The organism is Dactylosporangium sp. NPDC049742, assembly GCF_040674675.1.
Taxonomy (GTDB): Bacteria; Actinomycetota; Actinomycetes; order Mycobacteriales; family Micromonosporaceae; genus Dactylosporangium; species Dactylosporangium maewongense.
This window is the reverse complement of record NZ_JBFANF010000054.1, coordinates 1-55,432: the sequence shown is the minus strand read 5'-3', so window position 1 is coordinate 55,432 and position 55,432 is coordinate 1. Positions and strand designations below refer to the sequence as shown.

General features: G+C 73.7%; 55 protein-coding genes and 1 pseudogene (1 of these 56 cut by a window edge). 21 read left to right on the top strand and 35 right to left on the bottom strand.

Features of this window, described 5'->3' with window-relative positions; translation table 11 throughout:
* From AB0J72_RS43910 to AB0J72_RS43850, 13 genes are all read right to left on the bottom strand, one after another.
* Window positions 1–46, bottom strand: partial view of a Fic family protein gene (locus AB0J72_RS43910; protein ID WP_363411026.1) — the 5' portion only. It extends 845 nt beyond the left edge of the window; only the first 46 of its 891 coding nucleotides appear in the window; its start codon is at window positions 44–46; its stop codon lies beyond the left edge, outside the window.
* Window positions 39–734, bottom strand: a complete 696-nt coding sequence (locus AB0J72_RS43905; RefSeq protein WP_363411023.1) for a hypothetical protein — start codon at window positions 732–734, stop codon at window positions 39–41. The genes AB0J72_RS43910 and AB0J72_RS43905 overlap by 8 nt, the downstream gene beginning before the upstream one ends.
* Window positions 735–777: 43 nt before the next feature.
* Window positions 778–1,542, bottom strand: coding sequence for a TetR/AcrR family transcriptional regulator C-terminal domain-containing protein (locus AB0J72_RS43900; RefSeq protein WP_363411020.1), 765 nt, complete (start codon window positions 1,540–1,542; stop codon window positions 778–780).
* A gap of 69 nt (window positions 1,543–1,611) precedes the next feature.
* Window positions 1,612–2,544 (bottom strand): TetR/AcrR family transcriptional regulator C-terminal domain-containing protein, encoded by a 933-nt coding sequence (locus tag AB0J72_RS43895; RefSeq protein ID WP_363411017.1) that lies wholly within the window; start codon window positions 2,542–2,544, stop codon window positions 1,612–1,614.
* 158 nt (window positions 2,545–2,702) lie between these two features.
* Entirely contained in the window at window positions 2,703–3,113 is a 411-nt protein-coding gene (locus AB0J72_RS43890) for an arsenate reductase ArsC (protein WP_363411014.1), read from the bottom strand.
* Entirely contained in the window at window positions 3,110–3,844 is a 735-nt protein-coding gene (locus AB0J72_RS43885) for an MIP/aquaporin family protein (RefSeq protein ID WP_363411011.1), read from the bottom strand. Before AB0J72_RS43885 ends, AB0J72_RS43890 begins: the two co-directional genes overlap by 4 nt.
* Window positions 3,841–4,518: a helix-turn-helix domain-containing protein gene (locus tag AB0J72_RS43880; RefSeq protein WP_363411008.1), complete on the bottom strand. Its 678-nt coding sequence runs from the start codon at window positions 4,516–4,518 to the stop codon at window positions 3,841–3,843. The genes AB0J72_RS43885 and AB0J72_RS43880 overlap by 4 nt, the downstream gene beginning before the upstream one ends.
* A gap of 32 nt (window positions 4,519–4,550) precedes the next feature.
* On the bottom strand, window positions 4,551–5,801 hold the full coding sequence (locus AB0J72_RS43875) for an MFS transporter (RefSeq protein ID WP_363411005.1): 1,251 nt from the start codon (window positions 5,799–5,801) through the stop codon (window positions 4,551–4,553).
* Window positions 5,798–7,207: an FAD-dependent oxidoreductase gene (locus AB0J72_RS43870; RefSeq protein ID WP_363411002.1), complete on the bottom strand. Its 1,410-nt coding sequence runs from the start codon at window positions 7,205–7,207 to the stop codon at window positions 5,798–5,800. Before AB0J72_RS43870 ends, AB0J72_RS43875 begins: the two co-directional genes overlap by 4 nt.
* A gap of 53 nt (window positions 7,208–7,260) precedes the next feature.
* The gene (locus tag AB0J72_RS43865) at window positions 7,261–7,767 is read right to left on the bottom strand and encodes an N-acetyltransferase family protein (protein WP_363410999.1); all 507 of its coding nucleotides are present in this window, start codon (window positions 7,765–7,767) and stop codon (window positions 7,261–7,263) included.
* Complete coding sequence (locus AB0J72_RS43860) at window positions 7,764–8,096, bottom strand: metalloregulator ArsR/SmtB family transcription factor (protein WP_363411095.1); 333 nt, start codon at window positions 8,094–8,096, stop codon at window positions 7,764–7,766. Before AB0J72_RS43860 ends, AB0J72_RS43865 begins: the two co-directional genes overlap by 4 nt.
* Window positions 8,097–8,105: 9 nt before the next feature.
* Window positions 8,106–9,359, bottom strand: coding sequence for a M28 family peptidase (locus tag AB0J72_RS43855; protein ID WP_363410996.1), 1,254 nt, complete (start codon window positions 9,357–9,359; stop codon window positions 8,106–8,108).
* Window positions 9,356–9,580, bottom strand: a complete 225-nt coding sequence (locus tag AB0J72_RS43850) for a hypothetical protein (RefSeq protein WP_363410993.1) — start codon at window positions 9,578–9,580, stop codon at window positions 9,356–9,358. Before AB0J72_RS43850 ends, AB0J72_RS43855 begins: the two co-directional genes overlap by 4 nt.
* 76 nt (window positions 9,581–9,656) lie before the next feature.
* Between AB0J72_RS43850 and AB0J72_RS43845 the strand changes: the two genes are divergently transcribed.
* Entirely contained in the window at window positions 9,657–10,031 is a 375-nt protein-coding gene (locus tag AB0J72_RS43845; RefSeq protein ID WP_363410990.1) for a metalloregulator ArsR/SmtB family transcription factor, read from the top strand.
* 212 nt (window positions 10,032–10,243) lie between these two features.
* On the opposite strand, the gene AB0J72_RS43840 is transcribed toward AB0J72_RS43845, so the two are convergent.
* Window positions 10,244–10,750 carry a DUF1269 domain-containing protein gene (locus AB0J72_RS43840; protein WP_363410987.1) on the bottom strand — a complete coding sequence of 169 codons (507 nt, stop codon included), beginning with the start codon at window positions 10,748–10,750 and terminating at the stop codon, window positions 10,244–10,246.
* Window positions 10,751–10,945: 195 nt separating this feature from the next.
* Here AB0J72_RS43840 and AB0J72_RS43835 point away from each other — a divergent pair, with 195 nt between their 5' ends.
* The gene (locus tag AB0J72_RS43835) at window positions 10,946–12,301 is read left to right on the top strand and encodes a diacylglycerol kinase family protein (protein ID WP_363410984.1); all 1,356 of its coding nucleotides are present in this window, start codon (window positions 10,946–10,948) and stop codon (window positions 12,299–12,301) included.
* The gene (locus AB0J72_RS43830; protein WP_363410981.1) at window positions 12,298–13,077 is read left to right on the top strand and encodes a metallophosphoesterase; all 780 of its coding nucleotides are present in this window, start codon (window positions 12,298–12,300) and stop codon (window positions 13,075–13,077) included. Before AB0J72_RS43835 ends, AB0J72_RS43830 begins: the two co-directional genes overlap by 4 nt.
* Here AB0J72_RS43830 and AB0J72_RS43825 read toward each other — a convergent pair whose 3' ends face one another.
* The 8 genes from AB0J72_RS43825 to AB0J72_RS43790 form a co-directional block, all read right to left on the bottom strand.
* Window positions 13,078–15,837 carry a cation-transporting P-type ATPase gene (locus AB0J72_RS43825; RefSeq protein WP_363410978.1) on the bottom strand — a complete coding sequence of 920 codons (2,760 nt, stop codon included), beginning with the start codon at window positions 15,835–15,837 and terminating at the stop codon, window positions 13,078–13,080.
* A gap of 116 nt (window positions 15,838–15,953) precedes the next feature.
* The gene (locus tag AB0J72_RS43820) at window positions 15,954–18,605 is read right to left on the bottom strand and encodes a DUF4118 domain-containing protein (protein ID WP_363410975.1); all 2,652 of its coding nucleotides are present in this window, start codon (window positions 18,603–18,605) and stop codon (window positions 15,954–15,956) included.
* Between the two features lie 65 nt (window positions 18,606–18,670).
* Complete coding sequence (locus AB0J72_RS43815) at window positions 18,671–19,540, bottom strand: potassium-transporting ATPase subunit C (protein WP_363410972.1); 870 nt, start codon at window positions 19,538–19,540, stop codon at window positions 18,671–18,673.
* Window positions 19,540–21,618 carry a potassium-transporting ATPase subunit KdpB gene (gene kdpB / locus AB0J72_RS43810; protein ID WP_363410969.1) on the bottom strand — a complete coding sequence of 693 codons (2,079 nt, stop codon included), beginning with the start codon at window positions 21,616–21,618 and terminating at the stop codon, window positions 19,540–19,542. The genes AB0J72_RS43815 and kdpB overlap by 1 nt, the downstream gene beginning before the upstream one ends.
* Window positions 21,615–23,276: a potassium-transporting ATPase subunit KdpA gene (gene kdpA, locus AB0J72_RS43805; protein ID WP_363410966.1), complete on the bottom strand. Its 1,662-nt coding sequence runs from the start codon at window positions 23,274–23,276 to the stop codon at window positions 21,615–21,617. The genes kdpB and kdpA overlap by 4 nt, the downstream gene beginning before the upstream one ends.
* Window positions 23,276–23,365 carry a K(+)-transporting ATPase subunit F gene (gene kdpF / locus AB0J72_RS43800; protein ID WP_344502038.1) on the bottom strand — a complete coding sequence of 30 codons (90 nt, stop codon included), beginning with the start codon at window positions 23,363–23,365 and terminating at the stop codon, window positions 23,276–23,278. Before kdpF ends, kdpA begins: the two co-directional genes overlap by 1 nt.
* Window positions 23,362–23,496, bottom strand: a complete 135-nt coding sequence (locus AB0J72_RS43795; RefSeq protein ID WP_363410962.1) for a hypothetical protein — start codon at window positions 23,494–23,496, stop codon at window positions 23,362–23,364. The genes kdpF and AB0J72_RS43795 overlap by 4 nt, the downstream gene beginning before the upstream one ends.
* 131 nt (window positions 23,497–23,627) lie before the next feature.
* Window positions 23,628–24,080 (bottom strand): hypothetical protein, encoded by a 453-nt coding sequence (locus AB0J72_RS43790; RefSeq protein ID WP_363410959.1) that lies wholly within the window; start codon window positions 24,078–24,080, stop codon window positions 23,628–23,630.
* A 158-nt stretch (window positions 24,081–24,238) separates the two neighbouring features.
* Here AB0J72_RS43790 and AB0J72_RS43785 point away from each other — a divergent pair, with 158 nt between their 5' ends.
* The gene (locus tag AB0J72_RS43785) at window positions 24,239–26,593 is read left to right on the top strand and encodes a helix-turn-helix domain-containing protein (RefSeq protein ID WP_363410956.1); all 2,355 of its coding nucleotides are present in this window, start codon (window positions 24,239–24,241) and stop codon (window positions 26,591–26,593) included.
* Here the strand turns inward: AB0J72_RS43785 and AB0J72_RS43780 are convergent.
* A complete protein-coding gene (locus tag AB0J72_RS43780; RefSeq protein WP_363410953.1) occupies window positions 26,559–27,224 on the bottom strand; it encodes a hemerythrin domain-containing protein in 666 nt (221 codons plus the stop codon). The two genes, AB0J72_RS43785 and AB0J72_RS43780, sit on opposite strands and share 35 nt — an antisense overlap.
* A 210-nt stretch (window positions 27,225–27,434) precedes the next feature.
* On the opposite strand from AB0J72_RS43780, the gene AB0J72_RS43775 reads away from it, so the two are divergent.
* Together AB0J72_RS43775 and AB0J72_RS43770 are read left to right on the top strand one after the other, a co-directional pair.
* Window positions 27,435–29,858: a phosphoketolase family protein gene (locus AB0J72_RS43775; RefSeq protein ID WP_363410950.1), complete on the top strand. Its 2,424-nt coding sequence runs from the start codon at window positions 27,435–27,437 to the stop codon at window positions 29,856–29,858.
* A 72-nt stretch (window positions 29,859–29,930) separates the two neighbouring features.
* The gene (locus AB0J72_RS43770) at window positions 29,931–30,098 is read left to right on the top strand and encodes an HAD hydrolase family protein (RefSeq protein WP_363410947.1); all 168 of its coding nucleotides are present in this window, start codon (window positions 29,931–29,933) and stop codon (window positions 30,096–30,098) included.
* A 22-nt stretch (window positions 30,099–30,120) separates the two neighbouring features.
* Here AB0J72_RS43770 and AB0J72_RS43765 read toward each other — a convergent pair.
* A pseudogene (locus tag AB0J72_RS43765) lies at window positions 30,121–31,333 on the bottom strand (glycoside hydrolase family 15 protein).
* A gap of 138 nt (window positions 31,334–31,471) precedes the next feature.
* Window positions 31,472–31,903, bottom strand: a complete 432-nt coding sequence (locus AB0J72_RS43760) for a hypothetical protein (protein ID WP_363410944.1) — start codon at window positions 31,901–31,903, stop codon at window positions 31,472–31,474.
* Between the two features lie 243 nt (window positions 31,904–32,146).
* Between AB0J72_RS43760 and AB0J72_RS43755 the strand changes: the two genes are divergently transcribed.
* A complete protein-coding gene (locus AB0J72_RS43755) occupies window positions 32,147–33,112 on the top strand; it encodes a YihY/virulence factor BrkB family protein (RefSeq protein ID WP_363410941.1) in 966 nt (321 codons plus the stop codon).
* A gap of 101 nt (window positions 33,113–33,213) precedes the next feature.
* Window positions 33,214–33,849, top strand: coding sequence for a methyltransferase domain-containing protein (locus AB0J72_RS43750; RefSeq protein WP_363410938.1), 636 nt, complete (start codon window positions 33,214–33,216; stop codon window positions 33,847–33,849).
* 3 nt (window positions 33,850–33,852) lie between these two features.
* Here AB0J72_RS43750 and AB0J72_RS43745 read toward each other — a convergent pair whose 3' ends face one another.
* Entirely contained in the window at window positions 33,853–34,341 is a 489-nt protein-coding gene (locus tag AB0J72_RS43745; protein WP_363410935.1) for an alkylhydroperoxidase AhpD family core domain-containing protein, read from the bottom strand.
* A 302-nt stretch (window positions 34,342–34,643) separates the two neighbouring features.
* Here AB0J72_RS43745 and gdhA point away from each other — a divergent pair, with 302 nt between their 5' ends.
* Complete coding sequence (gene gdhA, locus AB0J72_RS43740; RefSeq protein ID WP_363410932.1) at window positions 34,644–35,990, top strand: NADP-specific glutamate dehydrogenase; 1,347 nt, start codon at window positions 34,644–34,646, stop codon at window positions 35,988–35,990.
* 108 nt (window positions 35,991–36,098) lie between these two features.
* On the opposite strand, the gene AB0J72_RS43735 is transcribed toward gdhA, so the two are convergent.
* From AB0J72_RS43735 to AB0J72_RS43725, 3 genes are read right to left on the bottom strand one after another with little or no spacing between them, the layout of a single operon-like run.
* Window positions 36,099–37,142, bottom strand: a complete 1,044-nt coding sequence (locus AB0J72_RS43735) for a phosphotransferase family protein (RefSeq protein ID WP_363410929.1) — start codon at window positions 37,140–37,142, stop codon at window positions 36,099–36,101.
* Window positions 37,135–38,322: an acyl-CoA dehydrogenase family protein gene (locus AB0J72_RS43730; protein ID WP_363410926.1), complete on the bottom strand. Its 1,188-nt coding sequence runs from the start codon at window positions 38,320–38,322 to the stop codon at window positions 37,135–37,137. The genes AB0J72_RS43735 and AB0J72_RS43730 overlap by 8 nt, the downstream gene beginning before the upstream one ends.
* Complete coding sequence (locus AB0J72_RS43725; RefSeq protein ID WP_363410923.1) at window positions 38,319–38,831, bottom strand: SDR family NAD(P)-dependent oxidoreductase; 513 nt, start codon at window positions 38,829–38,831, stop codon at window positions 38,319–38,321. The genes AB0J72_RS43730 and AB0J72_RS43725 overlap by 4 nt, the downstream gene beginning before the upstream one ends.
* Before the next feature lie 61 nt (window positions 38,832–38,892).
* Between AB0J72_RS43725 and AB0J72_RS43720 the strand changes: the two genes are divergently transcribed.
* Window positions 38,893–39,486 (top strand): TetR/AcrR family transcriptional regulator, encoded by a 594-nt coding sequence (locus AB0J72_RS43720; RefSeq protein ID WP_363410920.1) that lies wholly within the window; start codon window positions 38,893–38,895, stop codon window positions 39,484–39,486.
* Window positions 39,487–39,657: 171 nt separating this feature from the next.
* A complete protein-coding gene (locus AB0J72_RS43715; RefSeq protein ID WP_363410918.1) occupies window positions 39,658–40,332 on the top strand; it encodes a hypothetical protein in 675 nt (224 codons plus the stop codon).
* A gap of 4 nt (window positions 40,333–40,336) precedes the next feature.
* Here AB0J72_RS43715 and AB0J72_RS43710 read toward each other — a convergent pair whose 3' ends face one another.
* Both AB0J72_RS43710 and AB0J72_RS43705 read right to left on the bottom strand, forming a co-directional pair.
* The gene (locus tag AB0J72_RS43710) at window positions 40,337–41,386 is read right to left on the bottom strand and encodes a hypothetical protein (protein WP_363410915.1); all 1,050 of its coding nucleotides are present in this window, start codon (window positions 41,384–41,386) and stop codon (window positions 40,337–40,339) included.
* On the bottom strand, window positions 41,281–41,622 hold the full coding sequence (locus AB0J72_RS43705; RefSeq protein ID WP_363410912.1) for a glycosyltransferase family 39 protein: 342 nt from the start codon (window positions 41,620–41,622) through the stop codon (window positions 41,281–41,283). The genes AB0J72_RS43710 and AB0J72_RS43705 overlap by 106 nt, the downstream gene beginning before the upstream one ends.
* Window positions 41,623–41,950: 328 nt before the next feature.
* Here AB0J72_RS43705 and AB0J72_RS43700 point away from each other — a divergent pair, with 328 nt between their 5' ends.
* From AB0J72_RS43700 to AB0J72_RS43690, 3 genes are all read left to right on the top strand, one after another.
* Window positions 41,951–42,229 carry a hypothetical protein gene (locus tag AB0J72_RS43700; RefSeq protein WP_363410909.1) on the top strand — a complete coding sequence of 93 codons (279 nt, stop codon included), beginning with the start codon at window positions 41,951–41,953 and terminating at the stop codon, window positions 42,227–42,229.
* On the top strand, window positions 42,121–43,359 hold the full coding sequence (locus AB0J72_RS43695; RefSeq protein ID WP_363410906.1) for an LLM class flavin-dependent oxidoreductase: 1,239 nt from the start codon (window positions 42,121–42,123) through the stop codon (window positions 43,357–43,359). The genes AB0J72_RS43700 and AB0J72_RS43695 overlap by 109 nt, the downstream gene beginning before the upstream one ends.
* 179 nt (window positions 43,360–43,538) lie before the next feature.
* Window positions 43,539–44,273, top strand: a complete 735-nt coding sequence (locus AB0J72_RS43690) for an FCD domain-containing protein (protein ID WP_363410903.1) — start codon at window positions 43,539–43,541, stop codon at window positions 44,271–44,273.
* Here AB0J72_RS43690 and AB0J72_RS43685 read toward each other — a convergent pair.
* Together AB0J72_RS43685 and AB0J72_RS43680 are read right to left on the bottom strand one after the other, a co-directional pair.
* On the bottom strand, window positions 44,259–45,062 hold the full coding sequence (locus AB0J72_RS43685) for an amidohydrolase family protein (protein ID WP_363410900.1): 804 nt from the start codon (window positions 45,060–45,062) through the stop codon (window positions 44,259–44,261). The two genes, AB0J72_RS43690 and AB0J72_RS43685, sit on opposite strands and share 15 nt — an antisense overlap.
* The gene (locus AB0J72_RS43680; protein WP_363410897.1) at window positions 45,062–46,201 is read right to left on the bottom strand and encodes an acyl-CoA dehydrogenase family protein; all 1,140 of its coding nucleotides are present in this window, start codon (window positions 46,199–46,201) and stop codon (window positions 45,062–45,064) included. The genes AB0J72_RS43685 and AB0J72_RS43680 overlap by 1 nt, the downstream gene beginning before the upstream one ends.
* Before the next feature lie 87 nt (window positions 46,202–46,288).
* Here AB0J72_RS43680 and AB0J72_RS43675 point away from each other — a divergent pair, with 87 nt between their 5' ends.
* The 7 genes from AB0J72_RS43675 (at window position 46,289) to AB0J72_RS43645 (ending at window position 52,755) form a co-directional block, all read left to right on the top strand.
* On the top strand, window positions 46,289–47,491 hold the full coding sequence (locus AB0J72_RS43675; RefSeq protein ID WP_363410894.1) for a thiolase family protein: 1,203 nt from the start codon (window positions 46,289–46,291) through the stop codon (window positions 47,489–47,491).
* Window positions 47,488–48,252, top strand: coding sequence for an SDR family NAD(P)-dependent oxidoreductase (locus tag AB0J72_RS43670; RefSeq protein ID WP_363410891.1), 765 nt, complete (start codon window positions 47,488–47,490; stop codon window positions 48,250–48,252). Before AB0J72_RS43675 ends, AB0J72_RS43670 begins: the two co-directional genes overlap by 4 nt.
* A gap of 1 nt (window position 48,253) precedes the next feature.
* Window positions 48,254–49,075, top strand: coding sequence for a crotonase/enoyl-CoA hydratase family protein (locus tag AB0J72_RS43665; RefSeq protein ID WP_363410888.1), 822 nt, complete (start codon window positions 48,254–48,256; stop codon window positions 49,073–49,075).
* 21 nt (window positions 49,076–49,096) lie between these two features.
* Window positions 49,097–49,858, top strand: coding sequence for an enoyl-CoA hydratase/isomerase family protein (locus tag AB0J72_RS43660; RefSeq protein WP_363410885.1), 762 nt, complete (start codon window positions 49,097–49,099; stop codon window positions 49,856–49,858).
* A gap of 193 nt (window positions 49,859–50,051) precedes the next feature.
* Window positions 50,052–51,122, top strand: a complete 1,071-nt coding sequence (locus tag AB0J72_RS43655) for an ABC transporter substrate-binding protein (RefSeq protein ID WP_363410882.1) — start codon at window positions 50,052–50,054, stop codon at window positions 51,120–51,122.
* Complete coding sequence (locus AB0J72_RS43650) at window positions 51,122–51,925, top strand: ABC transporter ATP-binding protein (RefSeq protein WP_363410879.1); 804 nt, start codon at window positions 51,122–51,124, stop codon at window positions 51,923–51,925. The genes AB0J72_RS43655 and AB0J72_RS43650 overlap by 1 nt, the downstream gene beginning before the upstream one ends.
* Window positions 51,922–52,755, top strand: a complete 834-nt coding sequence (locus tag AB0J72_RS43645; protein WP_363410876.1) for an ABC transporter permease subunit — start codon at window positions 51,922–51,924, stop codon at window positions 52,753–52,755. The genes AB0J72_RS43650 and AB0J72_RS43645 overlap by 4 nt, the downstream gene beginning before the upstream one ends.
* A 58-nt stretch (window positions 52,756–52,813) precedes the next feature.
* Here the strand turns inward: AB0J72_RS43645 and AB0J72_RS43640 are convergent, their stop codons facing one another.
* On the bottom strand, window positions 52,814–54,763 hold the full coding sequence (locus AB0J72_RS43640; protein ID WP_363410873.1) for an FAD-dependent oxidoreductase: 1,950 nt from the start codon (window positions 54,761–54,763) through the stop codon (window positions 52,814–52,816).
* On the bottom strand, window positions 54,763–55,432 hold a 670-nt coding region (locus AB0J72_RS43635), incomplete at its 5' end, for an acetate--CoA ligase family protein (RefSeq protein WP_363410870.1). The genes AB0J72_RS43640 and AB0J72_RS43635, both read right to left, overlap by 1 nt.

Sequence of the window (55,432 nt, the reverse complement as noted above, 5' to 3'; positions counted from 1 at the left end):
GCACCTCCTCGCGGACGCGGATCCAGTCCAGCAGGTGGTCACGCATCGTCGCGGCCGACGACCCCGGCGGCGAGCCGCCCGGCGACGTCCGTGACCAGGTCGTCCGCCGGTTCGCACCAGCTCTCGAAGCGGCCGTCGATCGCCTCGCCGACGAGCGTCCCGCGCAGCGCCTCCGGTACGCCGGCGGCCGCCAGGAACCAGTGCAGCACCTGGCCGCAGAGCTCATACCACGCGTCCTCGGCGCCGGTGCTGTCCACCACGACCGTCACCAGCTGCGCCACCGCCCGCTCCCACGCCGCGAGGGCCGCCTCCCGGCCGGCGGGCAGCGGCAGGAACCCGTCGAAGCGTGCGGCGAGGTCCTCCAGCCAGGCCCGCCACTCCACCAGCGCCGCCGCGACCACGGCCAGGGTCGCGTCCGGGGTGCTCATCGAGTCGCGCGGGCAGCACCACGCGTGCACCGGCCCGCCGCCGTAGTCACCCTCGCCGGAGGACCACCGCCAGCCGGACGCCCACGGCCCGTAGCGCTCGACGAGGGCGGCGCTCATCGCGTCGCACCACCGCCGCCCCTCCCCGTGCCCCCAGCCGATGACGGCGGGGTCGGCGGCGTGCCCCGCCCGGCGGGACGGCACCGCGGCGGCCGGTGACAGCCCCCGGATCACCGCGGGCGCCGCCTCCCGGTCGAACGGGTGCCGGGCGGGGTCGACCTCCGGCCACGACAACGTCCACGGATACACGCGTCCAGTATGGTGCCGCCTTCCGCGGCGGCGCGGCCGGCCGTTACGGGAACAGCGGCGCGAGTCCGTCCAGGAGGCGCTGGAGGCCGAACTCGAACAGCTCGGTGTCGCCGGGGTCCTGATCGGCGTCCATCGCGATCCCGCGCACGACGTCGGCGGCGGTCGCGGCGACCCGCGACGCGGTCTCCGCCGGCAGGCCCTGGCCCGTCATCGCGCGCGCCGTCCAGTCGGTGTGCGCGACCACGTGCTCGCTGAGCGGCGACGGCTCGAACGACACGATCCTCGCGAGCCAGGGGTGGCGGCGGTACATCTCCCACTGCGTGCGGCACGCCAGCTCGAGCTGCGCCCGCCAGTCGCCGGTGGGCGGCTGCGGCAGCGGGTGCCCGGCGAAGATCGCGTCGGCCATCATGGTCTCGAGGCGGGCCCGGCTGCCGACGTGCTTGTGCGGCGTCATGGTGGTCACGCCGAGCCGCTCCCCGATGCGCCGCATGGAGGCGGCGGCGAGCCCGTCGGCGTCGGCCAGCTCGATCGCGGTGCGGACCACCCGCGCCCGGGCCTCCGTCCCCGGCGGCGGTGGGGGCTGCCACGCCGCCGCGATGCCCGCGGCGGGCTCGGTCACCAGCAGCCCGTGGATGCCTGGCACCTTCTCGACGAGACGCTCGTCCCGCATCTGCCGCAGCGCCTTGAAGGCGATGTGCATCGAGACGTCCCACTCGCGCATGAGGTCCTTGAACGACACCACCGTGTGCGGCGGCAGCTCGCCCGTGGCGATCCGCTGGCGCAACAGCGCGACGATGTCCGTCGCCATCAGCGCCACTGCCGCCTCCTGCCGTGTGTGTGGCCCAACTCTAGCCGCGCCGCCGTTTCCCGTCGTCGCCTACGGCACCAGCCGCGCGCAGCCGTCGAGCAGCCGCTCCAGGCCGAACTCGAACAGCGCGGTGTCCCGCTCCACGCCCGCTGCGGGCTCCCGGTGCCGCGGCGCTCCTGGCTGCGGCACTTCGTGCTGCGGCTTTCCGCGCTGCGGCTTTCCGCGCTGCGGCTCGTCCTGTGGTTCTTCGTGCTGCGGTTCTTCGTGCTGCTGCTCGTCGTGGCGCTGCTCCTGCGCCAGGCGCATCGCGTGGCCGCGCACGAAGCTCGCGGTGGTCACGGCGACGCGCCGCGCGGTGTCCGGCGCCGCCCCCGCACCGGCCAGCGCGCGCACCGCCCAGTCGGTGTGCTCGGCCACATGCGGGCTGAGCAGCGGCTTCCTGAAGGACACGGCCTCGGCGAGCCACGGGTGCCGGCGGTACATCAGCAGCTGCGCGCGGCACAGCGCCTCCAGCTGCGCCCGCCAGTCCCCGCTGGGCGCCGGCGGCTCGTGCCCGGCGAAGATCGCGTCGGCCATCAGGACCTCCAGCTGGGCCCGGTCGCCCACGTGCTTGCGCACCGTCGCGAAGTCCGTGTCGAGCTCGACGGCGATGCGCCGGACGGACGTGACGGCGAGCCCGTCCGCGTCGGCCGACGCGATCGCCGTGCGCACCGCCAGCTCCAGGAACTCCGGACCCGCGGTCGACGGGCGCCGCCGCCGGGCGGGTGGCCGCCAGCCGGACGCGATCCCGGGAGCCTGTTCGGTGATCACCGGGCCAGTCCCGGCGTCCTCGACGAGACCGTCCTGCCGCATCATCGCCAGCGCGCGGGCGGCGGCACTCACCGGGAGGCCCAGCTCGCGTGCGACGTCCCGGCAGGACGGCGCGGTCTCACCCGGCTGCAGCTCGCCCGCGGCGATGCGCCGGCACAGCTCAGCGACGATGCCTGCCGCCGCCTGCGCCACGCCCACCTCCCCGCCGTTTCCCCGATGCGCCGAGTCTATCCCGGCGCCCGGCACGCCGTCGGCGCCCGCGCCCCGTCGGCGCCCGCGCCCCGTCGGCGCCCGGGCCCCGTCGGTGCCCGCGCCCCGGCCGCCCCGAGACGCCGGGGGCGGCGGTGCGGTCAGCGCGTGCCGGTGGGCAGCTCGGCGAGCAGCTGCTCGACGCGGGCCCTGATGGCGTCGCGGATCGGGCGGACGGCGTCGAGGTCCTGCCCGGCGGGGTCGTCGAGCTGCCAGTCGAGGTAGCGCTTGCCGGGGAACACCGGGCAGACGTCGCCGCAGCCCATGGTGACGAGCACGTCGGAGGACTCGGCGGTGTCCCAGTCGAGCTTGCGTGGCGGGTCGGCGGTGATGTCGATGCCGACCTCGCGCATGGCCTCGACGGCGACGGGGTTGACCCGGTCGGCGGGGTCGCTGCCGGCGGAGCGGACCTCGACGGTGTCGCCGGCGAGGTGGCGCAGCCAGCCGGCGGCCATCTGGGAGCGGCCGGCGTTGTGCACGCACACGAACAGGACGCTGGGCCTGGCGGTCATCTGGTGCTGCCTTCCTGCTGGACGACGTGGGTGACAGCGGCGCCGCCGGTGGTGCCGCCGGCGTACGGGTAGAGCGCGAGGAGCAGCCCAGTGCCGACGACGAGTCCGGCGACCTGGGCCGCGATGAACCCGGGCACGGACGCGGGCGCGATCCCGGCGAAGGTGTCGGTGAACGCCCGGCCGATCGTCACGGCCGGGTTGGCGAACGCCGTGGACGACGTGAACCAGTAGGCGGCGCCGATGTACGCGCCGACCGCGGCCGGGGCGGCGGACGACCGGCCGGAGCGGGCCAGGGCGAAGATCAGCAGCAGCAGGCCGGCGGTCGCGACGACCTCGCCGAGCCACAGGTCGCCGCCGCCGCGTTCCTTGTCCGCGAAGTCGACCGCGGGCAGCCGGAACATGAGGTCCGCCAGCACGGCCCCGGCGATCGCCCCGGCGACCTGGGCGGCGACATAGCCGGCGAGCTCGCGGGCGGAGAGGCCGGTGCCGGTGCGCCGGCCGAGGAACCAGTCGGCGGCGGACACCACGGGGTTGAAGTGGGCGCCGGAGACCGGGCCGAACATGAGGATGAGCGCGCCGAGCGCGAACGCGGTGGCGACGGAGTTCTCGAGCAGCTGCAGGCCGACGTCGTCGCTGAGCCGGGTGGCCATGATGCCGGAGCCGACGACGGCGGTGACGAGCAGCGCGGTGCCGAGGAACTCGGCGAGGAGCCGCCGCGCGGGGGCGCTCACTGTACCGCCGGGGCGAGGCGGTCGACGCGCGTGGCGAGCTCGGCGAAGGCGGCCTCGAACGCGGCGTCCGTGTCGGCGGGCGCCGGGACGGACCAGTGCAGCCGGGCCCGCGCGCCGGGCCGGGTCTCCTGGGTGAGGTCCTCGTGCGCGTTGTCGCACACGGCGACGACGAGGTCGGTGTCGTGGACGACGTCGGCGACGTGCGCGGTGCCGGTCGCGTCGATCACGAGGCCGTGGCGGCGGGCGCAGGCGACCGCGCGGGGGTGCACCCTGTCGGCCGGATCCGTGCCGGCCGACGCGGCGGGGATCGTGGCCCGGCGGGTCCAGAGGGCGGCGGCGAGCTGGGAGCGGGCCGAGTTGTGCGTGCAGACGAACACCACCCGCGGCACGTCGCGCAGCGGCGGCGGCGTGAGCGAGGCGAGGGCGCCGGGCTCGAGGCGCAGGTAGGTGCGGCGCCGGTCGCCCTCGGAGCGGGTCCGCACCACCAGCCCGGCGTCCTGCAGCACCTTGACGTGGTGGGCGACGAGGTTCGTCGGCAGGTCCAGGTCGCGGGCGATCTCGCCGGGCGACGCGTCGCCGACGGTGAGCGTGTCGACGATGGCCAGCCGCGCCGGATCGCCGAGCGCGGCGTGGATCCGGGCCCGCCGCCGTACCGAAGAAAGCTCAGCATTCATTGACTCAATTATTGCTGAAGTACTGGCGCGGGTCAACCGGGTGGCGGGCTGCCGGCGCGGGTGAGGATGCCGGCGGCCGCGACGAGGGCCGCGCCGCCGATGGTGGCCAGGACCGGGGTGTAGCCGCCGGCGGTGGTGTACAGGCCGGCGGCGGCCAGGGGAGCGGCGGCCTTGGCGAGGGTGACCGGGGTGGCGAGGGTGCCGGCGATGCTGGCGTACGCGGTGGTGCCGTACCGGTCGGCCAGGAGGGTCGGGACGGCGAGGCTGGCCAGGCCGAAGCCGAGACCGAAGCCGGTGACGGCGGCGACGGCGCCCGCCCGGGTGTGGCCGGCGAACGGCAGGCTGATCGCGGCGACCGCCTGGACGGTGAAGACGGCGGCGACGACGGCGTGCGGGCGGAACCGGTGGCGGGCGGCGGTGAGCAGCAGCCGGCCGGTGACCGACAGCACGCCGAGCAGCCCGGCGACGGTGGCGGCGAACGTGGCAGGGTGCCCGGCGGCGACGAGGAACCCGACGAGGTGGACGGTCATCGCGCTCATCGCGGCGCCGTGGGCGACGAACGCGACCGCCAGGCACCAGAACCGGGCGTCGCGGACCGCTGCCCGGACCTCGGCCCGCCGTGTCGCAGGCGTCGACCGATCCACGGCCGAACCTTGTGAAGGGCGGCGGACGACGAGCGCGTGCAGCGGCACCGCGACGCCGCCGTAGAGGGCGGCGAGGACGAGGAGGGTGCCGCGCCAGCCGTACCGGTGCTCCAGGAGGCCGGTGAGCGGCATGAAGACGGTGCTGGCGAACCCGGCGACGACGATCATGCCGAGCAGCGCCCTCGCCCGGCGGGCCGGGTCGAACCAGGCGACGATGATCGCGGTCGCCGGTTCGTACAGCGCCGTCGCCATCGCGGCGCCGAGCGCGACGAACACGGCGTACAGCTGCCACAGCGACTGCACCTGGGACCAGGCGGCGAGCAGCAGGGCCCCGGCGGCCGAGCCCGCGGTCATGAGCGCGCGGCCGCCGTGCCGGTCCAGCCACCGCCCGACCGGCACCGCCAGTGCGGCGGAGGCGAGCAGGGCGGTGGTCAGCGCGCCGGTCACCGCGGCCGGCGAGGCGTGCAGGTCGGCGGCGACCGGGTGCAGCAGGACGGCGAAGGCGTAGTAGAGGCAGCCGTAGCCGGCGGTCTGCGTGACGGCGAAGACCGCGACGATCCGCCAGCCCTGGAAGCCACGGAACCCCCGGCGACCGCCGCTCGTGCCGGAGGCGGTCGCCGGGGCGCGGGTGGCGGTCATCCGCCGCAGCAGCCGCTTTGCTGGTCGGACTGCCCGGTGGCCGTGATCATGGTCAGCGGCGTGGACAGCAGTCCGCCCGAGATGCCCGTGGCCAGGCCGCGCCCGGCCGGCACAAGGGCCGGGTTTTCGGCGGGGGCACCGCAGCAGCCCCCGCTGCCCTCGATCGTGGTGGCATCGAGCGGGGCGTTGCTGTTGCAGACGCCGGTCTCCGGGAGGTCCAGTTGTACGTCGCAGGCGGCGGTCCAGTCGCCGGCGAGGGCGGCGACGACGGAGCGGACCTGCTCGTAGCCGGTGGCGAGCAGGAACGTGGGCGCCCGGCCGTACGACTTGACGCCGACGGCGTGGTAGCCGGGCTCGGGGTGGGTGAGCTCGTCGACGCCGTGCGGCGGGACGGTGCCGCAGGAGTGCTCGTTCGGGTCGATGAGCGGTGCGAGGGCGCGGGTGGCGCCGAGCACCGGGTCGAGGTCCAGCCGCAGCTCGGAGACGATGCCGTGGTCGGGCCGGAACCCGGTCGCGGCGACGACCCGGTCGGCGGTGATGTCGCCGGTACCGCCGGACAGCCGCACCCGGTCGCCGTCGACGGTGACCGCCTGGACGGAGAACCCGGTCATCAACTCGACGGTGCCGGTGTCGACGTGCTCGCGCAGCCGGGAGCCGATCGCGCCGCGGGCCGGCAGGGCGTCGGCCGCGCCGCCGCCGTACGTGCGGTCCGGGCTGTCCGTGCGGATCGCCCACACGACGCTGGTCCCCGGTTCCTGCCGCGCGAGCTCGGCGAGGGACAGCAGCGTGTTGGCCGCGGAGTGCCCGGCGCCGACGACGACGGTGCGCCTGCCGGCGAACCGGTCCCGGTCGGCGCCGAGGACGTCGGGCAGGGCGTGCTCGACGAACCCGGCCGCGGCCCGCTCACCGCGGGCGGGGATGCCGGAAGCGCCGAGGACGTTGGGGGTGGCCCAGGTGCCGGAGGCGTCGATGACCGCGCGGGCCAGGACGTCGTCGCCGTCGGTGAGCCGGACCAGGAACGGTGCCTGCTCCCGGCCGGCGGTGCGGACCCGGTCCAGGCCGAGGCGGGTGACGGCCTCGACCCGGGCGCCGTACCGTACGTGCGGCTTGAGCGCGGGCAGGTCCGCGAGGGGCTGGAGGTAGTCGGCGGCGAGCCGGCCGCCGGTGGGCAGGAGCTCAGGGTCGGGTTCGACCCAGCCGGCGTCGAGCAGGAGGCGGCGGGCGGCGGCGTCGATGTTGTACCGCCAGGGCGAGAACAGCCGCACGTGCCCCCACTGCCGCACGGACGCGGCGGGGCCGTCACCGGCCTCCAGGACGAGGAACGGCAGGTCCCGTCCGGCGAGGTGGGCGGCGGCGGCGAGACCGACCGGTCCGGCTCCGATGACGACGACTGGCAACGGGTTCACGGTATGGCTCCTGTCCTGAGCATTGTCGGAAGTAAGTGGCGTGGGCGCGCCGGTCAGTTGACGTGCGGGCTGCGGCGCTCGAGGAAGACCACGTCGCGCCACCGGTTGCCCTGGCCGGCGTGCCGGGCGACGCGCTCCCGGACGCCGACGGTGCGGAACCCGGCGGCGTGGTGCAGCGCGAGGCTGGCGGTGTTCTCCGGGAAGACCCCGGACTGGATGGTCCAGATCCCGGCCGCCTCGGTGGACGCGACCAGCGCGTCCAGCAGCGCCCGGCCGACCCCGCGGCCCCGCGCGGCCGGGTCGACGTACACGGAGTGCTCGACGACGCCGGCGTACACCGCCCGGGCCGAGACCCGCGAGACCGCGACCCAGCCGAGCACGAGCCCGGCGTCGTCGACGGCGACGAGGCGGTGCCCGGGGAGCCGGCCCGCGTCGAACGTGGCCCAGTCGGGGGCGGCGGGCTCGAAGCTGGCGTTGCCGCCGTCGATGCCGGCCTGGTAGATGGCGAGGACCGCGCCGGCGTCCGCCGGCGTCATCGGCCGGATCGTCGGGCCGGTCACGCGCAGCCTCCGACCCGGGAGGGGGCGGGCCGGCCCATGACGACGTCGGCGGCCGACGGGAAGCACCCGACACACGCCTGGTTGATCCGGTAGTGCCGGGCGTTGCCGACCGCCTCCACGAGCACGAACCGGACCTCGGTGAGGATCTTCAGGTGCTGCGACACCGTCGACTGGGCCAGGCCGACCGCCTTGACCAGGTCGCCGACGCTCATCGGCCGCGCCTGCCGGGCCAGGTACTCCACGATCTGCACCCGCGACGGGTCCGCGAGGGCCCTGAACCAGGAGGCGTACTCCTCCGCGGTCGCCCGGTCGAGCAATCCGGTCACGATCCACCACCTTCATCGTTTATCGCCGATGTGCGATGAAACTGTAGTGTCCGTGGCGCCGGCGAGCCAGCCCGTGGCCACGACGAGCCGCGCCACCGCGGTGAGCGTGGCCGTCTCGACGCGGTCGGCGGTGTCGGCCGGGCTGTGGTAGCCGGCCATCCCGGCGCCGACACCGACGGCGGCGAGCCCGGCGGCGGCGTAGCGGCGGTTGTCCGAGGCGACCGGTCCGGCCGCGAGGGGCAGCCCGGTGTGCCGACCGGCCTGGTCGAGCGCCGCCAGGAGCCCGTGCGCGGGCCCGCCGGCCTCGACCGCCGCCGCCCGGTCGAGCCGCCCGGCGCCGTCCACGTTGACGACGAGGGGCGCCGCCCCGGCCCGGCGCAGCCGTGCGGCATGGTGGGCGGAGCCGAGCGCGCCGGCCTCCTCGCCGTCCAGCAGCGCCACCGACAGTCCGGCCCCGTCCGGCAGCGCTCCGGCCCCGGCGAGGACCCGGGCGGCCTCCAGGACGACGGCGACGCCGCTGCCGTTGTCGGCCGCGCCCGGCTGCCGCAGCCCCGGATGGTCGCCGACCCCGTCGTAGTGCGCGGTCAGCAGCAGGCCCGGCCGCCCGGCCGCGGCGGTGCGCCAGCGGGCGTGGACGTTGGCCGCCGCGGCGTCCACGCGGCGGATCGGCGTGTTCGCCGCGAACCAGCCGCCGGGCCGGACCGCCGCGTGCATGGCGGTGTCCAGGGTGAGGACCGGCAGCGGACCCGGGTCCGGCCCGGCGAGCATCGTGTACTGCCAGCCCTCGGCGTCCACGCGCCGGCCGGTCAGCAGCCCGAGCGCGCCGTGGGCGTGACCGTAGGCGTCGGACAGGGGCATCCCCGCCGGGACCAGCAGCCACCGGCCGGTCGGGTCGCCCGCTCCGGCGACGGCCAGCTCGCCGCGCCGGACCAGGGGCTGGTCGGCCGACGCGAGGTGCACCGCGACCTCGCGGCCGAAGCCGAGCCGGTGGTGCGCGGTGCCGTCGTGCCACTCGACGGCCGGCGCGACGTACACCTCGGGGACGCGCGGGGCGGTGAACGGCTCGACCGTCACCGCGGCGCCGAGGTCGCGCAGGTGTCGGGTGAGCCAGGCGCGGGCGGCGGCGCCACCGGCCGTGCCGACCCGCCGGCCGGTGAACGGCTCGCCGGCCAGCGTGGCGACGGTGGTGGCCATCCGCGCGCCGGACACCGCGTCGAGGAGCGCGCCGAGCCCGCGGGCGGGGGCCGGCAGGCCGGTGGTGCTCATCCGCAGCAGCCGGCGCCGGAGGCGACCGACTCGGTCTTCGCCCCGGTGCCGCAGCAGGCGCCGTCGGCCTCCGCCTCGGCGGCCGTGCCGCAGCACGGGCCGCTCGCGGCGCCCGGCTCGGGCAGGTCGGGGGTGGCCTGCGGTGGGTTGCCGCAGCAGCCGCCGGTCCCCACCACCGTGAGTGCCGCGGCCGGGTCGCCGGCGAAACCGCCCTGGGTCATGATTGGACTCCCTCTGACTAGACGTTTGTCGAATCAGAGAGTTGCACGCTGTTTCGAGATCTGTCAACCTAGAGGAATGTCGAAGCAGGCCGGGCCGCTCACCCTGACGGATCTCAACGCCGCCGACGCGCCGTGCTGCCCGCCGATCGCCCAGGACCGGATCCCGGCGGAGACCGCGGCCGTCCTCGCGCCCGCGTTCAAGGCCCTCGGCGACCCGGTCCGGCTGCAGCTGATGTCGATGATCGCCTCCGCCGACGGCGGGGAGATCTGCGTCTGCGACCTCACCCCGGCGTTCGACCTGTCCGGTCCGACGATCTCCCACCACCTGCGCGCCCTGCGCGAGGCCGGCCTCGTCTCCGCCGACCGCCGCGGCACCTGGGTCTACTACCGCGCCCGGCCCGGCATCATGCGCCAGCTCGCCGCGCTGCTGACCGTCACCGACCCGGCCTGACACAGACCCGGCCGGCGGCCCGGCCTGAGACCGGGGCGGGGCGGACCGCGGCCGGCGGTCCCGCCTGAGACCAGAGCGGCCGGCGGCCCGGGACGGGAGCGGACGTGCGGCGGCCCGGGACGGGAGCGGACGTGCGGCGGCCCGGGACGGGAGCGGACGTGCGGCGGCCCGGGACGGCGGCGGATCGCCGCGCGCCCCGGGCCGGTCGCGCCTCAGACGTGCGCGAGGCGGGCGGCGTCGACCGCGTCGTTCAGCCGCTGCTCCGCGTCGCGGCTCAGCGAGCTGCGCAGCATGCGGCCGCCGAGCTGGAGCGGCGCCATCTCCTGGACGACCTTGTCGAGGGTGATCTGGTCGACCAGGAGGAACAGCACCGCCGAGCCGGGCTGCAGCGTGCCGGCGAGGTCCTTCATGAACTTGTCGTCCACGCCGACGTCGGTGCTCTTCCCGGCGAGCGCCCCGGCTCCCGCACCGACCGCCATGCCGAGGAACGGGGCGAAGAACAGCAGCCCGATCAGGCCGCCCCACATCGCGCCGCCGGCCGCGCCGATACCGGTCGCGGACGCCGCCTGGTGCACCTTGACCTTGCCGCCGGCGTTGACCTCCACCACAGCGGCGTCGCGCAGGGTGATGAGCCCTTGCCGCTGCATGCCGACGAGCTTCTCCCGGGCGGTCTTCGCGGTGGGGATGTCGCTGTACTCGATCGCGATGATCTCGCTCATGGTGGCTCCTCTCACCAGATGTCGTGGTGTCACCTGCAACGCTCGCCAGGCCGGTGCCGATCCGCCTCGCCTGCATCGAGTGACCGGACGCGGCGCGGCCCGCCCCCGCACGTCACCCCCGCCTGATGACGGCGCCCGCCCGCGCCGGGGGGAGCGTCAGACGCGAGGCGGGACGGGCTCGGGGGAGGTTGGTCGATGCCGGCGGACGTCAAGGGGAACAGGCCGGGGAGCGACGCCGCCGCGCGGTGGCTGGCCCGCCTGGCGCTGGTGTCGGCCGTCGCCGCGTTCGGGGTGCTCGTCGCCGCCGGTGGGCTCCGCGGCGTCGTGCTGGTGGCGGTCGCGGTCGCCGGTGCCGGGGCCGGGCTCGCCGGCGTGTGGGCGGCCCTCGCGTACCGCGGCGCCCGCCGGGTGCTCGCCGGCCTGGTCGCGGTCGCCGCCCCGGTGACGGTCGTGGTCCTGTACGCCCAGGCCGGGCTGCTGCTGGTGGCGCTGGTCTGCGTCGGCCTCTGGGCGCTGGCGGTCACGGCGGCCGGGGCGGCGCTGCCGCGCCCGGGCACGGCCGAGCACGCCGTCGCCGCGCCGCCCCGCCACCCGTTCCTGATCATGAACCCGCGCTCGGGCGGCGGGAAGGTGGAGCGGCACGACCTCGCCGGCAAGGCCCGCGCGCTCGGGGCCGAGGTGGTGCTGCTGGAGGGGCCGCGGGAGGTCGACGTCGCGGCGCTGGCCCGGCAGGCCGTGCGGTCCGGCGCCGACCTGCTCGGTGTCGCGGGCGGCGACGGCACGCAGGCGGCGGTGGCCCGGGTGGCGGTGGAGCACGACCTGCCGTTCGTCGTGGTCGCCGCCGGCACGCGCAACCACTTCGCGATGGACCTCGGCCTCGACCGCAGGGACCCGGCCCGGTGCCTGGACGCCCTGACCGACGGGGTGGAGCTCCGGGTCGACGTGGGCTGGGCGGGGGACCGGATGTTCGTCAACAACGCGTCCTTCGGCGCCTACGCGGAGGTGGTGCAGAGCCCCGGCTACCGGCAGGACAAGGCGGCGACGGCGCTGGAGATGCTGCCGGACCTGCTCGCCGGCCGCGACGGCGTCGCGCTGCGGCTGCACACCGGCGGGACGAGGGTCGCCGGCGCCCAGGCCGTCCTGGTGAGCAACAACCCGTACGCGAGCAACGACATCGTGGGCCTGGGCCGCCGGGAGCGGCTCGACGGCGGGGCGCTCGGCGTGCTGGCGGTCACCGTCAACAACGCCGCCGACGCGGCCATGCTCGTGCGCGGCACCCGGTCGGAGCGGCTCACCCAGCTCACCGCCGGCGCGGCGGTCATCGAGGCGGACGCGCCGTCGGTCCCGGTCGGCATCGACGGCGAGTCGGTCCTGCTGCCCACGCCGGTGCGGTGCCGCATCCAGCCCGGTGCGCTGCGGGTCCGGGTGCCGCGGTCCAGGCCGGTCCGCCGCCCCCGCCAGCGGGTCGACTGGCGCCGGCTGTGGCGGCTGGCGTTCACCGTCGGCGGGGGCAGGACGGCGTCCACCGCCGGCGAGGACCGGCGGTCGTGAACGGTGGGCCGTGGCGCCCGCCGCTGGTCGTCGCGCACCTGTCGGACCTGCACTTCGGGCGGCACGCGCCGGCGGTCGTGGACCCGCTCGTCGCCGACGTGGCCGCGGTCGCGCCGGACCTGGTGGTCGTCACCGGCGACTGCACGATGCGGGCCCGGGACGCCGAGTTCGTCCAGGCCCGGACCTTCCTCGACCGGCTCCCGGCGCCGCTGCTCGTGGTGGCCGGCAACCACGACGTGCCGCTGCTGCCCCCCAGCCGGCTCGTCGCGCCGTACGACCGGTACCGCGCCCGGCTCGAACCCGAGCTCGACCCGCGGCTGGACCTGCCGGGCATCCGGGCCCTCGGCCTGCAGTCGATGCCCCGCTGGCGGTGGAAGAGCGGCCGGGTGTCGCGCCGGCAGTCGGCGACGGTCGCCACGTTCCTCGGCGCCGCCCCCGCCGGCGCGGTCCGGCTGCTGGCGCTGCATCACCCGCCGTTCACGCGCGGCCCGGCCCGCATCGCCGGGCGGGCGGCGCTGCTGCGCGCCGCCACCGCCGCACGCGTCGATCTCGTGCTCGCCGGGCACACGCATGTGCCCGCCAGCCGCCGCCGTGACCGGCCCGCCGGCCGCGGACCGGTCGAGGTGGTGGCCGGCACGGCGACGAGCCTGCGGCTGCGCGGTGCGCCCCGCTCGTGGACCGTCATCCGGGTCGACGACCGGCGGATCCACGTCGAGCACCGCGTCGAGGTCGCGGGGTCGTGGCGCACCGGCCCCACCACCGGCTACGAGCGTTGATCAACCCGCCGCCGTGTCCGTGGCCGCGGCCGTGGCACCAGTCGTGGCACCGGCCGTCGCCGGGTGCCGGTGCCGCAGCACCAGCTTGCGGATCTCCGTGACCACGATCACCGACAGGGCGGCGACGACGCACACCAGCCACTGGGTCAGGTTGAGGCTGACGGTGTGCAGCATCCGCTGCAGCAGGCCGACCTCGGTGGCGATGATGGTCGCGATGACCGACATGCCGCTGGTGACCAGGAACCGGCGGTCGTCGAAGGTCTCCAGGGTGAACACCGACCGCAGGTCGCTGCGGACGGTGAACGACAGCGCCAGGTTCAGCAGCGAGAACGTCGTCAGGCCCATGGTGCGGGCGACGTCGGTCCCGTGCACGGGACCGGCCCAGGCGATGACGGCCAGGGTGACCACGCCCAGCACCAGCCCGAGGAAGGCGAGCCAGAGCAGGGTGCGGCCGGGCAGCAGCGGTTCGCCGGAGCGGCGGGGCGGCCGGCGCATGAGGTCCGCGTCCTGCTTGCCGTAGCCGAGGCCGATCGCCTGGAACACCTGGGTGGTGAAGTTCACCCACAGCGTCTGCAGCGGCAGGAACGGCACGCCGGCGGCGATGTTGAAGATGCTGGCGCCGAGGAACGTGGCGATGAAGCCGATGAGGGCGCCCATCTGGAACTGGACGTAGCGCTTGAGGTTGTCGTACAGCGCCCGGCCGATCTCCACCGCCTTGACGATGGTCGCGAAGTCGTCGTCGGTGAGGATCATCGCGGCGGCCTCCTTGGAGACCTCGGTGCCGGTGATGCCCATCGCGATGCCGATGTCGGCGCGCTTCAGGGCGGGCGCGTCGTTGACGCCGTCGCCGGTCATCGCGACGATGTGGCCCTTGCGCTGCAGGATCTCCACGAGGCGGACCTTGTGCTCCGGGGTCACCCGGGCGATCACCCCGATGTCGTCGATGTCGCGGCTCAGCTGCTCGTCGCTCATCGCGCCGAACTCGGCGCCGGTGATCGCCCGGCCGTCGATGCCGAGCTGCCCGGCGATGGCGGCGGCGGTGACGGCGTGGTCGCCGGTGATCATACGGACCCGCATGCCGGCGGCCTTCGCCGTGGCGATCGCGGCCTTCGCCTGCGGGCGGGGCGGGTCGACGATGCCGACGAGGGCGAGCAGGGTCAGCTCGTCGAGGGTCTCCAGCAGCGCGGCCTGCGGGTCGAAGCCGGCCGTGGGGAAGTCCTTGCGGGCCGTGGCCATGACCCGCAGGCCCTGCGCGGCGAGCCGCTCGTTCTCGGCCAGGTAGCGCCCGCGCAGCTCGTCGTCCAGCGGGCTGGGCGTCAGGCCGGGCCAGAGCACGGTGGCCGCCCGGGCCAGCAGCTGGTCCGGGGCGCCCTTCACGTAGGCGCGCACCACGTCGGTGCCGGCGTCGTCGGTCATCCGGTGGAACGTCGCCATCAGCTTGTACGCGGCGTCGAACGGCACCTCCGCCAGGCGCGGGTACCGCTGCCGCGTCGACACCACGTCGACGTGGCCCTTCTCGGCGAGCACGACCAGCGCACCCTCGGTGGGATCGCCGATCAGCTCGCCGTCACGCACCACGGCGTCGCCGGCGAGGGCCATCGGCAGCAGGAACGGCTCCAGCGGCACGTCGGGCTGGCCGGCGGTGTGCCGGATGTCGCCCTCGATGCCGTAGCCGCTGCCCGACACGGCGTACCGGCGGCCGGGGATCGCCAGCTCGACGGCGGTCATCTGGTTCAGCGTCAGCGTGCCGGTCTTGTCGGAGTTGACGGCGGAGGTCGACCCGAGGGTCTCGGTGGACCGCAGCCGCTTGACGATCGCGTTGGACCGGGCGAGCAGCTGGGTCCCCATCGACAGGATCGTGGTGACGACCGCGGGGAGGCCGGTCGGGATGGCCGAGACGGCGAAGGCGACCGCGGCGAGGAACACCACGTTGAACGCGTTGCCGCGGGACAGGTTCAGCGCGATCGACAGCGCCAGCGCGACGCCGGCGACGATGAGGATCTGGTTGGTCAGCCGCGACAGCTGGCGGGTCAGCGGGGTCTCGGCGTCCTGGGCCGTCTGCAGCATCCCGGAGATGTGCCCGACCTCGGTCGCCATCCCGGTCGCGGTGACCACGAACTCGGCGGTGCCGCGGGTGACGTTCGTGTTCATGTACACCATGTCGACCCGGTCGCCCAGCGCCGCCTCGGTCCCGGCCACGGACTCGGCGTCCTTGGCGACCGGGACGCTCTCACCGGTCAGCGCGGACTCGTCGATCTCGAGGCCGGTGGACCTGACCAGGCGGCCGTCGGCCGGCACGAGGTCGCCGGCCTCGACCAGCACCACGTCGCCCGGCACCAGGTCCTCCGCGGCGACCTCGGTCAGCTGCGCGTCGCGGCGGACCTTCGCCTTGACGATCATCATCTTCTGCAGCGCGCTGACCGCCGCCGCGGCCTTGCCCTCCTGCCGCATCCCGAGGGCCGCGTTGAACAGGGTGAGCAGCAGCAGGAGCAGCCCCGTGCCGAGCTGCCGCAGCGGGTACAGGCTGCCGATCCCGGCGCACAGCAGGACGATCTGCATCGGGTCGGCGTACTGCCGCCCGAACGCCCGCCACCACGACTCCTTGCGCGACCCGGCCAGCCGGTTCGGACCGTAGGTGGCACGACGCGCCGCCACCTCACTGTCCGACAGGCCGGAGCGCGGTTCGACGTGCTCCACCGCAAGGGTGTCCGTGACTGACAGCGCGTGGAAGGGCGGCGCTTCCGCCTCCTTGGTCGACATCGTGACCATGAACGTGTCGCCTCCTGAGGTCCGCGTAACGATCCGGCGGGGGAGGCGCCCGAATACCCATTCGGCGGCCGTTGATCCCTGAAGGACGAGGACGGTGTGAGCGCCGGTCAGCGCGCGGCTCCGGGGTCCGCCGGCGATCCGGTGCGGTGGTCGTGGGTGTACGCGTCGAGCCGGTCGAGCAGCGCGGGGTCGGCCCGTTCGTCGGGGGTCGCGGACCGGCGGCGCGCGTCGAGCTCGGCGGTGCGCAGGGTGAGGGTGATGGTGAGCCCGCCGCCGGGGGTGTTCTCGGGTTCGAGGCTGCCGCCCATGGCCTCGGCGAGGCCGCGGGACAGGGCGAGGCCGAGGCCGACGCCGGTGGTGTTGTCACGGTCGCCGAGCCGCTGGAACGGCTGGAAGATCCGGTCCCGGTCGGCGGCGGGGACGCCGGGCCCGTGGTCGACGACGCGGACCTCGACCAGGCCGGCGTGTTCGCTGACGGTGATCAGCGGCGGCCGGTCGGCAGGGCTGTGGCGCAGGGCGTTGGCGAGGACGTTGACGAGGATGCGCTCCAGCAGCGCCGGGTCGGCGTGGATCTCGGGCAGCTCGTCGGGGACGATGACCCGGACGCCGGCCGCGGCGTCGCCGAGGTCGTCGACGCTGCGGGGGATCGCCTCACCCACGCTGATCGCCCGCGGGTGCATGCCGAGCGCCCCGGCCTGCAGCCGGCTCATGTCGAGGAGGTTCTCGACCAGGCGGTTGAGCTTGTCCAGGGACTCCTCGGCGGTGGCGAGCAGCTCCTCGCGGTCCTCGGCGGAGAACTCGACGTCGGGGCTGCGGAGGCTGCCGACGGCGGCCTTGGCGGCGGCGAGCGGGGTGCGCAGGTCGTGGCTGACCGCCGACAGCAGGGCGGTGCGCAGCCGGTCGACCTCGGCGAGGTTCCCGGCCGCGGCGGCCTGCTCCGCCAGCCGCTGCTGGCGCAGCGCGATGGCGGCGTGCGCGGCGAACGCCTCGACCAGGCGCCGGTCCGCCGCGGCGAGGATCGGGCCGCGCAGCACCAGCGACAGGTCCTCGTCGATCGGCACCTCGGACTGCCCGTCGGCCGGCGACGTGCACGGCTGCCCGCCGACGGTGGCGGCGATCTGCCACGCGCCGGTGTCGCCGCGCGGCTCGGGCCCGGCGTCCTCGCCGGTACGGCGCTGCAGCAGGGTGACGCTGGTGAGCCCGAACGCCTCACGGACCCGTTCGAGCAGCGCCGGCAGCGGCCGGTCGCCGTGCAGGACGCCGCCGGCGAGCGTGGACAGGGTCTGCGCCTCGGCGCGGGCCCGCGCCGCCTCCCTGGTGCGCCTGGCGGCGAGGTCGACGACGGTCGACACCGCGGTGGCGACGAGGACGAACGCGAGCAGCGCGAACAGGTTCTCGCGCTCGGCGACGGTGAACCGGTGCAGCGGCGGCGTGAAGTAGTAGTTGAGCAGCAGGAAGCTGCCGACGGCGGCGAGCAGCGCCGGCCACAGGCCACCGACGAGGGCGACGGCGACGGTCAGGATGAGGAACGCGAGGATGTCGCTGGGCAGCGAGATGTCCGCCTGGACCGCGGTGAGGCCCACGGTCAGCAGCGGCAGGCCGAGCACGGCGAGCGCGACGCCGGCCAGCCGCCGGCGCAGGGTGAGCCCGCCGGGACCGCCGTGGCGGAGCCGGCCGCGCCGCGCCTGCTCGTGGGTGACCAGGTGGACGTCGATCGAGCCCGACCCGGCGGTGGTGGTCACGCCGACGCCGGGGGAGAGCACCTGGGCGAAGCGGTTGCGCCGGCTGGCGCCGAGGACGAGCTGGGTGGCGTTGACGCCGCGGGCGAAGTCGAGCAGCGCGGCGGGCACGTCGTTGCCGACGACCTGGTGGTAGGTGCCGCCGAGGGTCTCCACCAGGACGCGTTGCCGGGCGAGGTTCGCGGGGTCCGCCCCGGCGAGCCCGTCGCCGCGGATGACGTGGACCGCGAGGAGGTCAGCGGCCTTGGTACGGGCGGCGACCCGGGCCGCGCGCCGGATGAGGGTGTCGCCCTCCGAGCCGCCGGTGAGGGCGACGACGACCCGTTCGCGGGCCTCCCACGTGGCGTCGATGTGGTGCTCGGCCCGGTACCGGTCGAGCTGGTCGTCGACCTTGTCGGCGAGCCACAGCAGGGCCAGCTCGCGCAGGGCGGTGAGGTTGCCGACGCGGAAGTAGTTGCCCAGGGCCGCGTCGACCTTCTCCGGGCGGTAGATGTTGCCGTGCGCCATGCGGCGGCGCAGCGCCTCCGGGGTCATGTCGACGAGCTCGATCTGCTCGGCGCGGCGCACGACGGCGTCGGGGACGGTCTCGCGCTGCGGCACGCCGGTGATCTGCTGGACGACGTCGTTGAGCGACTCGAGGTGCTGGATGTTGACGGTGGTCAGCACGGTGATGCCGGCGTCGAGGAGCGTCTCGATGTCCTGGAAGCGTTTGGCGTGCCCGCCGCCCGGGACGTTGGTGTGGGCGAGCTCGTCGACGACGGCGACCTCCGGGCGGGCGGCGAGGACCGCGTCGAGGTCCATCTCGGTGAACTCGGCGCCGCGGTAGGCCACCGTCCTGCGCGGGATCACCCGCAGGCCGGTGAGCATCGCCTCGGTGAAGGGCCGGCCGTGGGTCTCGACGAACCCGACGACGACCTCGGTGCCGCGCTGCTGCCGGCGGTGGCCCTCTTCGAGCATCTTGTAGGTCTTGCCGACGCCGGGTGCGGCGCCGAGGTACACCCGCAGTTGTCCGCGCGCCATGCTTCGCACCATGCCTTCTGTAGGTGGCCGGCCCGCCGCCGGGGTGGGCGGCGGGCCGGCACGGGTCAGCCGCGGACCGGGTGCGCGGCGTCGAGCGCCAGGTTCAGTTGCAGGACGTCGACGCCGGGCTCGCCGACGAACCCGAGCACCCGCCCGGTGGTGTACCTGTCGACCAGCCGCCGCGTATCCGCCGGCGACATGCCGCGGGCGGCCGCGACCCGGTTCACCTGGAGCCGGGCGTAGGCGACGCTGATGTGCGGGTCGAGTCCACTGCCGCTGGCGGTGACCGCGTCGGCGGGGACGGCCGGACGGTCCGGTGCGCCGCCGCGGACCGGGGTGACGACGCCCTTGCTGTAGTCCTCGCCGGGCACGGCGAGCTCGACCGCGACCCCGTCGTAGGTGGCGACGAACGGCGCGCCGGGGCCCGTCTCGTTGAGACTGACGACGCGGGTCACCGGGCCGGTGGCGCCGTCTCGGTGGAACACGGCGAGGACCGCGCCGACCCCGCCGGGCGTGCAGTAGGGCCGGCCGCCGTCGACGCCTTCGAGCTCGCCGGCGGCCTTGCTGCGGGCGCAGACCTGGGTGAGCAGGCTCGGCTTGCCGCCTTCGCCGAGGGTGTCGACGACGTTCTCCGGGCCGAGGTTGCTCGCCGACGTCGACGTGGGGTCGTAGCCGTTGCCCGCCGCGGACGGCCGGGACTGGAAGTACTGCCGGAGCGGGTGGCCGTCCGCGTCGGTGTACGACTGGCCGATGAGGCGGCTGCCGACCGGCCTGCCGTCCTTGGCGACGAGCGAGCCGTCGGCCCGGCCGGACAGGCCCGGGATCCGGCCGACGCCGACCATGAGCAGCGGGTAGACGAGGCCGAGCAGGACGGTGAGGACGAGCAGCGCGCGCAGGGCGGCGAGGTGCTGGCTGAGCCAGGCTGGGAGGCGCATCAGGAGATCCCCGGAATCCAGGCGATGAGCAGGTCGATGAGTTTGATGCCGATGAACGGGACGATGACGCCGCCGGCGCCGTACACGAGCAGGTTGCGGCGCAGCATCGAAGCGGCGGATCCCGGCCGGTACCGCACCCCGCGCAGGGCGAGCGGGATGAGGGCGACGATGACGACGGCGTTGAAGATGACTGCGGACACGATCGCCGAGGTCGGCGAGTCCAGGCGCATGATGTTGAGCCGGTCCAGGCCGGGGTAGATCGCGGCGAACATGGCCGGGATGATCGCGAAGTACTTGGCGATGTCGTTGGCGATCGAGAACGTGGTGAGGGCGCCGCGGGTGATGAGCAGCTGCTTGCCGATCTCGACGATCTCGATGAGCTTCGTCGGGTCGGAGTCGAGGTCGACCATGTTGCCGGCCTCCTTCGCGGCGCTGGTGCCGGTGTTCATGGCGACGCCGACGTCGGCCTGGGCGAGGGCGGGGGCGTCGTTGGTGCCGTCGCCGGTCATCGCGACGAGCTTGCCGCCCTCCTGCTCGCGTTTGATGAGCGCCATCTTGTCCTCGGGGGTGGCCTCGGCGAGGTAGTCGTCGACGCCGGCCTCCTCGGCGATCGCCTTGGCCGTCAGCGGGTTGTCGCCGGTGATCATGACGGTGCGGATGCCCATGCGGCGCATCGCGTCGAACCGCTCCCGCATGCCCTGCTTGACGACGTCCTTGAGGTGGATGACGCCCAGGGCGCGGGCCGGCCCGTCACCGGCGCGTTCGGCGACGACGAGCGGCGTGCCGCCGGACGCGGAGACCGCGTCGACGATCGCGCCGACGTCGCTGGTCGGGTGCCCGCCGTTGTCCCGGACCCACCGCATGACGGCCGCCGCCGCGCCCTTGCGGATCTGCCGGTCGCCGTCGACGTCGACCCCGGACATCCGGGTCTGCGCCGTGAACGGCACCCAGACGGCGCCGCCGAGCTCCCCGGCGGTGCGTTCCCGGAGACCGTGCGCGGTCTTGGCGTGCACCACGACGCTGCGGCCCTCCGGCGTCTCGTCGGCGAGGCTGGACAGCTGCGCGGCGTCGGCCAGCTCCTGGTCGGTGACGCCGGTCGCGGGGAGGAACGCGGCGGCCTGCCGGTTGCCGAGGGTGATGGTGCCGGTCTTGTCCAGCAGCAGCGTGTTGACGTCGCCGGCGGCCTCGACGGCGCGGCCGGACATGGCCAGGACGTTGCGTTGCACGAGCCGGTCCATGCCGGCGATGCCGATCGCGGACAGCAGCGCCCCGATCGTGGTCGGGATGAGGCAGACGAGCAGCGACACGAGGACGATGCCGGTGACGCCGTCGCCGTTGAGGGCGAGGCTGTCGGGCGCGAACGCCTGCACGCCCTTGGAGTAGATGGCGAGGGGCTGCAGGGTCGCGACGGCGAGCAGGAAGATGATGGTCAGCGAGGCGAGGAGGATGTTGAGGGCGATCTCGTTCGGGGTCTTCTGCCGGTTGGCGCCCTCGACGAGGGCGATCATCCGGTCGATGAAGCTCTCGCCCGGCTTCTGGGTGATCCGCACGACGATCCGGTCGGAGAGCACCCTGGTGCCGCCGGTGACGGCGCTGCGGTCGCCGCCGGACTCGCGGATGACGGGCGCGGACTCGCCGGTGATCGCGGACTCGTCGACGGAGGCGATGCCCTCGATGACGTCGCCGTCGCCGGGGATGATCTGGCCCGCCTCGACGACCACGACGTCACCCTGCCGCAGTTCGCTCGCGCTTCTCGTCGTGCCGTCGCGCAGGTGCGCCACGGTGTCCTGCTTCGCCCGGCGCAGCGTCTCGGCCTGCGCCTTGCCGCGGCCCTCGGCGACGGCCTCGGCGAGGTTCGCGAACACCACCGTCAGCCACAGCCAGGCGGTGATGAGCCAGGCGAAGACGCTCGGGTGCAGCACGGCGAGGACGGTGGTGAAGACCGAGCCGATCTCGACGATGAACATGACCGGGTTGCGCCACAGCGTGGCCGGGTTGAGCTTGCGCAGGGCGTCCGGGGTGGACTTCCACAGTTGCCGGGGGTCGAGCAGCCCGCCGGCGACGGTCTGGGTGGTCATCGGATGCCTTCCGCGAGCGGGCCGAGCGCGAGGGCCGGCAGGTAGGTGAGGAGCACGACGATGACCGTGACCGCGACGACCATGCCGATGAACAGGGGTTGGTACGTCCTGAGCGTCCCGGCCGACTGCGGCACGGGGGTCTGCCGGGCGAGGGAGCCGGCGAGGCCGAGGACGAGGATGATCGGCAGGAACCGGCCGAGGAGCATGCACAGCCCGAGGGCGGTGTTGTAGAACGTGGTGTTGACGGAGATGCCGGCGAACGCGGAGCCGTTGTTGTTCGACGCCGACGTGAACGCGTAGAGCACCTCCGACAGGCCGTGGGCGCCGGGGTTGGCCATCGACGCCCGCGCGGTCGCCGAGCCCATCGCGACGGCGGTGCCGACGAGGACGAGCGCCGGCGTGGTCAGCAGGTAGAGCGACGCGAACTTGATCTCGCGGGCGCCGATCTTCTTGCCCAGGTACTCCGGCGTCCGGCCGACCATCAGCCCGGCGACGAACACGGTGATGACGGCGAGGATCAGCATGCCGTACAGGCCGGAGCCGACGCCGCCCGGCGCCACCTCGCCGAGCATCATGTTGAGCATCGTCACCATGCCGCCGAGCGACGTGTACGAGTCGTGGAACGAGTTGACCGCACCCGTCGACGTGAGCGTGGTGACGGCGGCGAAGGTCGCCGACTGCGACACCCCGAATCGGGTCTCGGTGCCTTCCGTCGCCGCGCCGGCCGCGGTGGGGACCGTCCCGCCGTGCGCGAGCTGCAGGGCGTTGATCGCGATGACGCTGCCGATCGCGAGGATCGCCATGATGCCCGCGATCGCGAGGCCCTGCCGCCGGTCGCCGACCATGCGGCCGAAGGTGCGGGGGAGGCTGAACGGGATGAGCAGGATCAGGAACAGCTCGATCCAGTTCGTCCAGCCGGTCGGGTTCTCGAACGGGTGGGCGCTGTTGGCGTTGTAGAACCCGCCGCCGTTGGTGCCGAGCTCCTTGATGACCTCCTGGCTGGCGACCGGCCCGCCGGTGATGGTCTGGCTGCCGCCGGTCAGCGTGGTGACGTCGGTGCCGCCGCTGAGGTTCTGCACCACGCCGCCGGCGATGAGCGCGACCGCGGCGACGGCGGCGACCGGCAGCAGGATCCGCACGCAGATCCGGACCAGGTCGACCCAGAAGTTGCCGAGCTGCTCGGTCCTGGAGCGGGTGAACCCGCGGACGAGGGCGACCGCGACGGCGACGCCGACGGCGGCGGAGGTGAAGTTCTGCACGGCGAGCCCGGCCATCTGCACCAGGTGACCCATCGTCGACTCGCCCGAGTACGACTGCCAGTTGGTGTTGGTGACGAAGCTGACCGCGGTGTTCCACGCCTGGTCGGGCTTGACCGGGTCGAAGCCGAGCGACAGCCACAGATGGTTCTGGACCCGCTGGAACAGGTACAGGGCCAGGATCGAGACGGCGGAGAACGCCAGGACGCTGCGGGCGTACACGCCCCAGGACTGCTCGCCGTCGGGGTTCACGCCGACGGCCCGGTAGACGAGCCGTTCGGCGCGGGTGTGCCGGGTCGAGGTGACCGACCGGTACATGTGGTCGCCGAACGGCTTGTACACCAGCACCAGGGCGATGATCAGCGAGGCGATGAAGACGGCGCCCGCTCCCGCGGTGCCCATCAGAACCGCTCCGGGAAGAGCAGGGCCGTCACCAGGAACGCGGTCAGGGCGACCGCGAGGACGAGACCGACGAGGTTCTCGGCGTTCACAGCCGCTCCACCGCCCGCACCACCAGGCCGAGGACCGCGAACAACGCGATCGTCAGCAGCACGAACCACAGGTCAGCCACGAGGGATCTCCTCCTTGAATTCCACTTCGCGCGGCCGACGTCCGGCCGCATCCGAAGTGAAGCCCCGGCGGCATGCCCTGCCCAGATGCGTTGATGCGATCCATACGCCGCGACCGCGTCCTTGACGGTTTCTTAACGCCCGCCCGCCCGAAGTCCCGGCCCCGCGGCCGTCCCGGGCGGCGTCACCGCGGGGTGAGCGTCGTGCGCCGCAGCCGCTGTACCCCGAGGTACGTCGCCGTGACGAGCAGCCCGACGTAGACGTCGTTCTCGAACCACCCGAACGTCGTCTGCTGCCGCGGCCCGAACGTCGTCGGGTAGTAGAAGACGGAGATCGCCAGCAGCGCCGTGAGGTAGGCGAGCACCGTCGCCTGCGCCGCGCGCCCGGTCCGCCGGGCCAGCACCGCCGCCCCGAACCCGACGGCGTAGAACGCCCACGCGAGCGGGGTGGTCACGGTGAACGTGGGGTCCTCGATGCCTTCGACGCTCGCGTAGACGGTGTGCCCCGCCGACAGCGTGAAGGCCGCGACGAGCACGTTCGACATGTGGCGGCCGTACGGTGCCGTCCGCCTCCCGCTCGCGGCGCCGGTGGCGATGTCGGTGTTGGTGGCGGGGGCGGTGGCCGGTGTCGTGGTCATGGTCTGTCCTCTCGTGGTGAGGGCGGGGATGCCGTCGGCTCCCAGCCTCGGGCCGCGCCGGGCGCCACCCCACCCACAGCGGACCCACACCGGCACCACAGCCGGTCGCCGTCCGTGTCGCGGCGGCCCGCGGCACCCGCGCGGCTAGCATCTGAGCTGTGGAGGGGGCGGCGGCATCCGGCGAGTTCGCCGCCGTGCTGCGCCGGCTGCGCGAGGCGCGGTCGCTGACCCAGGAGGAGCTCGCCGAGCGGTCGGGCCTCACGGCGAAGGCGATCGGCGCCCTCGAGCGCGGCGAACGGCGCCGGCCCTACCCGCACACGGTGCGCTCGCTCGCCGACGGGCTCGCCCTCGACGACGGCGACCGGGCGGCCCTCGTCGCCGCGGTCCCCAGCCGGGAGGCGGCCCCGGCCGCGGGCGTGTCGCCGGCCGCGGCCGCTGTCCCGTCGCCGGTCCACGTCCCGGTGGGTCCTGGCACGCCGCTCATCGGCCGCGACGGCGAGCTCGCCGACCTGCTGGCCCTCGTCCGCTCGGGCACCCGCCGGCTGGTGACGGTCACCGGCCCCGGCGGGGTGGGCAAGACCCGGCTCGCGATGGAGGCGCTGCGCCTCGCGGCGCCGGCCTTCCCCGGCGGCGCCCGGGCCGTCGACCTGTCCGCGGTCCGGGAGCCGAAGCTCGTCGTGCCGGGGATCGCCGCGGCGCTCGGGCTGCCCGACGAGGTCGGCCTCGACCCGCTCGACGCGCTCGTGCCCCACCTGGCCGGCCTGCGGATGCTGCTGGTGCTCGACAACCTGGAGCAGCTGACCCAGGCGGCGCCGGCGCTCGCCGATCTCGTGGCGCGCTGCCCCGAGCTCGTCGTGGTGGCGACCAGCCGCGCGCCGCTGCGGGTGCGCGCCGAGCACGAGCTCGTGCTGGGGCCGCTCACCACGCCCGCCGGCGACGACGTGGACGCGGTGGCCTCCTCGCCCGCCGTCGCGCTGCTCCTCGACCGGGCCGCGGCCGCCGGGTCCCCCACGGCCGTCACCGCCGCCGACGCTCCCGCCCTGGCCGCGATCGTCCGGCGGCTCGACGGGCTCCCCCTCGCGGTCGAGCTCGCGGCGCCCGGCCTGCGCCTGCTCACCCCGCCGGCCCTCCTCACCCGGCTGGAGCGGCAGGGGCCCGGCGCGGGCCCGCGCGACCTGCCCGAGCGGCACCGCACGATGGCCGCCGTGCTCGAGTGGAGCATGGATCTCCTCGAACCCGAGGAGGTCGCGCTCTTCGAACGCCTCGCGGTCCTCAGCGGCGGGTGCTCCCTCGACGCGATCGAGGCCGTCGCCGGCGAAGGCGCCGACGTGCTGCCCGCCCTCGGCGCGCTCGTCGACCAGTCGCTGGTGCTCCGGGTGCCGTCGCCCGACCCGCAGCCACGCTTCCGGCTGCTGGAGCCGGTGCGGCAGTTCGCGATGCGGCGGCTGCACGCGTCCGGGCTGGCCACCGCGACCGCCGACCGGCACGCCGCGCACTTCCACGCGCGGGCCACGGCCTCGGCGGTACAGCTGGAAGGGCCGGACCTCGCGGCCGAGCTCGACCGGCTCGACGCCGACCACGCCAACCTGCGCTCGGCCTTCCTCCGCCTGCTCGAGCTCGACCGGGACGTGGACGCCGCAGAGCTCGCCGGGAGCGTCTGGCTCTACCTCGCGCTGCGCGGCCACGCCCGCGAGGGGCTCGCGTGGCTGGAGCGGATCGGCCCCGGGGCCTCCGACGTGGCCCGCTGCCGCGCCCTGGCCGGCCGGCTCGGGCTGCAGCTGCTGGCCGGCGACACCGCCTCGATGCTGCGCGACGCCGGCGTCGCGGTGGCGCTGGCCGATCGGGTGGCCGAGCCGGCCGTGACGTGCGAGGTCCTGACCCTGGCCGGCCAGGCGGCGGTCTTCGCAGGCGCCCTCGACGACGCCGACGCGCTGCTGGACCGCGCGCTGGCGCAGGCGGAGGCCGCCGGTCGTCGCTGGGTGGCCGTGCACGCCCGGCTCGCGCGGTGCCAGCTCGCCCTCGTCGCGGGCGACCTCGCGACGGCCGGGCTGACCCTGCCGGAGGCGGTGCGCGCGGCCCGCGCGGGCGGCAACGCCTTCACCCTCGCCACCGCGCTCAACGTGCACGCGACGCTCACCGAGCTGCTCGGCGACGAGCCGGCGACCGCCACGCTGCTCGGCGAGGCGGTGGCCCTGTCGCTCGCCGCCCGGATGAGCTGGACCCTCGGCTACGCGCTGCCCGCCCTGGCGAGCCTCGCTCAGCGGGTCGGCGACCCGGTGTCCGCGGCCTGGCTCTTCGGGGCGGGCGCCTCGATCTCGGCGGCCGACGCCGTCGACCCCACCTTCCCGGTCTCGCGGGCGCTGTCCGACCGCGGGCTCGACGCCACCCGGGCCGCCCTCGGGGACGAGGCGTTCACCCGCGAGTGGGACGCCGGGCGGGCCGCGAGCGGTGCCGAGATCCAGGCCCGTGCCGCGGTGGTCACGACGCGCGCAGGCGGCGGACGTAGCGCCTGAACTGCCAGGCGCCGGCGGTCTTCAGCAGCAGCCGGACCGGCAGCGGGAGGTTGCCGAGCATGCGGGCGCGCTCCTCGCCGTCGGCGTCCTGCAGCACCAGGCCGAACATGACCGGCAGCTGGCTGGGGGTCATCGTGTCCTTGCCGTGCTGCCCCATCTGGTTCCACTCGGCGGCGGTGACGTGGCGCGAGGCCAGCGGCAGCACCTCGCGCTCCTCGAGGTCGAGGTGCTCGAGCAGGGCCGCCGTGAACCGCTCGCAGAGGGCCGCGAGACGCTCGCCGGCGGCCTGGGTCGGGGCGGCCTCCCAGGCGGCGAGCGCGGGGGTGACGGCCTCGACGAGCTCGTCGATGCCGTGATGCTGGGCCTGCATCGTCTCGACGAGCCCGGTCGACGGCGCGGACCGCTCGAGCAGCAGCGGCCAGAGCACGATGTCCTCGCCGGTGTGGTGCATCTCGAGGCCGGCGGCGCACAGGCGCAGGTGCTCCGCGACGATCCTCGCGCGGCGGGTGTCGCCCGCGGGGGTACGGCGGACAAGGCCGGCGGCGGCGGCGAACTCCCGCCGGAAGGCGCGGTGGACGACCACCATCTCGTGGACGTCGGGACGCTGGTCGGTGCGGGTCAGGGCGGTCACGGTGACTCCTCGTGGCTGGACGGATCTGGTGCGTCCAGCCTCCGGCCGGTGCCGTCCCCACCCCACCCACAGCGCCCACACACTCGCCCCACAGACCCGCGATCCCGGGGGTGGAAGGCCGGGTAATGCCCGCCGTCGCGATCACCGTCCTTGCCGGACAAGGCCGACAATTCGGGTAGCGCGATCAGCCGTTCCGGGAGGTAGGCCGCCATGCTCAAGTTCGACGTGCAGCACTCCAGCGCGGTTCGCACCACGGAGGAGCGCGAGGCCGCGGCGGCCGGGCCGCTCCCCCCGACCCTGCTCGACCAGATGCAGCGGTACTGGCAGGCCGCCAACTACCTGACCCTCGCGCAGATCTACCTCCGCGACAACCCCCTGTTGCGCGAGCCGCTGCGGCCGGAGCACATCAAGCCCCGGCTGCTCGGCCACTGGGGCACCTCACCCGGCCTGAACCTGGTCTACGTCCACCTGAGCCGGCTGATCCGGGAGCGCGACGCCGACGTCATCTACCTGGCCGGCCCGGGCCACGGCGGACCGGCGCTGGTCGGCAACGCGTACCTCGAAGGCACCTACTCGGAGGTCTACCCCGAGGTGACGCGGGACGCGGCGGGCCTGCGGCTGCTGTGCCGCCGCTTCTCGACCCCCGGCGGGGTCCCCAGCCACGTCAGCGTGCAGACCCCGGGCTCGATCCACGAGGGCGGCGAGCTGGGCTACGTGCTGGCCCACGCGTTCGGCGCGGCCTTCGACGCGCCGGACCTGATCGTCGCCGCGGTGGTCGGCGACGGCGAGGCGGAGTGCGGGCCGCTGGCCGGAGCCTGGCGCGGCACCGCCTTCCTCAACCCGGCCCGCGACGGCGCGGTGCTGCCGATCCTGCACCTCAACGGGTACAAGATCAGCGGACCCGCCGTGATCGCCCGCGACAGCGACGCCGACATCGCGGCGTTCCTGCAGGGCAACGGCTACGACGCGCAGTTCGTCGAGGGCGACGACCCGCGGCACGTGCACCAGGCGTTCGCGGCGACGCTCGACTGGTGCTACGACCGCATCCGCGACATCCAGCGCGACGCCCGGGCCGGCGGTGTGACCGGGCGGCCCCGCTGGCCGGCCATCGTGCTGCGCACCCCCAAGGGCTGGACGGGCCCGAAGGAGGTGGACGGGCAGCCGGCGGAGGGCACCTTCCGGTCGCACCAGGTGCCGATGGCGGACATCCGCACGAACCCGGCGCATCTGGCGCAGCTGGAGTCCTGGATGCGCTCCTACCGGCCGGATGCGCTGTTCGACCGGGACGGCAGGCTCGTGCCCGACCTCGCCGCCCTCCCGCCGCGGGGCGACCGCCGGATGAGCGCCAACCCGCGGGCGAACGGCGGCACGGTGCTGGTCGACCTGGACCTGCCGGACTTTCGCGACTACGCCGTCGCCGTCGACCGGCCGGCCGTGGTGCGGGGGGAGTCGACCCGGCAGCTGGGCAAGCTGCTGCGCGACGTGTTCGTCCGCAACGCCGGGGCGGCGAACTTCCGGCTGTTCTGCCCGGACGAGACGAAGTCCAACCGCCTCGGCGACGTCTTCGAGGTGGAGAACCGGTGCTTCGTCGGCCCCAGTCTGGACGTCGACGATCACCTGTCGGCGGACGGCCGTGTCATGGAGGTGCTGAGCGAGCACCTGTGCGAGGGCTGGCTGGAGGGTTACACGCTGACCGGCCGGCACGGGCTCTTCGCCACCTACGAGGCGTTCGCGATGGTCTCGGCGTCGATGACGGTGCAGCACACCAAGTGGTTGGAGGAGGCGCGGAACCTGCCGTGGCGGGCGCCGGTCGCCTCGCTGAACATCCTGCTGACCTCGACGTGCTGGCGCAACGACCACAACGGCTTCAGCCACCAGGGCCCCGGCCTGATCGACGTGATGCTGTCCAAGCGGGGCAGCGTGACCCGCATCTACCTGCCCCCGGACGCCAACTGCCTGCTCTCGGTCGCCGACCACTGCCTGCGCAGCCGCGACTACGTGAACCTGATCGTGATCGACAAACAGCCGCAGCTGCAGTTCCTGGACATGGCGGCGGCGATCGAGCACTGCGCGAACGGCGCGTCGATCTGGCAGCGGGCCGGCACCGACGACGGCGGGGAGCCGGACGTGGTGCTCGGCTCGGCCGGTGACATCCCGACGCTGGAGACGCTCGCGGCCGCGTGGCACCTGCGCCGGCTCGTCCCGGACCTGCACGTCCGCGTCGTGAACGTGGTCGACCTGATGCGGCTCTTCCCGGCCCGGCACCACCCGCACGGCATGACCGAGGCGCAGTTCGTCGACCTGTTCACCGCGGACAAGCCGGTCGTGTTCGCGTTCCACGGCTACCAGCGGGCGATTCACGAGATCGTGCACGGGCACCCGGACGTCGACCGCATCCACGTGCGCGGCTTCAACGAGCAGGGGACGACCACCACGCCGTTCCAGATGGTCGTGCTGAACGAGATGAGCCGGTTCCACCTGGCGGCCGAGGCGATCCGGCGGGTACCGCGGCTGCGCGACCGCGCCCCCGGGCTGCTGGCCGAGTGCGACGCGCGGATCGCCGAGGCCAACGCGTACGCCCGCGAGCACTTCGAGGACCAGCCCGAGATCCGCGACTGGGTGTGGAGCGACTGAACCCCGGAGCGGATCCGGGACGCGACGGCGGGAGGGCAACGGTGGGCGACGGTACCGACCAGGCCCAACGACGTGCTGATGTTCGAGCGCAGCGGGGTGAGCATCGCCATGGGCAACGCGAGCGAGGACGTGCGGCGGGGGGCCACCCACGTGACGGCGTCGAACGCGGACGAGGGGTTCGCCCAGGCGATCGAGCGGTTCGTGCTGCCCTGGGCGGTGCCCGCCCCGGTCGCCGGGTGAGCACCGCCGGCCCGCGGACGCGTCACGCCGAGGAGGTCGCCATGCCGTGGCGCAGCACCGGCTCGACGACCCCGCCCGCGCCGTGGTCGAGCTGGTAGTCGAGGTTCATCGCGGCGCTGATGAGGGCGAGGTGGCTGAAGGCCTGCGGGAAGTTCCCGATCTGCTCGCCGGTCGGCGCGATCTCCTCGGCGTACAGCCCGAGATGGTTGCTGTAGGTCAGCATCTTCTCGAAGGCGCGCTGGATGACCTGCCGGTAGACCATGTCGCGCATGTTGGTCCAGCGACCGAGGTCGGCGGGCCGGGCCCGGTGCTGGGCGAGCTGGATCGCCCGGTCGAAGGCGACCCACGACATCACCCGCCCGTAGGTGAAGTCCTGCCGGCCGCCACGGGTCTCCCAGATCCCGTCGTCGGGCTGGTCCCAGTGTTCGCAGAGCCACTCGATCACGTGCGAGACGTGCTGCCACGCACCGTGGGACAGCTGCAGTCCGTGCTCGTCGGCGAGGTGGAGCGAGTCCAGTGCCTCGCCGTAGATGTCGAGCTGGAACTGGGTCGCGGCGGCGTTGCCGATCCGCACCGGGGACGACTGCTGGTACCCCTCCAGGTGATCGAGGATCTCCTCGTCGAGGTTCGGGGAGCCGTCGATCCGGTACATGATCTGCAGGGGCGACGATTGCTCGCTCGCGTGCCGCACGCGGTCGTTGAGCCAGTACAGAAACGCCTGCGCCTCGGCGGTGAAGCCCAGCCCCAGCAACGCGTAGACGGAGAACGAGGCGTCGCGGACCCAGGTGTAGCGGTAGTCCCAGTTCCGCTCGCCGCCGATCTGCTCGGGCAGCCCGGCGGTCGGCGCCGCGACCAGCGCTCCGGTCGGCGCGTAGGTCATGAGCTTGAGCGTCATCGCGGCGCGCTCCACCATCTCCCGCCACCGGCCCTTGTACCGGGACCGGCCGATCCAGCCGCGCCAGAAGTCCCGGGTCTGCTGGAACGTCTCGACGATCTCATGGCGTGATGAGCATCGGCGTGCCGGGCAGGTAGAGCTGTTTGCTGACGTACGGGATGCCGTCCGGGACGACCTGGAAGTAGCCGCCTTTGCGGCGGTCGAGCAGCGCGGCGAAGATGCTCGGCGAATCGAAGCGCGGTGCGCAGAACCAGTCGATGACGCCGTCGTTCGTCACGAGGGCCGCGGTCTGCAGATCGCCGATCAGCCCGTGATTCTCGATGGCCGGATATGCGTTCACGGGGGGCCTCCCGCCTCGGGTTGCTGCGGCGCGTCCCCGCACGCCTGCTGTCGTGCGTGCGGGTGCCCAACTGCAACCGTTGTCACCCCGTCGCCGAGCCGCCTTGCCCGAAAGGAGTGACGATCGCCGCGCCGGCCGTCACTCCGGGACGCTGCGGCCCTGCACGGCCAGCGCCCAGATGATGAACACGTCCAGCGCGATGATGAGCAGCGACCACAGCGGGTAGTAGGGCAGGAACATGAAGTTCGCGATGGCGCTCAGCCCGGCCAGGACGATGCCCACGACCCGGGCCCACAGCCGTCCGGAGAACACCGCGCAGCCCGCCAGGAGCACCACGGCGCCCACGACGAGGTGGATCCATCCCCACCCGGTCACGTCGAACGTGTACAGATAGTCCGCCGTGACGACGAAGAACTTGTTCTCGATGATCGCCGCCAGGCCGGTGGCCAGGTGGAACAGGCCACCGATGATCATCATGATCCCGGCGAAGACGGTGAAGCCGCCGGCCCACCCGCCGGGGGACTCCTCCCGGACGGCCACCGTCTCCTGCTGCGCGCTCTGTTCAGCCATGCTCGGCACTCCCTCCACTCAGCGGGCGCCGGGCAACAGGTCACGCGGGCGCGTCACCTGGTCAGCGTCCACAACGCCGGATGCGGGACAGACGGCATCGGCCCTACCCCCGCGGACCGCGGGCAACCCTGCCGCGAACGCCTTCGTCCCGGCCGCCGCGCAGGGGCGCAACGGGGGCGCACGGGGGCGGACGGCCGGCGTGACGCGGGGGCGGCGGGGTAACTGGTCGCGGTGGTCGCGTGGTTGGATCGTTTCCAGCGTCGGCACGTCTGGCTGGGATTCCCGCTGGCGGTGGTCTACAAGTTCATCGACGACCGTGGCCCGTACCTCGCCGCGATGGTGACCTACTACGGCTTCGTCTCGCTGTTTCCGCTGACGCTGCTGTTCCTCACCGCGCTGGGCTTCTTCCTGGAGGCCAACCCCGAGCTGCACCAGCAGCTGGTGCAGTCGTCGGTGGGGGACCTGCCGGCCATCGGGCCGGAGCTGCAGCGCAACGTCAGCGGGCTGGTCGGCAGCGGCACCCGCCTGGTGCTCAGCATCCTCGGCGCGCTGTACGGCGGGCTGGGCGCGATGCAGGCCGCGCAGGCCGGCATCAACCACATCTACGGCGTCCCGCGCAACGAGCAGCCCAATCCGATGCGGTCCAGGGTGCGCAGCCTCGGGCTGCTGCTGATCCTCGGCGGCGCGGTGCTGCTGTCGGCGGCGGCCGCGACGTTCGTCGCCTTCGCCAACGAGCTCACCGGCCGGTCCGGGCCCAGTCCGCAGATTCTCGGCTACCTGCTGACGTTCGTGATCAACGCCGCCCTGTTCACCGCGGCGATGCAGCTGCTGACCGCCCGGACGCTGCGGGTGCGCCAGGTCATCACCGGCGGGTTGATCGCCGCGACCTCCTGGATGGCGCTGCAGACCGTCGGCGCCCAGTACGTCGCCGCCCGGCTCAGCCGCGCGAGCGAGCTCTACGGCACGTTCGGTCTCGTCCTGGCCGCGCTCGCCTGGATCTACCTGCAGGCGCTCGTGCTGATGCTCTGCGCCGAGATCAACATGATCCTGACCTACCGCCTGTGGCCCCGGGCCCTGCTCACCCAGTTCACCGACGACGTCGAGCTGACCGAGGCCGACCGGCGCATCTACGAGTCGTTCGCGACCGCGCAGCGGTTCAAGGCCTTCGAGACGGTCGAGGTCGACTTCGGCCCGCCGCCGCGAGGGTAGGCGCCACGGCCCGCGCACTTGAACGACGGCGCCGGGGGGACGACCATCATGGGGTGTCGCCGCCGGCGGCGACCGCTCCTCCCCGCGCCGAAGGGACCATCGTGACCAGGGACGCCGAGACGCCCGCGGCCCGCCAGCAGCGGGTGTGGGACCGCAACGCACCCGGCTACGACAAGCAGATCGGCTTCTTCGAACGGGTCTGGTTCACCGGCGGACGGGAGTGGCTCGGCGAACGCGCGCACGGCCGGGTCCTCGAGGTCGCCGTCGGCACCGGCCGCAGCCTGCCCCACTACCGGCCCGGCGTCGTCCTCACCGGCATCGAGCTGAGCCCCGCGATGCTGGCCATCGCCCAGCGGCGCGCCGCCGACCTCGGCCGCCCGGCCGACCTGCGGCAGGGCGACGCCGAGCGGCTGCCCTTCGCGGACGGCACCTTCGACACCGTGGTGTGCGCGCTGTCGCTGTGCACCATCCCGCACCCGGCCGCCGCGATCGCCGAGATGCACCGCGTCCTCGTCCCCGGCGGCACCCTGCTGCTGCTCGACCACATCGGCAGCAGCTGGCCGCCGGTCCGCGCCGCCCAGTGGCTGCTCGAGCAGCTCACCGGCCGCGCGGCGGGGGAGTACTTCACCCGCCGCCAGCTGCCCCTGGTGCGCGCCGCCGGCTTCGCCGTCGAGGAGACGGAGCGGCGCAAGGCGGGCACCATCGAACGCGTCCACGCCCGCAAGCCGGCCGCCTGAGCACTACCGGTAGCCGCGCCGCAGCAGGTACTTGGCGCCGGCCTCGAACCCTTCCGGGCTGAGCACCTCGAAGCCGAACGCCTCCGCCAGCCGGGCGGTCGTGCCGAACGCGGTACACACCGCCAAAGCGTCCTCGGCGAGCACGGCCCGCATGCCGGCGGCGCTGACCGTCCCCTCGGTGACGAGGCCGCCGAGCATCCGCAGCGTGGCCCGCAACGGCTCGGCGACCGGCGCCGACTCGAGGTCGGCCAGCACCGCCGCGACCATGGGCCCGTTCCCGTACGCCTGCCGGGCGGTCGCGGTGTGCGCGCCGACGCAGAACGCCGACCCGACGACGTCCGCCACGTACGCCGCCATCAGCTCGCGGTCGGCCACCGCCCACGCCGGCGGCCCGCGCATCGCCGCGTGGGTGAACGCCTTCGCGTGGTCACCGTTCAGGATCCGGTCCACGAGCGCCAGGTGCGCCGCCCGCTTCTTGTCGTCGGCCGGCACGGTGTGCTCCGCTCGTCGGCTCGGCTGTCCACCTCAACGTAGGCGACGACCACTGGCAGGAGGCCACAACGCGCCACCCACCCCCGAGGCCGGGCCCGCCCGGCGTGTGTGCTGATCAACACGGATGGTCGCGTCTGTGGTTGTAGCGATGCAACGATGAACGGGAGGTAAACACGCGATGTTGCTCGGCCTGGCTTCAGCAGGGCGCGGCCCCGCGCGAGGCGAGTCCGGTCCACAACGGTGTGGGTGTCCCGGCACTCGGCTCGGCGGGTGCTCGGACAGGCCAAACCGGAAGGACGACGGTGTCGGTACAGGACAAACTTGACTCGATCTTCACCGCGGTGGTCCACCGCAACCCTGGTGAGAGCGAGTTCCACCAGGCGGTTCGCGAGGTGCTCGACAGCGTCGCCCCCGCACTGGGCAAGCACCCTGAGTACGCCCAGGCCAAGATCATCGAGCGGATCTGCGAGCCGGAGCGGCAGATCATCTTCCGGGTGCCGTGGGAGGACGACCGGGGCGAGGTGTACATCAACCGCGGCTTCCGGGTCGAGTTCAACTCCGCGCTGGGCCCGTACAAGGGCGGCCTGCGGTTCCACCCGTCGGTCTACCTCGGCATCGTGAAGTTCCTCGGGTTCGAGCAGCTGTTCAAGAACGCGCTGACCGGCATGCCGATCGGCGGCGGCAAGGGCGGGTCGGACTTCGACCCGAAGGGCCGCTCCGACCGTGAGGTGATGCGGTTCTGCCAGTCGTTCATGACCGAGCTGTACCGGCACATCGGCGAGTACACCGACGTGCCCGCCGGCGACATCGGCGTCGGCGGCCGGGAGATCGGCTACCTGTTCGGGCAGTACAAGCGGATCACGAACCGGTACGAGTCCGGCGTGCTCACCGGCAAGGGTCTCGTGTACGGCGGTGCCCAGGTGCGCCGGGAGGCGACCGGCTACGGTGCGGTGTACTTCGCCGAGGAGATGCTGCGGGCCGCCGGTGACGGCATCGAGGGCAAGCGCGTGGTCGTGTCCGGCTCCGGCAACGTGGCCATCTACGCGATCGAGAAGGTGCACCAGCTCGGCGGCCTCGTGGTGGCCTGCTCCGACTCGTCCGGCTACGTGCGCGACGACAAGGGCATCGACGTGGCGGTCCTCAAGGAGGTCAAGGAGGTCCGGCGGGAGCGCATCGAGCAGTACGTCCGCCACCGGCCCGGGGCGACCTTCACGCCCGGCGGCGGGCTGTGGCGGGACGTGCCGTGCGCGGTCGCCATCCCGAGCGCCACGCAGAACGAGATCGACGCGGACGACGCGGCCGCGCTGGTCGCCGGCGGCTGCGTGGCCGTGGTGGAGGGCGCGAACATGCCGACGACGCCGGCGGCGGTCCGCGTGTTCGCCGAGGCCGGCGTGCGCTTCGCGCCGGGCAAGGCGGCCAACGCCGGCGGGGTCGCCGCCAGCGCGCTGGAGATGCAGCAGAACGCCAGCCGCGACTCGTGGACGTTCGACTACTCCGAGCAGCGGCTGCACGGCATCATGCGCGACATCCACGCCCGCTGCTACGCCACCGCGGAGGAGTACGGCATGCCGGGCAACTACGTCGCCGGCGCCAACATCGACGGCTTCCGGATGGTCGCCGAGGCGATGCTCGCCCACGGCCTGATCTGACCCACCGGCGCCACGAGCGCCGCACCCATGTCGCGGGACCGGTCCTCATCGCGGGCCGGTCCCCAGGCCTGCGTCGAGGCGGCTGGTCAGCTCGTCTTCGGGTACGGCTCAGGCGCCTGACTCGTCCAGCCGGCGCAGGCCGCGGGCGACGAGCACCGGGACCGCGGCGCCGACGTTGTCGTAGCCGGCGGTGACGGTCTTCCCGCCGAGGAACCGCGCGTGCACGCCCTCCAGGATCACCGCGAGCTTCATCGCGGCGAGCGCCAGGTGGAACGGCAGCGTCGTCAGGTCGCGACCGGTCCGCAGGGCGTACCGCTCGGCCAGCTCGTAGGTCCGCGGGAAGCCCTCGTGCGCGGTCACGCCGGCGGCCACCGGGATCAGGCCGCGCTCGTCGTCGCCGGGGTCGTGCCAGTAGGACAGCGCCACGCCGAGGTCGGCGAGCGGGTCACCCAGGGTGCACAGCTCCCAGTCCAGCACGGCGGTGATCCGCGCCGGCCCGGCCAGGTCGACGACCGTGTTGTCGAGCCGGTAGTCGCCGTGCACCAGCGCCGACCCGGCCTGCGCCGGCAGCCGCTCGGCGAGCCGGGCCAGCAGGCGGTCCATGTCCGGCAGGTCCCGGGTCCGCGACCGCTCCCACTGCCCGCCCCAGCGCCGCAGCTGGCGGGCCGCGTAGCCGTCCGGCCGCCCGTAGTCGGCCAGCCCGACCGCCGCCGGTTCGATCGCGTGCAGGTCAGCGAGCGTGGTGATCAGCCGGTCGGCCAGCTCGGACCGCAGCGCGGGGGACAGCTCCGCGGTGTCTGCGGCGGTGCGCAGCACCCGCCCCCGCGCCTCGGTCATGACGTAGAACGGGCAGCCGAGGACCTCCTCGTCGGTGCACAGCGCCAGCGTCCGCGGCACCGGCACGGCCGTGCCGCCCAGCGCGGTGAGGACGCGGTGCTCGCGGCGCATGTCGTGCGCGCTCGGCAGCACCTCGCCCAGCGGTGGCCGGCGCAGGATCACCGCCTCACCGCCGGCGGGCACGATCCGGTACGTGATGTTCGACAGCCCGCCGGAGATGAGCTCGGCGTCCCAGCCGCCGGGGAAGCGCTCCGGCAGGTGCTCGCGCAGCCACGGCCCGATCCGGCCGGACGGCAGTCCCGGAAGCTCAGGCATCGGTCGTCCTCCGGCTTTCGGCGCGCCGTACGACCCGGCGGGCGATGGACATCCGGTGCACCTCGGAGGCGCCGTCGTAGATGCGGAACGCGCGGATGTCGGCGTAGATGCGGCCGATGACGAGCTCGTCCGACGTGCCCATCCCACCGGCCAGCTGCACCGCGCGGTCGACCACCCGGCAGGCCGCCTCGCTGATGAAGACCTTGGCCCGCGACGACTCCTCGGTGCCGCGGGCGCCCTCGGCGAGCTGCCAGCACGCGTGCCACAGCAGGGCCCGCGCCGCGGCGAGGTCGATCTCGTTGTCGGCGATCAGCTGCTGCGCCATCCCGTGACTCGCCAGCGGGGCGCCGAAGAGCTCCCGGCCGAGCGCCCGGTCCAGGGCGATCCCGTGCGCCCGGCGGGCGGCGCCGAGCCAGCGCATGCAGTGGGTCAGCCGGGCCGGGGCGAGCCGGACCTGCGCGTACCGGAAACCCTGCCCCGGCTCGCCGAGCACCGCCGCGTCCGGGACGAACGCGCCGTCGAACGTCACCTGGCAGTGGCCGCCGGGCATGGTGGCGTCCAGGGTCCGCGCGTGGGCGCCCACCGTCATGCCCGGGTTGTCCGCGTCGACGAGGAACATGCTCGCGCCGTCGCGATCGTCGTGCCGGGCCATGACGATCGCGAAGGCCGCGCCGTCCGCGCCGGTGATCAGGTGCTTGTGGCCGGTGATGCGCCAGCCGCCGGGCGCGCGGGCGGCGGTGGTGCGCAGCGCGGCCGGGTCCGAGCCCGCGCCCGGCGGCGGCTCGGTCATCGCGAAGCAGGACCGGACGTCGCCGGCGGCCAGCGGCCTGAGGTACGCCTCCCGCTGCTCGCCGGTGGCCACCGCGTCGAGCAGGTGGATGTTGCCCTCGTCGGGTGCGGCGCAGTTCAGCGCCAGCGGGCCGAGCAGGCTGGTGCCGGCCTCCTCGAGCAGCACCGCGGCCTCGTCGAAGCGGAACCCGCCGCCGCCCAGCCCGGCGCTCACCTGCGGCGCCCACACGCCGGCCGCGCGCGCGGCCCGCTGCAGCTCGGCGCGCAGCGCGTCGGTGACCCCGCCGGCGAACGCGTCCTGCTCGCGGGGGATCACCTCGTCGCGGACGAACGCGGCGATCCGGTCCCGCCACTCGGTGGTCCGCTCGCTCAGCGAGAAGTCGAAGCTCATGGCCCCTCCCGTCTCCGGCCCGCCACAACCGCGGCCCCGGCCTGGTCGTCGCTCCGGCCCGCCACGGTCGCGGTCCGGGCGTGGTCGTCGCTCAGGCCCGCCACAGCTGCGGCCGCGGCGGTGCGCAGGGCCGGCAGGAGCCGCTGCACGAGCAGGAAGGCGGAGCGCACGTTGACCGCGAACTGCCGGTCCCAGCGCCGGACGGGAAAGTCCTCCAGGACACCCGCGGACCCGGTCCCCGCGCACAGCGCGAGGACGTCCAGCGCGTCGTGCCGGCGCAGGTGCTCACCGGCGAGGGCCTCGACCTGCGCCTCGTCGCTCACGTCCGCCGGCACCGCGGTCACGTCGGCGCCCAGGGCCCGCAGCTCCTCCGCCGCTTCGTGCAGCGACTCGGGCCGCCGGGCGGCCAGGGTGAGCGCGAAGCCCTCGGCGGCGAGCCGGCGCGCCACCGCGAGCCCGATCCCGCGCGAGGCCCCGGTCACCAGCGCCGTCCGCTTGCTAACCATCATTAGCGCAGTTTAGGTATGCTGCTGCGAGCAAAGTCAAGCCATAGTGACAAGAAGGCTAACGATGATTAGCGAGCCAGGTCTGGAGGCGGCGGAGATCCACCGCGCCGCGCTGCGCCTCTTCGCCGACCGCGGCTACCGCGCCACCACCATGGCCGACGTCGGCGCCGCGGTCGGCGTCCGCGGGCCGAGCCTCTACCGGCACGTCAGGTCCAAACAGGACCTGCTGGTCGCCGTCATGGTCGAGACCATGGAGGCGCTGCTGGACGCGCAGCGCGCCGCCGCCGGCGCCGGGGGCGGACCGGTCCTGCGGCTGCGCCGGATGGTCGAGGCCCACGTCCGGTACCACGCCGGCCACCGCGACCAGGCCTTCGTCGGCAACCGCGAGATCGGCAACCTGGAGCAGCCCGCCCGCGACCGGATCCTGGCCATGCGGGCGACCTACGAGCGCACCCTGCGCGGCGTGATCGAGGAGGGCCGCGACGCGGGCGTCTTCGCCGTCGAGCACCCGCGCCTGGCGTCGTACTCGATCCTCGACATGGGCATCGGCGTGGCGTCCTGGTTCCGCCCCGACGGCCCGCACAGCGTGGAGCAGGTCGCCTACACGTACGCCGACCAGGCCATCCGCATGCTCTCACCGGCCCCGCCGGAGCGATGACCTCCTCAGATGCCCGCGATTCGTGACTTTCCGGCCCGTCGGGCGAGCCGATAGCATCGGGCGTCACCACGCCCGGGTGGTCGGTCTTCGGCGAGCCTTCCGTCCCGGCGGCAGTCGAACGCGCCCCCAGGAGCTGTGATGCCACCCCGTTCGCCGAGTCGTTCCCGTCCGATGCCTGTCCGCGCCCGTACCGGCGGCGGTGGTGGTGGTGGTGGTTTCCGGTGGCGGCCCGTCGTGGTCGCGGCGGCCGTCGCGCTCGTCGTCGGTGGGCTGATCGGGGGCCTCGTCGGCGGTGCCGTCGCCGACCCGCGCAGCGACGTGCAGCGGCGCATCGACGAGCTGCAGGTCGCGGAGGTCAAGCGCGACGCCGACCAGGTCGTGGCGCTCACCGACCAGGCGCGCCGGCTCCTGGAACTGCTCGGGCCGGCCGTCGAGCAGCTGGCCACGGCGCTTCCGCCCAAGGGCACGCCGGGGCCGCTGGTCGAGCAGGGCAAGGTCGACGGGTGGAAGGCGGTCACGCGCAAGGGTGTCGAGGAGTTCAAGGACCCGCCATCGGCCGGGACGGCGGTCAACATCGCCCGCGGGAGCCTCGCCGGTGGCGCCCGGCAGCTCGACCTCGCGGTGGACACGTACGCGGCCGCGATCAAGGCCCCCGAGGCCGACCGGGCGGCGCTGCTGAGCCTCGCCAGCCGCCAGCGTGACCTGGCGGTCGCCGGCTGGTCGGTCGGCGCCACGCAACTCGACCAGCTCAACGTCGACATCGGCCGCGGGCATCAGCACGCCTTCCTGCCGTCCGCCCCCGGTCAGGAGGCGATGACCTCGGACGGCTCGAAGGAAGGCGAGTGACCGGCTAGCGTGCGCAGTCGTACAGGGTGTAGAGCCCGGTGCTGAACCCGTCGACGGGTCGGCAGGCGGTCGGCGCCCAGGCGGCGTAGTCCGGGTAGTCGCGGGTCGGTTTGCCCTTCAGCTGGGGACCGTCGACGAGGGCGTACCGCAGCTCGCCGGCCGCGACCAGCTCGCCGAGCCGTTGCGCGCCGATGTTGGGGATCTGGGCGGTGAAGCCGCCGACGGGGAGCGGGTCGAGACCGCGGGTGATGAACTGGCCGGCCTGCGGTGCCCACTGCACGGCGAGGTCGTAGCGTTCACCGCCGCGGTTGGCGCGGACGTGGGCGGCGATGCGGTCCACGTCCGCGGCCGGCAGCATCCGTAGCAGGCGGCCGCTGAGGATGGTGGCCGTCTCCCGTGACGGCGGTCCGGCGGCGGGGCGGTGCGCGTCTGACACGGTGAGGTTGTCGGTGACCGACAGCGTCCAGGTGACCGGCGCCAGCAGTACCGCGGCGACGGCGACCGCGAGCGCCGTGGACCGGAGCCTGGGCGTCAGCGTCGCGGCGGCGAGCGCGAGGACGGCGACGGCGGCCGTGGCGGCGGCCGCCGCCGGGAGCCAGGTGGCGAAGGCCGGGAACTTCCCGGTGAGGTGCCAGGCCCACCAGCCGCTGGCGGCGACGGCGGCGGGCAGGAGCCAGCGGTGCCAGCCGGAGGTCCGGTAGGCCCGCCACAGGGCGACCAGCCCGGCCGCGGCGAGCGCGGACAGGGCGGGTGCGAGGGCGACGTTGTAGAAGGAGTGGGCCTTGACGCTGCCGGCGAAGGCCAGCAGGTGCACCGCCAGCCAGGCGAGCCACAGCACCGAGGGGGCCGCGTGCCTCCGGTCCCGGACCAGGGTGACGACGGCCACCACCAGGCCTGCCAGGGCGAACACGTACAGCCAGCCGATCTGCGGCGCGACGCCGTTGCGGATCAGGTACTGCCACGCCGGGCCTTCGCTCTTCCCGGGCGGCCCACCGATGCCGAGGACGTCGCGAAGAACCCGGCCGCCGCCACGCCCGCCTCCGGACCGGCCCACTCGCGCACGACCCGGTACATCAGCACGATCGAGGCCAGGCTCGCCAGCAGCGAGGGCAGCAGGACGGCCCAGGGGACGTAGCCGAACGCGCGGGCGGACAGCGCCTGCAGCCAGAACGTGCCGGGCGCCTTGTCGAAGGTCGTGGTCAGCTGCGGGTCGTAGGCGCCGTACAGCCATGCCTGCCAACTGCCGGCCATCGTGCGGACGCCCGGCCCGTAGTACAGGTGCAGCTGCATGCCGCCGATCCGCCAGGCATAGACGACGGCGGCGCACGCGACGATCGCCGCCAGCGCCGGCCGGATCCACGCGGGCCCGCCCGGGGAAGCCCGGGGAGCTCGGCCTCCGGCTGATCAAGCTCATCGACAGGTGACGCTAAATGCTCAGACATGCGCGGATCGTAGAGAGAGCCAGCTGATTGATGAAGCTGAATATGTGAAGAGTTTGCGCCATCCGCGTCGGCGCCCCTTTGGGACGCGCCCGGGGAACCCTCCGCCGGGCCTTCGTCCCGAGGACACGCGGTTGCCGCCGGAAATCGGCCGAGCGAGGATTGAACGTGGACCCCGGATGCCGGCGGGGGTGGTCGCGGTGGAGTTCACCGTCTTCGTGATCGTCATGGTCGTGGTGGCGATCCTGTCGTCCGGCAGTGCATGGATCGCCAGGCGCCGGAGCCGGGAGTCGCTCGGTTTCTCGCCGGCGTCGCCGCGGGCCGAGCGGGCCGAGGCCGTGCTGACCGAGTGGCTGCTCGCCGGCTACCTGTCGGCCGAGCAGTACCGGCGGGACATGGCCACGCTCGCCGCGCGGGAGGCGGACCGCCATCCGCCGCCCACCCCGTTCGGTCCCTGACCGCCCACCCGGAGACGACCGGGCGCCCCTTCCCGCGCACGCTCGCTTGCTGGCGACAATATCCTTATAATCGTTATATCGTGCAGCAGCGTTGGGCGTCGAAGGGGTTACGGGCCGTGAAGTTCGGTTTAGCGATCATGAATGACTTCCCGCAGGGGACCATTGCCGCCGATCGGGTCGGCGAGCTCCGGGAGCAGGTCTCCTTCGCGCGGGAGTGCGGGATCGACAGCATCTGGCTGCTGCACCACTACCTCGGCAGCATGCCCACCCTCCAGCCCGTTCCCACCCTGGCGGCGCTCGCGCAGCAGGCGGAGGGGATGCATATCGGGACCAACATGTTCATCCTGCCGCTGCACCACCCCGTCCAGGTCGCCGAGACGTTCGCGACGCTCGACCACCTGAGCGGCGGGCGGGCGATCGCCGGCTTCGGCATGGGCTACCGGGAGAACGAGTTCGCCGCGTTCGGCATCCCGCTCGACGAGCGCGTCTCGCGCTACACCGAGAGCGTCGAGATCATCCGCGCGCTGTGGTCCGGCGAGCCGGTGACCTACGCGGGCAAGCACTACTCGCTCGACGACGCGCGGATCAGCCTTCCCCCGGTGCAGCAGGGCGGGCCGCCGATCTGGGTCGGCGCCGGAATGCACAAGACGGGCGCCAGGCGGGCCGCTCAGCTCGGCGACGCCTGGATCGTGCCGCCGCACGCGTCGCTGGCGAAGCTCGCCGAGCTCGTCCAGGTGGAGCGGGCGGAGCGCGCGCGGCTCGGCCGGCCGCTCAACGGTGAGGTGGTCGTCCGCCGCGAGCTCGTGCTCGACCGGGACCGGGAGCGGGCCCGCGAGCGGGGCATCCGCGCCCGGCTCGGCGTGACCCAGCAGTACGCGAAGTACAACGCCCCTGATGCGACGGCCCAGTATCGTCACCTGCAGAATGAGGCGGCCGCCGCGGAGGTGGCCGACGAGGCGTACCTCTTCACCGACCCCGCGACGTGCGTCGCCAAGCTGCGCGAGCTCGAGGAGGCCGGCGTGACGACGGTCATCCTCCGTGCGCAGTGGTACGACCTGCCCCACGAGGACATGCTCGCCACCCTCAAACTGTTCGCCGACGAAGTGCTGCCCGCGCTGGGTCAGCGCTGATCGTATTGACGGCGGTCACGCAGCGCGATAGGGATGGTCACATTCCTCGCACATTCTCGACATCGGGGAGAAATGCGGACACCGGGCCGCGTGGGGCGGGTAGCGAACACGCCCTTTTGCTGAATATCATAGGAAGCAATGAGCCTCAGGGGAGGCCGACGCAGAAGGGGGGTGCGGCAGTGAACCGTGACCGTCCGCAGAAGACCGCCATGCTCGTGGCGCAGCGCATCGTCAACGAGATCAGCAGGCAGGGCCGGCAGGTCGGCGACAGGCTCTCGCCCGAGCGGGTCATGCTCGAGGAGTACCAGGTCGGCCGCGGCACCCTCCGGGAGTCGCTGCGGTTCCTCGAGTTGCAGGGCGTCATCTCCCTCAAGCCGGGGCCGGGCGGCGGTCCGATCGTGGAGAAGCCCGACGCCTCGCATCTGGCGACGTCCCTGATTCTGCTGCTGCAGTTCGAGCAGGCGCCATTCCGCTCCATTCTGGAGACCCGTGCCGCCCTCGAGCCGCTCATGGCCCGGCTCGCCTCGCAGCGCATCGATGCCGAGCGGCTGCGCCAGCTCGAAGAATCGGTGCAGAAAATGGGCGAGCACATCGCCGACCAGGGCGTTTTCCTGGAGACGAACAAGAGCTTCCACGACGTCATTGCCTGGGCTTCGGGAAACACCGTGTTCGGCTTCCTGGTCGACGCGCTGCTCGACATCCTCGACGGCACGGTGCTCGGGGTCGACTACCCCGAGCACCGCCGGGGGACGGTGCTCAAGCGGCACCGGTCCATCTACGACGCCATCGCCGCCAGCGACGGTGACGTGGCCGAGGAGTCCATGCGGGAGCACATCGCGGAGATGACGCGCTACCTGGAGAAGAAGTTCGCCTCCACCATGGACGCCTCGATCACCTGGTCAGTCGTGCGTTAGCGGCGCGATCCCGAGGAGGCGGGCCAGGTTGCCACCGAGGATCGCCTCCTCGTCCGCGGTCGGGAGCCCGAGCGCGCGCACCGCCGCGATCTCCGTCGCCGGATCGCTCATCGGCCAGTCACTGCCGTAGATGATCCGGGACGCGCCGTGCCGCGCGATGATCTCGCGCACCCGGTCGGCGTCGAGCCCGCGCAGGGTGGGCGGCCACGAGGTCTCCAGGTGCACGCCGGTGCCGAGCACGGCCTGCTCGGCCTCGTCGAGCCGGTGGTATCCGCCGAAGTGGCACGCGATCAGCCTGAGGCCCGGCACCGTGTCGATGATGGTGCGCAGATGGTGCGGGGCGCCCCGGTCGTTGGCCTGCGCGTCGCCGCCGGCACCCGCGTGGGTGATCACGACGATGCCCTCCGCGGCGAGCCCGTGCAGGATCTCGTGCACCGCGGGGTCGGCGAGCGAGAGCCCCTGGAAGAGCGGGTGCAGCTTCACCCCGCCGATGCCGTTGTCCCGCAGCGACGCGAGGTTCGCGGCGACCGGCAGGTCCGGGTGCACCGTGCCGAACGGGATGAACCGCGACCGGTCGACGCCGCCGATGAACTCGTTCGTCCGCGCGACGTTCTTGGCCACCGTGGCGACCGCGAGCGTCATCGCGAGGTCGATGCCAGCCTCGTCCATGGTGCGCCGCAGGCCGTCCAGCGTGCCGTCGTGGCGCGGGTCCAGCCCCGCCGGACGTTGCGCGAGCACCTGCGGGGCGATGTGGTCGGGCCACACGTGACAGTGCGCGTCGATGATCATTATTTCAGCCCTTTCAGCAGTTGTTTCGCCAGCGAATCGAGGATCACCTCGGTCGACCCCTCGTAGATGCGCATCGGCCGCGCGCCCCGGTAGAGCCGTTCGATGAGGCCGCCGCGCACCAGCCCGAACCGCCCCATGACCTGGACGGCGCGGTCGACGACCCGGCCCGCGGCCTCGGTGGCCCCGACCTTCGCCATCGACGACAGGTTGAGCGCCGCGAGGGGGTCGCGGCTCGCGGCCGCGGCGGCGCGGTAGGCGAGGCTGCGCGCCATCTCGATCTCGACCCACGAGGTCGCGAGCATCGAGGGCACCGGGCCGAGGCGGGCCACCGGCACGCCGAACTGCTCCCGGCCGGCGGTGTGGCGCAGCGCCTCGTCGAGGGCCGCCTGCGCGAGCCCGACGGCCGCGCCCGCGACCGAGACCCGGAAGGTCGCCAGCGTGGCGAGCACCAGCGAGAAGCCCTTGCCCGGCGGGCCGACGACGTGGTCGGCCGGCAGGCGCACGCCGTCGAGGTGCAGGTCGCCGAGGACGTGCGGCGCGATGATCTGGTGCGGGTTGCTGGCCGAGAAGCCCGGCGCCCCGGCGGGGACGAGGACCAGCGTGAACCCGTCGCCCTGGCGGCCGAGGACGAGATAGAAGTCGGCGTCGCCGCCGTTGGTGATGAACGACTTGTGCCCGGTGACGACGACGTGGTCGCCGTCGGTCTCCACGGTCGTCGCCAGGTTCCGCAGGTCGGAGCCGACCTGCGGCTCGGTGAGCGCCAGCCCGGCGATGGCCCCCAGCGTGGCGACCTTCGGCAGCCACTCCGCCTTGACCCGCTCCGCCCCGCCGACGCCCAGGCCGTAGCTGCCGATGCCCTGCATCGCGAAGAGGGAGTCGAGGTGGGCGCTCTCCGCGGCCAGCGCCTCGCGCACGACGGTCACGGCGAGGGCGTCCACCTTCTCGTGCCGCCCGCCGTACGCCGCCGGCACGACCAGATCGGTGAGCCCGCTCGCCGCCAGCTGGGCGCGCATGTCGGGGTCGATGTGGTCGGCCTCGTCGGCCCGGGCGGAGAACGGCCGCACCGCCCTGGCCAGCGCCCGGGCCTGCTCCTGCAGCGCTCTGTACGCCTCCGGCAGCTCAAAAAGTGCCTCGCTCACGGGGTCTCCGTCCTGTAGTCCTGCACCCGTATCTGTGATATTGGTTTATATGGTTAACGTCGGTCAAGCGGCTCGCAGGAGGTTCTCGTGACTGGTGCCGTCATCGTCGACGCGGTGCGCTCTCCCATGGGGAAGGGCAAGGCGTCCGGCTCCCTGGCCGGGCTCCACCCGGTCGATCTGCTCGGGCAGGTGCTCGCCGCGCTCCTCGAGCGCAACGGTGTCGATCCTGCCCTGGTGGAGGACGTCATCGTCGGTTGCGTCGGTCAGGTCGGCGAGCAGTCGGCGACGCCGGGCCGGCAGGCGTGGCTGTCCGCCGGATTCCCGGACCATGTGCCGTCGGTGACGATCGAGCGCAAGTGCGGCTCCGGCCAGCAGGCCGTCGACTTCGCGGTGTGGGGCGTCCGGGCCGGTGCCTACGACGTCGTGATCGCCGGCGGCGTCGAGTCGATGAGCCGGGTGCCGATGGGCTCCGGCCGCCTGGACGCCGACCCGTTCGGCCCCCGGACCCGCGCACGCTATCCCGGCCTCGTGCCGCAGGGCGTGGCCGCCGAACTGGTGGCGGCCAAGTGGGGCCTCACCCGCGAGCAGCTCGACGCGTACGCCGCCGAGTCGCACGCGCGGGCCGCGGCGGCCCGCGCCGGTGGCGCCTTCGACCGCGAGATCGTCCCGATCCGGGTGCCGGACGGCGCGGGGGAGCGGGTCGTCGACGCGGACGAGACGATCCGCCCGGGCAGCTCCGTGCAGACCCTGGCGAACCTGTCGCCGGCCTTCTCCACCGACCCCTACACGAGCCGGTTCCCCGAGGTCGACTGGAAGGTCACCGCGGGCAACTCCTCGCAGATCACCGACGGCGCGAGCGCGCTGCTCGTCATGAGCGAGGAGCGGGCGTCGGCGCTGGGCCTGCGGCCGCGGGCACGGATCGTCGCCTCCGCGGTGGTCGGCGACGACCCCACCCTCATGCTCACCGGCCCGCTCCCGGCGACCCGCAAGGTGCTCGACCGGGCCGGGCTGCGGATCGAGGACATCGACGCGATCGAGGTCAACGAGGCGTTCGCGAGCGTCCCGCTCGCCTGGCGGGCCGAGTTCCCGGTCGACGCCGGGCGCCTGAACCCGCGCGGCGGAGCCATCGCGCTCGGGCACCCGCTCGGCGCGTCCGGAGCCCGGCTCATGACGACCCTCATCAACCACCTCGAACAGACCGGCGGCCGGTACGGGCTGCAGACGATGTGCGAGGCCGGCGGCATGGCCAACGCCACCATCATCGAAATCCTTCAGGAGCAGCCCCGATGAATCTTCAGGGAAACAGTGCCGTCGTCACCGGGGGCGCCTCTGGCCTCGGCCTGGCGACGGTCCGCCGGCTGGTCGACGCGGGGGCGCACACCGTCATCCTCGACCTGCCGACGTCGGCCGGCGCCGAGCGGGCCGCGGAGCTGGGTGACCGGGCGTGCTTCGTGCCCGCCGACGTCACCGAGCCCGACCAGGTCGCGGCCGCCCTCGACGCGGCCGAGCGGGTCGCCCCGCTGCGGGCGCTGGTGCACTGCGCGGGCCGCGGCGGCACCGTGCGCCTCGTCGAGCGCGACGGCTCGCCGGGGTCGCTGGAGCTCTACGAGACGCTGGTCCGCCTCAACCTCGTCGGCACGTTCAACGTGCTGCGCCTCGCCTCGGCCCGGATGGCGGCGAACGAGCCGGTCGACGGCGAGCGCGGGGTGTGCGTGCTCACCGCGTCCGTCGCCGCGTGGGAGGGGCAGGTGGGCCAGATCCCGTACGCCTCGGCCAAGGCGGGCGTGGTCGGCATGACCCTCGTCGCGGCCCGCGACCTGGCGACGAAGCTCATCCGCGTCTGCACGATCGCGCCGGGCATCTTCGACACGCCGATCCTCGACCGCTTCTCCGACGAGATCAAGCAGGGCCTGGCCCGGTCGGTCCCCAACCCGGCCCGGCTCGGGCAGGCCGACGAGTACGCCTCCCTCGCCGTGCACATCATCGGCAACGCGTACCTCAACGGCGAGACGATCCGCCTCGACGGCGCCGTCCGGATGCAGGCCCGCTGAGATGGTCGACCACATCATGGAGCGGGTCGCCGAGCCGGCCGTGGCCGGGGACGACCGGTGCCCGCCGCCGGTGCTCGTCGAGGTGTCCGACGGCGTCCTCGTCGCCACCATCAACCGGCCCCACGTCCGCAACGCCATCGACCTCGCGACCGCGCGCCAGATCGCCGCCGCCATGGAGCGGCTGGACGCCGACCCGGGCATCACCGCCGGGATCATCACCGGCGCCGGCGGGACGTTCTGCGCCGGCATGGACCTGCAGGCGTTCCTGGCGGGGGAGCGGCCGTCGGTCCCGGGCCGGGGCTTCGCCGGCCTCGTCGAGCGCCCGCCCGGCAAGCCGCTCATCGCCGCGGTGGAGGGCTTCGCCGTCGCGGGCGGCTTCGAGATCGTGCTCGCCTGCGACCTGGTGACCGCCGCCGAGGGCGCGCGGTTCGGCCTGCCGGAGGTGAAGCGAGGGCTGCTCGCTGGCGGCGGCGGCCTGCTCCGGCTGCCGTCGCGGGTACCGCTGCAGCTGGCGATGGAGTGGACGCTCACCGGCGACACGTTCACCGCGGAGAGGGCGGCCGAGGTCGGGCTCGTCAACCGGCTCACGCCGCCGGGAGGGGCGCTCGACGCGGCGCTCGACCTGGCGCGTCGCGTCGCCGCCAACGGGCCGCTCGCGGTCCGGGCGACGAAACAGATCATCGCCGAGTCGCGCGACTGGCACTCCTCGGAGGCGTTCGCCCGGCAGGCGGAGATCTACGAGCCGGTGCGGTCGTCGGAGGACGCGAAGGAAGGCGCACGCGCCTTCAAGGAGAAGCGGCCCCCGCGCTGGCACGGCCGGTGAGCGGGCACCGAAGGAGACGACATGGCTGACATCGAGATCGAAGCGCGCGGTCACGCCCTGTGGGTGACCATCAACCGTCCCGATCGCCGCAACGCGTACGACCTGGACATGGCGCGGGCGATGACCGCGGCCGTCGAGGGCGCCGCCCGGTTCGACGCCGTCGTGCTGACCGGGTCCGGCGGCGCGTTCTGCGCCGGCGGCGCGCTGGCCAACCTGGGCGATCCCGACCCGGACGCCCTGCGCGAGCTGTTCACGGCGTCCTTCCGGCTCGTCGACGCGATCCGCAACTGCCCCCGGCCGGTCATCGCGGCCGTCGACGGCGCGGCGGCCGGAGGCGGCAACGAGCTGGTCATCGCCTGCGATCTCGCGATCGCCACGCGGCGCTCGACGTTCGGGCAGACCGGCCCGAAGGTGGGCTCGGCCCCGGTGCTCGGGGCGACGAACGTCCTCGGGGTCCAGATCGGCGAGAAGCGGGCCAAGGAGATGGCGATGCTGTGCCGCCGCTACCCGGCCGAGCAGGCCCTCGCGCTCGGCCTCGTCAACGAGGTCGTGCCCGACGGCGAGCTGGAGCCGGCCGTGGAGGCGATGCTCGCCGAGATCCACCGGCTCAGCCCGCGCTACCTGGAGATCACGAAGATCAGTTCCAACCTCTGGTGGAACGCGTCGAAGGACAACATGGCCGCCGGCGTCGGGATGCTCATCCAGGCCATCGGCAGCCCGGACATGGTGGAGGGCGCCCGGGCCTTCCTGGACAAGCGCCGGCCGAACTTCCGCGGCGACTGACCGGGCCCGGCCGCGGCCGCCGGTACGCCGGAGCTCCCGGCGCGACGCACACCCCTGCGGCGTCGCGGGCGTCTCCCCGAGATGTCCGAACGGTTACCAGGTTGAGCAGTTCGAATCCCTTGTAATGTTGACCACACCCCAATTCATGATTATGGTAACCATAATCCCTTGGTCTTGATGAAAGGAGCGTCGAATGCTCGGCGTTCGCCTCCCCCGGCTCGCCGGCCGCACCGGCGCCGCCGTCGCCACGGCCCTCGCCGTAGCGTTGTCGCTCAGTGCCTGCGGTTCCGACCCCCAGTCCGCGAAGTCGGGCGGCACCGGCGGTCCGACCACGGTCCGCGTGGGAATCACCTCCAGCATCAACAACGCGACGATGAACCTCGCCATCGACGGCAAGCTCGGCGACGCGCACGGCATCTCCCTGCGCCGGCAGAACATCGCCGGCGCCGGCAGCACGAACCAGGTGGCGGCGCTGCTCGCCGGCGACGTCGACGTCGCGGTGGGCGGCACCAACACCGTGATCGACGCGATCGCCAAGGGCGCGGACGTGCAGATCATCGCCGGCATGGCGCCGCTGCTGTTCAGCCTGACGATGCGCAACGAGGCGGCCCAGAAGACCGGCGTCGCCCCCGACGCGCCGATCGAGAACCGGCTCAAGGCGCTCAAGGGCCTGCGGATCGCGGTGAGCCCCAGCGGCTCGACCGGCAACATCGTGCTGCGCACGATCCTCGAGGGTGTCGGCCTCAAGCCCGACACCGACGTCCGCTTCGTGCCGCTCAACGACCTCGGCGCCATCCCCGCCGGTCTCATCCAGGGCACGTTCGACGCCAGCTTCGCCGCGGTCGGGAGCGGCGAGGTGGCCGTGGCCCAGGGCAAGGCCGTCACCTGGGTGTCGCTGCCCAAGGGCGACGTCACGTCGCTGAAGGACTACCAGGGCATCGTGACCTACGCGTCGCGGTCGTACATCGAGAAGAACCCCGACACCGTCAAGGCCGTGCACGACGCCCTCGACGACGGCCAGAAGATGACCGTCGACCAGCCGGACAAGGCCGCGGAGCTGTTGAAGAGCAACGTCTTCAAGGAGATGGACAAGGCGGTCTTCGACAACATGTGGGCGCAGTGCAAGAGCGCCTACCCGGCGGGCAGCAACTTCACCGAGGTCAACTGGAAGACGCTCGTCACGCTCTTCGACGCGACGTCGGAGAACGACTACGCCGCACTCAAGTACGACAAGCTCGTGGCGCCCGTCGCCCGGGGGAACTGATGGCGGCGCAGGGCACGATCTTCGAGGTGCAGGACCTCGCCATCGGGTTCGGTGAGCGCGACGACATCCTCCACGGTGTCGACCTCACCATCGAGCGCGGTGAGTTCCTCACGCTGCTCGGGCCGAGCGGCTGCGGCAAGACGACGATCCTCAACCTCGCGGCCGGGCTGCTCCGGCCGCGGGCCGGCCACGTCCGGTTCGCGGGGGAGCCGATCAACGGGGTGAACCGCAACGTCGGCTACATGACCCAGGACGACACCCTGCTGCCGTGGCAGACGGTGCAGGCGAACATCGGCCTGCCGCTGCGGATGCGCAAGGTGCCCAAGGCCGAGATCGCCCGCCGGGTCGGCCGGTACCTGGAGATCCTCGACCTCGAGCACGCCGCGAACCTCCTGCCCGGACAGCTCAGCGGCGGCATGCGCCGGCGCGCGCTGCTGGCCCGCAGCATGATCTACGAGCCCAAGCTGCTGCTCATGGACGAGCCGTTCGCGGCGCTCGACGCGCAGATGCGTCACCAGATGCACATCGAGCTGCGCGAGACCGTCAAGCGCGCCGGTCAGACGGTCATGTTCGTCACGCACGACATCACCGAGGCGGCGAAGATCTCCGACCGGGTGCTGATCGTCGGCGGCGGCCCTCCAGGCGGGATCGTGGCGGAGTACCGGCTGCCGTTCGGGGTCGAGCGCGACCTCGACGCGCTGCGGTTCACCGACGAGTTCGCCCGGGTCGAGCAGGAGCTCAACCGTGGTCTGCTCGACGCCAGGTCGAAGGCCACCGCTGACGGAGGAGGCAACGGGTCATGACCGACACGCTCGTCGGGAACCGCCCGGCCCAGAAACGCAAGGCGACGCAGCGCCGCTCGGCCCGCCGGCACCGCCTGATGGTGCTCGGCATCCAGGCGCTCGTCATCGCCGTCGTGCTCGTCGCGTGGGAGCTGGCGTCCGGCCGCGTCGTGCAGGAGCTGCTCATCAGCCGGCCCTCCGAGTTCCTGCCGACGCTGTGGGGCTGGGTGACCGACGGCACCCTGCTGACCAACGCGGCGGCGACGTTCCGCAGCGCCGGGCTCGGCCTGCTGTGCGGCGGCCTGCTCGGCATCCTGGTGGGTGTCGTGCTCGGCCAGGCCAAGACGCTCGCCGAGATCTTCGAGCCGATGATCACCGCCCTCTACACGATGCCGAAGCACGCGCTCATCCCGCTGTTCATCATGTGGGTGGGCATCGGCAGCGGGCTCGGCGTCCTCACCGCCGCCGTGATCGTCTTCTTCCTGGTCTTCTTCAACACCTTCTTCGGCATTCGCGAGGTGCGGCCGTCGCTGGTCAACTCCGTGCGCATCATGGGCGGCTCGGAGATCGACGTCATGCTGCGGGTCCGGCTCCCCTCGGCCCTCATCTGGGTCGTCGCGGCGCTCAAGCTCGCCGTGCCGCAGGCCGTCGTGGGTGTCGTGGTGGCCGAGATGCTCGCCGGCGACAGCGGCCTGGGCTACCTCGTCGCGCGCAACGCGGGCATGTTCAACAGCGCCGGCACCTTCGCGGCGCTGACCACACTGCTGATCGCCGGGTTCCTCATCGACCGGCTGATGAGCTGGGTGACGAAGAAGCCGCTGGAGTGGAAGAACAACAACAGCGCCATGTGACACGAGGCGAGCAAATCGGCGAGGCCCCCGAAACGCGAGCGTTTCGGGGGCCTCGCCGTCAGCGGTCCAGGCCGGCGAGCAGCCGGGCGATGACGAGGGCCTGCCGGGTGGCGAAGACGAGCCGGCGCGGCGCGTAGGCGTCGCCGAGCACGTGCACGTCGGCCCGCCCCTGTTCGCGCGCCAGCGCGTGCAGGCCGGCCTCGGAGGTGCCGCCGCACGCGAGCACGACGGTGTCGAACCCGGTCAGCTCGTGGGCGCGGCCCGAGTACGTGTGGCGCACGTGCACCACCCCGTCCCCGATCGCCACGACCTCCTCCATGATCCGCACCTGGACGCCGAGCGAGTCGAGCCGGCCGAGCACCGAGCCGACGATGTACCGGCCGAGGAGCTGGGCGGGCACGTGCGTGGAGTAGAGCAGGGTCACCTCGCAGCCGCGGTGCGCGAGGGCCTCCGCGACGGCGAGCGGCGCCAGATGGTCGTCCTGCACGACGACGGCGACCCGCCGGCCCACCGGCGCGCCGCGCAGGGCCGCCCGGCCCCCGACGACGTGGGGGAGGTGCACGCCCGGCAGGTCGGGCACGCGTTCCCGCGCGCCGGTGGCCAGGACCAGGGCCGCCCCGGGGTCCGCCGCGGCGAGGTCCGCCGCGCCGAAGGCCGTGCCGAGCCGAACCTCGACGCCGAGCGAGCCGAGCCGGCGCTCCTGCCAGTCGAGGTACTCGCCGAGCCGCCCGAACGACGGGGCGAGCGCCGCCGTGCGCAGCTGCCCGCCGAGCGCGTCGGCCCGCTCGACCAGCGTCACCGCGGCGCCGGCCTCGGCGGCGAGGGCGGCCAGCTCCATCCCGGCCGGTCCGCCGCCGACGACGAGCACCGGCCGGTCGACGCGCGCGCCGCCCGGCCACGGACCGTCGACCTCGCGGGCGGCGTGCGGGTTGACGGCGCAGCCGAACGGCAGGCCGTCGACGTAGCGCCGGTTGATGCAGTCGTTGCCGCCGACGCACGGGCGGATCGACCGGTGCTCACCGGCCCGCGCCTTGACCAGCAGCTGCGGGTCGGCGACGTGGGCCCGGGCCATCCCGACGAGGTCGGCGTCGCCCCGCGCGACGATCTCGGCGGCCAGGCGGGGGCTGTTGACCAGCCCCGTGTAGACGACCGGCACCGACAGCGTCTCCCGGTACCGCCGGGCGAGCCCCGACCAGGCGCCGGGCTCGTAGAAGTGGGGCTGGATGTAGCTCGGGTGGCCCCAGGTCGAGCCGTAGACCAGGTGGAAGTAGTCGACGAGGCCGGTCGCCTCGATGCGGCGGGCGATCTCGACGCCCTCGTCCAGCTCGTAGGACCCGGGCACCGCCAGGTTCATCCGCACGCCGAGCGCGCCGTCGCGGCCGAACGCGGCGCGGGCGCGCTCCAGCACCTCGACCGGCAGGCGCATGCGGTTCTCCAGGGAGCCGCCGTAGTGGTCCGTGCGGTCGTTGGTGCTGGGCGAGAGGAACTGCTGGGTCAGGTCCTCGTGGTTCATGTGCAGCTCGAGCACGTCGATGCCGGCCTGCCGGGCGGTCCCGGCCGAGAACTCGTACTCGTCCAGCAGCAGCGCGAGCTCGTCCACCGTGATCGCGTGCGGGGCGAGGAAGTTCACCGGTGTCGCGAACCGGTCCGAAGGGGCGTGCGGGTAGCCGCCGTTCATCGTCAGCTGCGTTGCGGCCAGCGCGCCGGCCTCGTGCATCGCCGCGCTGTACCGGCGCACCCGCTCGACGTAGTTCGCGCCGCGGAACGCACCGTGCACGACGGCGCTGATGCCGGACGGCTCGAACCCGGGCGCGAGGACGTTGCTGATCCGCCCCGGGATCGTCGACCAGGCGATGCCCGCCCGCGCCCGCTCGGCGAGGTACGCGATCGCCTGCCCGGCCTCCGCCTCGGTGCCCCACAGGTTCCCGATCGCCGAGGAGTGCGGCGGCATGACGACCCGGCTCCGCGCGGTGAGCGCGCCGACGCGGATCGGTGTGAACAGGTCCATCAGGCCTCCCGGACGTGCACGGCGGCGTCGACGGCGACGGCGCCGGTGGCGCCGACGATGACGGGGTTGAGGTCGAGGGCGGCGATCCAGTCGCCGCCGGCGAGCAGCTCGGACACGCGGGAGATCAGCTCGGCGAGGGCGGCGACGTCGTGCCGGGCGCCGCGGTAGCCGTCGAGCACCGGCCAGATCCGCAGCCCGCGCAGCATGGCCCGCGCCTCGTCGGCGGTCACCGGGCAGCGGGCCAGCACCCGGTCGCTGAACACCTCGGTGAGCACCCCGCCGGCCCCGACGAGCACCATCGGGCCGAAGTCGGGGTCGCGCACCCCACCGACGATGACCTCGGCCCCGGTCGCCTGCTCCGCGAGCAGGATGCCGTGCGGCTGGAGGCGGTGCGTGGCGACGGCCGCGGCGAAGCCCTCGACGGCCGCCCGCACCTCGTCGTCCGTGCGCAGGCCGACGGCCACGAGCCCGAGGTCGCTCTTGTGCTCGATCCCGACGCAGAGCTGCTTCGCGACGAGCGGCCGGCGCAGCCCGGCGGCCGCGCCGAGCACGTCGCCGCCCGGGGCGACGAGCACCTCACGGGCGACGGCGACGCCGTGCCCGGCGAGGAAGCGCTTGGCGGCGTCCTCCGTCGGCGCGCGCCCCGCCCAGGCCGGCGGCGGTGCGGTG

Bases quoted from the DNA above. Each gene is read 5' to 3' on its own strand.
- AB0J72_RS43900 (WP_363411020.1), bottom strand. From the start codon at position 1,542: ATGGCGACGGACATCGTCGCGCTGTTGCGCCAGCGGATCGCCACGGGC.
- AB0J72_RS43890 (WP_363411014.1), bottom strand. From the start codon at position 3,113: ATGACCGCCAGGCCCAGCGTCCTGTTCGTGTGCGTGCACAACGCCGGC.
- AB0J72_RS43880 (WP_363411008.1), bottom strand. From the start codon at position 4,518: ATGAATGCTGAGCTTTCTTCGGTACGGCGGCGGGCCCGGATCCACGCC.
- AB0J72_RS43875 (WP_363411005.1), bottom strand. From the start codon at position 5,801: ATGACCGCCACCCGCGCCCCGGCGACCGCCTCCGGCACGAGCGGCGGT.
- AB0J72_RS43855 (WP_363410996.1), bottom strand. From the start codon at position 9,359: ATGAGCACCACCGGCCTGCCGGCCCCCGCCCGCGGGCTCGGCGCGCTC.
- AB0J72_RS43850 (WP_363410993.1), bottom strand. From the start codon at position 9,580: ATGACCCAGGGCGGTTTCGCCGGCGACCCGGCCGCGGCACTCACGGTG.
- AB0J72_RS43845 (WP_363410990.1), top strand. From the start codon at position 9,657: ATGTCGAAGCAGGCCGGGCCGCTCACCCTGACGGATCTCAACGCCGCC.
- AB0J72_RS43840 (WP_363410987.1), bottom strand. From the start codon at position 10,750: ATGAGCGAGATCATCGCGATCGAGTACAGCGACATCCCCACCGCGAAG.
- AB0J72_RS43835 (WP_363410984.1), top strand. From the start codon at position 10,946: ATGCCGGCGGACGTCAAGGGGAACAGGCCGGGGAGCGACGCCGCCGCG.
- AB0J72_RS43825 (WP_363410978.1), bottom strand. From the start codon at position 15,837: ATGTCGACCAAGGAGGCGGAAGCGCCGCCCTTCCACGCGCTGTCAGTC.
- AB0J72_RS43820 (WP_363410975.1), bottom strand. From the start codon at position 18,605: ATGGCGCGCGGACAACTGCGGGTGTACCTCGGCGCCGCACCCGGCGTC.
- AB0J72_RS43815 (WP_363410972.1), bottom strand. From the start codon at position 19,540: ATGCGCCTCCCAGCCTGGCTCAGCCAGCACCTCGCCGCCCTGCGCGCG.
- kdpB (WP_363410969.1), bottom strand. From the start codon at position 21,618: ATGACCACCCAGACCGTCGCCGGCGGGCTGCTCGACCCCCGGCAACTG.
- kdpA (WP_363410966.1), bottom strand. From the start codon at position 23,276: ATGGGCACCGCGGGAGCGGGCGCCGTCTTCATCGCCTCGCTGATCATC.
- AB0J72_RS43795 (WP_363410962.1), bottom strand. From the start codon at position 23,496: ATGCGGCCGGACGTCGGCCGCGCGAAGTGGAATTCAAGGAGGAGATCC.
- AB0J72_RS43790 (WP_363410959.1), bottom strand. From the start codon at position 24,080: ATGACCACGACACCGGCCACCGCCCCCGCCACCAACACCGACATCGCC.
- AB0J72_RS43775 (WP_363410950.1), top strand. From the start codon at position 27,435: ATGCTCAAGTTCGACGTGCAGCACTCCAGCGCGGTTCGCACCACGGAG.
- AB0J72_RS43760 (WP_363410944.1), bottom strand. From the start codon at position 31,903: ATGGCTGAACAGAGCGCGCAGCAGGAGACGGTGGCCGTCCGGGAGGAG.
- AB0J72_RS43735 (WP_363410929.1), bottom strand. From the start codon at position 37,142: ATGCCTGAGCTTCCGGGACTGCCGTCCGGCCGGATCGGGCCGTGGCTG.
- AB0J72_RS43730 (WP_363410926.1), bottom strand. From the start codon at position 38,322: ATGAGCTTCGACTTCTCGCTGAGCGAGCGGACCACCGAGTGGCGGGAC.
- AB0J72_RS43725 (WP_363410923.1), bottom strand. From the start codon at position 38,831: ATGATGGTTAGCAAGCGGACGGCGCTGGTGACCGGGGCCTCGCGCGGG.
- AB0J72_RS43720 (WP_363410920.1), top strand. From the start codon at position 38,893: ATGATTAGCGAGCCAGGTCTGGAGGCGGCGGAGATCCACCGCGCCGCG.
- AB0J72_RS43715 (WP_363410918.1), top strand. From the start codon at position 39,658: ATGCCTGTCCGCGCCCGTACCGGCGGCGGTGGTGGTGGTGGTGGTTTC.
- AB0J72_RS43705 (WP_363410912.1), bottom strand. From the start codon at position 41,622: ATGCAGCTGCACCTGTACTACGGGCCGGGCGTCCGCACGATGGCCGGC.
- AB0J72_RS43700 (WP_363410909.1), top strand. From the start codon at position 41,951: ATGCCGGCGGGGGTGGTCGCGGTGGAGTTCACCGTCTTCGTGATCGTC.
- AB0J72_RS43685 (WP_363410900.1), bottom strand. From the start codon at position 45,062: ATGATCATCGACGCGCACTGTCACGTGTGGCCCGACCACATCGCCCCG.
- AB0J72_RS43670 (WP_363410891.1), top strand. From the start codon at position 47,488: ATGAATCTTCAGGGAAACAGTGCCGTCGTCACCGGGGGCGCCTCTGGC.
- AB0J72_RS43665 (WP_363410888.1), top strand. From the start codon at position 48,254: ATGGTCGACCACATCATGGAGCGGGTCGCCGAGCCGGCCGTGGCCGGG.
- AB0J72_RS43660 (WP_363410885.1), top strand. From the start codon at position 49,097: ATGGCTGACATCGAGATCGAAGCGCGCGGTCACGCCCTGTGGGTGACC.
- AB0J72_RS43655 (WP_363410882.1), top strand. From the start codon at position 50,052: ATGCTCGGCGTTCGCCTCCCCCGGCTCGCCGGCCGCACCGGCGCCGCC.
- AB0J72_RS43650 (WP_363410879.1), top strand. From the start codon at position 51,122: ATGGCGGCGCAGGGCACGATCTTCGAGGTGCAGGACCTCGCCATCGGG.
- AB0J72_RS43645 (WP_363410876.1), top strand. From the start codon at position 51,922: ATGACCGACACGCTCGTCGGGAACCGCCCGGCCCAGAAACGCAAGGCG.
- AB0J72_RS43640 (WP_363410873.1), bottom strand. From the start codon at position 54,763: ATGGACCTGTTCACACCGATCCGCGTCGGCGCGCTCACCGCGCGGAGC.